48 protein-coding genes and 1 pseudogene (2 of these 49 running past the window's edge) are annotated in these 57,671 nt (G+C 67.1%); 23 read left to right on the plus strand and 26 right to left on the minus strand.

What is annotated here, in order from left to right; all coding sequences use genetic code 11:
• A protein-coding gene (locus UCD39_RS27755) for a response regulator transcription factor (protein WP_330498837.1) crosses the window boundary here: on the minus strand, window positions 1–527 show its 5' portion. 199 nt of this gene lie to the left of the window's left edge; the window shows 527 of its 726 coding nt (coding positions 1–527); its start codon is at window positions 525–527; the stop codon falls past the left edge of the window.
• 558 nt (window positions 528–1,085) lie between these two features.
• On the opposite strand from UCD39_RS27755, the gene UCD39_RS27760 reads away from it, so the two are divergent.
• The 7 genes from UCD39_RS27760 to UCD39_RS27790 all read left to right on the plus strand — a co-directional run bounded on the left by UCD39_RS27760 (window position 1,086) and on the right by UCD39_RS27790 (window position 7,651).
• Window positions 1,086–1,484, plus strand: a complete 399-nt coding sequence (locus UCD39_RS27760) for a hypothetical protein (protein ID WP_330498838.1) — start codon at window positions 1,086–1,088, stop codon at window positions 1,482–1,484.
• Between the two features lie 4 nt (window positions 1,485–1,488).
• Window positions 1,489–1,737: a hypothetical protein gene (locus UCD39_RS27765; protein WP_330498839.1), complete on the plus strand. Its 249-nt coding sequence runs from the start codon at window positions 1,489–1,491 to the stop codon at window positions 1,735–1,737.
• 364 nt (window positions 1,738–2,101) lie between these two features.
• On the plus strand, window positions 2,102–3,784 hold the full coding sequence (locus tag UCD39_RS27770; protein WP_330498840.1) for a FlxA-like family protein: 1,683 nt from the start codon (window positions 2,102–2,104) through the stop codon (window positions 3,782–3,784).
• Between the two features lie 109 nt (window positions 3,785–3,893).
• The gene (locus UCD39_RS27775; RefSeq protein WP_330498841.1) at window positions 3,894–4,364 is read left to right on the plus strand and encodes a hypothetical protein; all 471 of its coding nucleotides are present in this window, start codon (window positions 3,894–3,896) and stop codon (window positions 4,362–4,364) included.
• A 228-nt stretch (window positions 4,365–4,592) separates the two neighbouring features.
• Complete coding sequence (locus tag UCD39_RS27780; RefSeq protein ID WP_330498842.1) at window positions 4,593–5,723, plus strand: aromatic ring-hydroxylating dioxygenase subunit alpha; 1,131 nt, start codon at window positions 4,593–4,595, stop codon at window positions 5,721–5,723.
• The gene (locus UCD39_RS27785) at window positions 5,720–6,493 is read left to right on the plus strand and encodes a GntR family transcriptional regulator (protein ID WP_330498843.1); all 774 of its coding nucleotides are present in this window, start codon (window positions 5,720–5,722) and stop codon (window positions 6,491–6,493) included. Before UCD39_RS27780 ends, UCD39_RS27785 begins: the two co-directional genes overlap by 4 nt.
• 180 nt (window positions 6,494–6,673) lie before the next feature.
• Window positions 6,674–7,651, plus strand: a complete 978-nt coding sequence (locus UCD39_RS27790; RefSeq protein ID WP_330498844.1) for a PDR/VanB family oxidoreductase — start codon at window positions 6,674–6,676, stop codon at window positions 7,649–7,651.
• 11 nt (window positions 7,652–7,662) lie between these two features.
• Here UCD39_RS27790 and UCD39_RS27795 read toward each other — a convergent pair whose 3' ends face one another.
• The gene (locus UCD39_RS27795; protein WP_330498845.1) at window positions 7,663–8,496 is read right to left on the minus strand and encodes a metallophosphoesterase family protein; all 834 of its coding nucleotides are present in this window, start codon (window positions 8,494–8,496) and stop codon (window positions 7,663–7,665) included.
• A 129-nt stretch (window positions 8,497–8,625) separates the two neighbouring features.
• A complete protein-coding gene (locus UCD39_RS27800) occupies window positions 8,626–9,087 on the minus strand; it encodes an Rrf2 family transcriptional regulator (RefSeq protein ID WP_145735440.1) in 462 nt (153 codons plus the stop codon).
• A 538-nt stretch (window positions 9,088–9,625) separates the two neighbouring features.
• Between UCD39_RS27800 and UCD39_RS27805 the strand changes: the two genes are divergently transcribed.
• From UCD39_RS27805 to cydB, 5 genes are all read left to right on the plus strand, one after another.
• A complete protein-coding gene (locus UCD39_RS27805; protein WP_330498846.1) occupies window positions 9,626–12,421 on the plus strand; it encodes a TonB-dependent receptor in 2,796 nt (931 codons plus the stop codon).
• Window positions 12,422–12,487: 66 nt separating this feature from the next.
• Window positions 12,488–14,017: a tryptophan halogenase family protein gene (locus tag UCD39_RS27810; protein WP_330498847.1), complete on the plus strand. Its 1,530-nt coding sequence runs from the start codon at window positions 12,488–12,490 to the stop codon at window positions 14,015–14,017.
• A gap of 86 nt (window positions 14,018–14,103) precedes the next feature.
• On the plus strand, window positions 14,104–15,423 hold the full coding sequence (locus tag UCD39_RS27815) for a family 43 glycosylhydrolase (RefSeq protein ID WP_330498848.1): 1,320 nt from the start codon (window positions 14,104–14,106) through the stop codon (window positions 15,421–15,423).
• A gap of 189 nt (window positions 15,424–15,612) precedes the next feature.
• Window positions 15,613–17,073, plus strand: a complete 1,461-nt coding sequence (locus UCD39_RS27820) for a cytochrome ubiquinol oxidase subunit I (protein WP_330498849.1) — start codon at window positions 15,613–15,615, stop codon at window positions 17,071–17,073.
• Entirely contained in the window at window positions 17,070–18,083 is a 1,014-nt protein-coding gene (gene cydB, locus UCD39_RS27825; RefSeq protein WP_330498850.1) for a cytochrome d ubiquinol oxidase subunit II, read from the plus strand. The genes UCD39_RS27820 and cydB overlap by 4 nt, the downstream gene beginning before the upstream one ends.
• Before the next feature lie 47 nt (window positions 18,084–18,130).
• On the opposite strand, the gene UCD39_RS27830 is transcribed toward cydB, so the two are convergent.
• From UCD39_RS27830 to UCD39_RS27845, 4 genes are all read right to left on the minus strand, one after another.
• On the minus strand, window positions 18,131–19,336 hold the full coding sequence (locus tag UCD39_RS27830) for an NnrS family protein (protein WP_330498851.1): 1,206 nt from the start codon (window positions 19,334–19,336) through the stop codon (window positions 18,131–18,133).
• Between the two features lie 127 nt (window positions 19,337–19,463).
• Window positions 19,464–19,988, minus strand: a complete 525-nt coding sequence (gene msrC, locus UCD39_RS27835; protein ID WP_330498852.1) for a free L-methionine (R)-S-oxide reductase MsrC — start codon at window positions 19,986–19,988, stop codon at window positions 19,464–19,466.
• Between the two features lie 59 nt (window positions 19,989–20,047).
• Window positions 20,048–20,758 carry a glutamine amidotransferase gene (locus tag UCD39_RS27840; RefSeq protein ID WP_330498853.1) on the minus strand — a complete coding sequence of 237 codons (711 nt, stop codon included), beginning with the start codon at window positions 20,756–20,758 and terminating at the stop codon, window positions 20,048–20,050.
• A 75-nt stretch (window positions 20,759–20,833) separates the two neighbouring features.
• A complete protein-coding gene (locus tag UCD39_RS27845; protein ID WP_330498854.1) occupies window positions 20,834–21,574 on the minus strand; it encodes a Crp/Fnr family transcriptional regulator in 741 nt (246 codons plus the stop codon).
• Between the two features lie 173 nt (window positions 21,575–21,747).
• Here UCD39_RS27845 and UCD39_RS27850 point away from each other — a divergent pair, with 173 nt between their 5' ends.
• Entirely contained in the window at window positions 21,748–22,644 is an 897-nt protein-coding gene (locus UCD39_RS27850; protein ID WP_330498855.1) for a ketopantoate reductase family protein, read from the plus strand.
• Here the strand turns inward: UCD39_RS27850 and UCD39_RS27855 are convergent.
• Window positions 22,616–23,218, minus strand: a complete 603-nt coding sequence (locus UCD39_RS27855) for a TetR/AcrR family transcriptional regulator (RefSeq protein ID WP_330498856.1) — start codon at window positions 23,216–23,218, stop codon at window positions 22,616–22,618. The two genes, UCD39_RS27850 and UCD39_RS27855, sit on opposite strands and share 29 nt — an antisense overlap.
• A 408-nt stretch (window positions 23,219–23,626) precedes the next feature.
• On the opposite strand from UCD39_RS27855, the gene UCD39_RS27860 reads away from it, so the two are divergent.
• From UCD39_RS27860 to UCD39_RS27900, 9 genes and pseudogenes are all read left to right on the plus strand, one after another.
• Complete coding sequence (locus UCD39_RS27860; protein WP_330498857.1) at window positions 23,627–24,172, plus strand: cysteine hydrolase family protein; 546 nt, start codon at window positions 23,627–23,629, stop codon at window positions 24,170–24,172.
• A gap of 200 nt (window positions 24,173–24,372) precedes the next feature.
• The gene (locus UCD39_RS27865; RefSeq protein ID WP_330498858.1) at window positions 24,373–25,500 is read left to right on the plus strand and encodes a hypothetical protein; all 1,128 of its coding nucleotides are present in this window, start codon (window positions 24,373–24,375) and stop codon (window positions 25,498–25,500) included.
• On the plus strand, window positions 25,416–26,312 hold the full coding sequence (locus UCD39_RS27870) for a hypothetical protein (protein WP_330498859.1): 897 nt from the start codon (window positions 25,416–25,418) through the stop codon (window positions 26,310–26,312). Before UCD39_RS27865 ends, UCD39_RS27870 begins: the two co-directional genes overlap by 85 nt.
• A gap of 59 nt (window positions 26,313–26,371) precedes the next feature.
• Window positions 26,372–28,768, plus strand: coding sequence for a beta strand repeat-containing protein (locus UCD39_RS27875; protein WP_330498860.1), 2,397 nt, complete (start codon window positions 26,372–26,374; stop codon window positions 28,766–28,768).
• A pseudogene (locus tag UCD39_RS27880) lies at window positions 28,707–29,482 on the plus strand (autotransporter outer membrane beta-barrel domain-containing protein). Before UCD39_RS27875 ends, UCD39_RS27880 begins: the two are co-directional and overlap by 62 nt.
• Before the next feature lie 338 nt (window positions 29,483–29,820).
• Window positions 29,821–30,399 (plus strand): invasion associated locus B family protein, encoded by a 579-nt coding sequence (locus tag UCD39_RS27885; protein WP_330498861.1) that lies wholly within the window; start codon window positions 29,821–29,823, stop codon window positions 30,397–30,399.
• A gap of 44 nt (window positions 30,400–30,443) precedes the next feature.
• Window positions 30,444–32,693, plus strand: a complete 2,250-nt coding sequence (locus UCD39_RS27890; protein WP_330498862.1) for a tetratricopeptide repeat-containing sulfotransferase family protein — start codon at window positions 30,444–30,446, stop codon at window positions 32,691–32,693.
• A 14-nt stretch (window positions 32,694–32,707) separates the two neighbouring features.
• Complete coding sequence (locus tag UCD39_RS27895; protein WP_330498863.1) at window positions 32,708–33,871, plus strand: glycosyltransferase family 9 protein; 1,164 nt, start codon at window positions 32,708–32,710, stop codon at window positions 33,869–33,871.
• Window positions 33,872–33,877: 6 nt separating this feature from the next.
• On the plus strand, window positions 33,878–34,735 hold the full coding sequence (locus UCD39_RS27900; RefSeq protein ID WP_330498864.1) for a hypothetical protein: 858 nt from the start codon (window positions 33,878–33,880) through the stop codon (window positions 34,733–34,735).
• A gap of 6 nt (window positions 34,736–34,741) precedes the next feature.
• Here the strand turns inward: UCD39_RS27900 and UCD39_RS27905 are convergent, their stop codons facing one another.
• From UCD39_RS27905 to UCD39_RS27980, 16 genes are all read right to left on the minus strand, one after another.
• Entirely contained in the window at window positions 34,742–36,826 is a 2,085-nt protein-coding gene (locus tag UCD39_RS27905; protein ID WP_330498865.1) for a glycoside hydrolase family 31 protein, read from the minus strand.
• Window positions 36,827–36,951: 125 nt separating this feature from the next.
• Window positions 36,952–38,178: an AGE family epimerase/isomerase gene (locus UCD39_RS27910; RefSeq protein WP_330498866.1), complete on the minus strand. Its 1,227-nt coding sequence runs from the start codon at window positions 38,176–38,178 to the stop codon at window positions 36,952–36,954.
• A 925-nt stretch (window positions 38,179–39,103) separates the two neighbouring features.
• Window positions 39,104–42,298: an efflux RND transporter permease subunit gene (locus tag UCD39_RS27915; RefSeq protein ID WP_330498867.1), complete on the minus strand. Its 3,195-nt coding sequence runs from the start codon at window positions 42,296–42,298 to the stop codon at window positions 39,104–39,106.
• Between the two features lie 64 nt (window positions 42,299–42,362).
• Entirely contained in the window at window positions 42,363–43,565 is a 1,203-nt protein-coding gene (locus tag UCD39_RS27920) for an efflux RND transporter periplasmic adaptor subunit (RefSeq protein ID WP_330498868.1), read from the minus strand.
• A 34-nt stretch (window positions 43,566–43,599) separates the two neighbouring features.
• Window positions 43,600–44,373 carry an alpha/beta hydrolase gene (locus tag UCD39_RS27925; protein ID WP_330498869.1) on the minus strand — a complete coding sequence of 258 codons (774 nt, stop codon included), beginning with the start codon at window positions 44,371–44,373 and terminating at the stop codon, window positions 43,600–43,602.
• Window positions 44,374–44,644: 271 nt separating this feature from the next.
• Window positions 44,645–44,890: a hypothetical protein gene (locus UCD39_RS27930; protein WP_330498870.1), complete on the minus strand. Its 246-nt coding sequence runs from the start codon at window positions 44,888–44,890 to the stop codon at window positions 44,645–44,647.
• Window positions 44,891–45,351: 461 nt separating this feature from the next.
• A complete protein-coding gene (locus UCD39_RS27935; RefSeq protein WP_145735424.1) occupies window positions 45,352–45,780 on the minus strand; it encodes a hypothetical protein in 429 nt (142 codons plus the stop codon).
• 11 nt (window positions 45,781–45,791) lie between these two features.
• Entirely contained in the window at window positions 45,792–46,220 is a 429-nt protein-coding gene (locus tag UCD39_RS27940) for a C40 family peptidase (protein ID WP_330498871.1), read from the minus strand.
• Window positions 46,221–46,314: 94 nt separating this feature from the next.
• A complete protein-coding gene (locus UCD39_RS27945) occupies window positions 46,315–47,307 on the minus strand; it encodes a LysR family transcriptional regulator (RefSeq protein WP_330498872.1) in 993 nt (330 codons plus the stop codon).
• Window positions 47,308–47,390: 83 nt separating this feature from the next.
• Window positions 47,391–48,887: a hypothetical protein gene (locus UCD39_RS27950; RefSeq protein ID WP_330498873.1), complete on the minus strand. Its 1,497-nt coding sequence runs from the start codon at window positions 48,885–48,887 to the stop codon at window positions 47,391–47,393.
• Between the two features lie 15 nt (window positions 48,888–48,902).
• Complete coding sequence (phnC, locus tag UCD39_RS27955) at window positions 48,903–49,682, minus strand: phosphonate ABC transporter ATP-binding protein (protein WP_330498874.1); 780 nt, start codon at window positions 49,680–49,682, stop codon at window positions 48,903–48,905.
• On the minus strand, window positions 49,682–50,497 hold the full coding sequence (gene phnE / locus UCD39_RS27960; RefSeq protein ID WP_330498875.1) for a phosphonate ABC transporter, permease protein PhnE: 816 nt from the start codon (window positions 50,495–50,497) through the stop codon (window positions 49,682–49,684). Before phnE ends, phnC begins: the two co-directional genes overlap by 1 nt.
• 17 nt (window positions 50,498–50,514) lie before the next feature.
• A complete protein-coding gene (locus tag UCD39_RS27965; RefSeq protein ID WP_330498876.1) occupies window positions 50,515–51,396 on the minus strand; it encodes a phosphate/phosphite/phosphonate ABC transporter substrate-binding protein in 882 nt (293 codons plus the stop codon).
• Between the two features lie 18 nt (window positions 51,397–51,414).
• Window positions 51,415–51,777 (minus strand): DsrE family protein, encoded by a 363-nt coding sequence (locus UCD39_RS27970; protein ID WP_330498877.1) that lies wholly within the window; start codon window positions 51,775–51,777, stop codon window positions 51,415–51,417.
• A gap of 22 nt (window positions 51,778–51,799) precedes the next feature.
• Complete coding sequence (locus UCD39_RS27975; protein ID WP_330498878.1) at window positions 51,800–52,045, minus strand: sulfurtransferase TusA family protein; 246 nt, start codon at window positions 52,043–52,045, stop codon at window positions 51,800–51,802.
• Between the two features lie 369 nt (window positions 52,046–52,414).
• A complete protein-coding gene (locus UCD39_RS27980; protein ID WP_330498879.1) occupies window positions 52,415–54,760 on the minus strand; it encodes a TonB-dependent receptor in 2,346 nt (781 codons plus the stop codon).
• A gap of 315 nt (window positions 54,761–55,075) precedes the next feature.
• Between UCD39_RS27980 and soxR the strand changes: the two genes are divergently transcribed.
• Complete coding sequence (soxR, locus tag UCD39_RS27985; protein WP_330498880.1) at window positions 55,076–55,552, plus strand: redox-sensitive transcriptional activator SoxR; 477 nt, start codon at window positions 55,076–55,078, stop codon at window positions 55,550–55,552.
• Between the two features lie 202 nt (window positions 55,553–55,754).
• Here the strand turns inward: soxR and UCD39_RS27990 are convergent, their stop codons facing one another.
• Both UCD39_RS27990 and UCD39_RS27995 read right to left on the minus strand, forming a co-directional pair.
• The gene (locus UCD39_RS27990; protein ID WP_330498881.1) at window positions 55,755–56,759 is read right to left on the minus strand and encodes a fumarylacetoacetate hydrolase family protein; all 1,005 of its coding nucleotides are present in this window, start codon (window positions 56,757–56,759) and stop codon (window positions 55,755–55,757) included.
• A gap of 11 nt (window positions 56,760–56,770) precedes the next feature.
• On the minus strand, window positions 56,771–57,671 hold the 3' portion of the coding sequence (locus tag UCD39_RS27995; protein ID WP_330498882.1) for an alpha/beta hydrolase family protein. Its footprint extends 254 nt past the window's final position; 901 of the gene's 1,155 nt are visible here — the last part of the coding sequence; its start codon lies beyond the right edge, outside the window; the stop codon is at window positions 56,771–56,773.

Genomic DNA, 57,671 nt, shown 5'->3' on the forward strand with positions numbered 1-57,671 from the left:
TCCAGCAACTTGAACTCGCGGGGCAGCAGTTCCACGGGCCGGCCATCGCGGTTGGCCTCCCGGCTGATCAGATCCAGCTCCAGCGGCCCCACGCGCAGGCGGGTCGTCCGTGGCTCCGCCGGACGGCGCAGCAAGGCCTCCACGCGGGCGGACAGTTCCGACAGCACAAAGGGCTTGGTCAGGTAATCGTCGCCGCCGGCCTTCAGGCCGCGCACACGCTCATCCACATCGTTCAGCGCGCTGAGGAACAGCACCGGCACCCGCACCTCCTCCGCCCGCAGCAGGCCGATGATGGACAGTCCGTCCACCTCCGGCAGCATGCGGTCCAGGATCAGCAGGTCGTAACGGCCCTCGCGGGCGCGCTCCAGGCCAACGCGGCCATTATCGGCGTGGCTGATCATATAGCCGCGGTCGGTCATGTCGCGGATGATCTCGTCAGCGGTCTCTCGATCATCCTCAATCAACAGGATGTGAGCTTTGGAGGTCACCGGGGTCCATCCCTGATCGTCGAACGTTTCACTGTCCATCCGTTGGGTCCGTCGTCATCCATGGCACGGGGGTGGCCCGAACCGTGATCCGGGCGATCCCGTGACCATCCGCCAAGGCACTACCTCTGGCAACCGCCAAACAAGGGGAAACCGCGGCACTACCGCTGGGGCGGAGATGGATGGCGAAGGTCCACGATGGGGACGCTGCCGGCGTCACCGTCGCCTATTGAACCGGGGTGGCCAATTAAAATGGACGCGTCGTTTTTAAAAAAAATTATAATTTGGCCTTCCCATACCCCGTGATACGCACATCCCATGTATGGTCTTCCTTTACGACCAGAGGTCGCAAAATATCATGCTATATAGACGGCATATCATTAAGATAAGTTGGAATTGGATATTAAGACCGTGAATCATAATAATTAGTTTGCTGAATATAATGTTCATGGAATTTGTGATATTTAAGGAATGATTGCGCTTGTCTCAAACAAGAACCTAAAATTAGTTTTAATAAATAAACTAAGCTTTAGTTGTGGTGAGACTCAGCGCCGGTAACATTGGGTCCATCAGTCATTCACTTGACGGTTGGAGTGAGAGATGCAGCGTATACTGAAGAATAAGAGGGTTCAGCAGGCCGGTCTGGTCTTGCTGGTATGGGCTGGTGTTGCGGCCTGCGCCCAGGCCGGCACCATTCCGGCGGCCCAGGCGGACACGGTCAAGCGCGTCTGCCGCGACACCATGGGCCTGACGGCGCCCAATACCGACTACGTGGCCTGCGTGGACAGCCTCACCGGTTCCTTGGCCGAGGCCGCCGCGAACCGGTCCGAGGCCGCCGCCAGCGTGGCCGGCCAATCGGCCTGCAGCCAGAAGGGGCTGACGCCGGATACGCCGGAATTCGCCATGTGCGTGCTGAACTACCGCGACAAGGTGCTGGGCGCCCGTCCCACCCATGTCGCTGCCAACCAGAACCCGATCGACATCACCGGTGGGAACTAAACCCATGACCCGCGCCACGACCCGTATCGCCATCAGCCCCCGTCTGGCTGCCATCCTCGCCGCCGCGACCCTGGTTGCCGGCATCGGCGGCAGCCTGGCCGCCTGCGCCGGTCCGTCCTTCGCCACCCAGCGCCTGGCGCAGGAGAACCGGGCTTGCGCTGAAGTCGGCTTCACCCCCGGCACGGGGGAGCACGCCCGCTGCGTCGACAACCTCGATGCCGCCATGACCCAGACCATGCTGCCCATCAACTAAGGCAGCCCGCCTTCGACAGCCCCTGTCCCGCCTGTCTTGGGGCTGTCGAACGGCCCGGTTGGTGCCCCCGACAAAACCACCGGGCCTTCCTGGCCCGCCCCGTCGCCGGTCGTATCCCCCAGAAAAATCCGGCGGCGGGGCGTGGTCTTTGCTGAGTAATATAGCAATATATCCTGCTATGGTGGTGCATGGAATGCAGATTGGCGGTACATGTGGTCTTCTAATTATTAAAAACGAATTTAATTACCTAAAAGATCCTTTAATTGGTCGCCACATTTGTTCAATAGACAACTGCTTTAAAGGGCCGACGTGCCCGCACGGGCGCGGAATAAGAAGCTAATTCACTTGATGGGAGTGGACAGCAATGTCTATTGAAGCGCGGCACGGAGAAACGTCTCCGCCGCAGAACCGATTTGAGCACCGATTTGGCCGCACCGTCCTGCGCGCCGCCCTGATGACCTCCGCCTGTGTCGCGCTCATGGGCGTGGCGACGGCGGCCCGCGCCGATGACACCGCCGGCACGACGAAGCACCGGAAGGCTTCCAGCGTCGCCACCGCCGCCACCCCGACGCAGGTTGTGGCGACCCAGGCGCAAATCGATGCCCTGAACAAGCAGATCCAGGCGCTGCAGTCCCAGCTGCAGGCGCTGGCCACCCAGCAGGACACCAACGCCAAGGCCGTGGTGAACTCGCGCGCCGCCGCCGAAAAGGCCGCCGCCGCCGCGACCCAGGTCGCCCAGCAGCAGAAGGTGACCGATCCCAACGACAACAGCCTGCGCCTGGGCAAGGGCGTGAAGCTGACCTTCGGCGGCTTCATCGAAGCGGCCAGCGTCTATCGCTCGCGCAACATGACCGCGGATGTGGCCACCCCCTACGCCGCCATCCCGCTGAAGAACTCCTCCAACTATGACCGGGGTGAGTTCCGCGGCACGGCGCGTCAGAGCCGCGTGACCATGCTGGCCGAAAGCGACGTCGGCCCCGATACCCACCTGGGTGCCTACATCGAGACGGATTTCCTCGGCGTCGGCACCTCCTCCAACAGCGGACAGAGCAACAGCTACGTCCCGCGTCTACGCCAGGGTTACCTGACCGCTGACTGGAAGGACACCGGCTGGCACCTGCTGGCGGGCCAGTCCTTCAGCCTGGTCACCACCAACAAGTCCGGCATCGATCCCCGCACCGAAGCGCTGCCGATGGGCCCGGACGCCCAGTACGCCGCCGGCTTCGACTGGACCCGCAACTGGGGCCTGCGCGTGGTCAAGGACTGGAACCGCCATTATTGGCTGGGCGTGGCGTTGGAAAGCCCGCAGGCGTCCATCAGCGGTTCGACCGCCTTGGTGCCCAACAGCAACACCAACCCCGGCGGTTCGCTGCTGAACAGCACGGCCAACTACTCCACCGACATCGCCCCCGACCTGATCGTGAAGGCGGTGGCCGAGCCCGGCTGGGGCCATTACGAGGTGTTCGGCCTGGCGCGTGAGTTCCAGAGCCGCGCCGCCGGCCAGAACTACACCGAGACCGGCTTCGGCTTCGGTGCCGCCGCCATCCTGCCGGTCGTGCCCAAGTATGTGGACATCCAGCTGAGCACGATGGCTGGCCAGGGCATCGGCCGTTACGGCTCCTCCAGCCTGCCGGACGTGACGGTCAACCCCTACGGCCGCCTGTCGCCCATCACCGAGGTCACGGCCATGGCCGGCGTCATCGGCCATCCCACGTCCGATTGGGATCTGTACGCCTACTACGGCCTGGAACAGGACGACAGCAAGGCGTTCACGGTCGCCGGCAAGGCTTACGGCTATGGCAACGGCCTGGCCGTCAACACCGGTTGCTACACCGAGAGCTCGCCCCTCGCCTGCGCGGGCAACACCCGTTCGGTGCGTGAGGCGACGGCCGGCTTCTGGTGGAAGTTCTACCACGGCAACATGGGCACCATGCAGTTCGGCATGCAGGGCGAATACATCCGCCGCGACCTGTTCCAGGGCGTGGGCGGCAGCCCCAGCACCGACGACACGGTCGTCTACACCGCGTTCCGTTACTACCCGTTCTAAGTCCATCGCCGGGCCCGGCTCCTTCGGGGGCCGGGCCTTTTCCCCAGGGGTCTTGCCATCATGAAAGCTTGATGGACGGACCCAGTCCCCCGAAGAGGAGCACGACGTCATGCCGGACAAGACCACCGCCAAGCCCAAGGAACGCCCAGCGGATCAGCGGGTCATGACCACCTTCCGCCTGGAGCCCGACCTGCTGCGGCAGATCAAGATCCGCGCGGCGCTGGACGGCACCAGCATCAACGCGCTGATGGAGCAGGGCATCCGCCACATCCTGCGCATCAACCGCGAGAATGACGAGTCCGTGCGCCGCTTCATCATCTTCGTGGCCGAACTGAGCCCGGCGGAAATGCAGCGCCTGGGGGCCGGCCTGGACGACATCGTACTGGAGGCCGCCACCGGCGACTTCTACCTGTGGGCCCATGGCCTGCGACGCGCCCATGACGACCGCACCGTGTTCAACAGCCACACCCTGGCGGACACTGGCCTGAGCGCCCGCCAGATCCGCCAGCATCTGCTGGACCATGCCGACGCCCTGGTGAACGCGCCGCAGGACGTGCCGGTCAAGGCGGGCCGGGCCTGAGGGCCGGCCGGGGGGCCCTTCCCTGCGGGGGCGGGAAGGGCCTTGTGCGACCGGGTGGAGGAGGCAGGCCATCACGGCTATTTCGACGCCTGCGGGCCCTATGCGTGCCGGAGGTAGTGTATGCAGGAATGGGTATAACGGGCGATATTCGAGCCATTGAAAGCGGAGTTGCATGCAACTCCGCTTTCAGGTACATATGCTCCATAACAAATGCGGAGGAGCGGTGCCATGGGTCGGGATGATCGCGCGCAGGCTGATGGTCCGTCCTGGGTGACGGGGCGTTCTTTGGTTTCCGGGGCGTCGGGGACGGACAAGCCTGCGAAGGCGTGGCCGGATAATGCCTGGTATGCTGCCGCTTGGGACCATGAGGTGGGGCGGGCGCTGTTCCCGCGCACCATCTGCGGCACGCAACTGGTGTTCTACCGCCAACTGGACCGCACTCCCGTGGCCCTGGCCGATGCCTGCTGGCATCGCCTGGTGCCCCTGTCCAAGGGCCGGCTGTTGGGGGATACCGTGCGTTGCGGCTATCACGGCCTGGAATACGCCGCCAACGGCCGCTGCACGCATATGCCCAGCCAGGAAACGCTGAACCCGGCGGCCTGCGTGCGGTCCTATCCGGTGGTGGAACGTCACCGCTTCATCTGGGTGTGGATGGGCGATCCGGCCCTGGCCGATCCCGCGCTGGTGCCCGACCTGCATTGGAACCACGACCCCGAGTGGGCGGGCGACGGCCGCCTGATCACGGTGAAATGCGATTATCGCCTGGTGCTGGACAACCTCATGGACCTGACGCACGAGACCTTCGTGCATGGGTCCAGCATCGGCAACGACGCGGTGGCGGAGGCGCCGTTCCAGGTGACCCACACCGACAAGACGGCCACGGTCACCCGCTGGATGCACAACATCGACCCGCCACCCTTCTGGGCCGGCCAGCTGGGCAAGCCGGGCAAGGTCGATCGCTGGCAGATCATCAAGTTCGAGGCGCCCTGCACCATCGCCATCGATGTGGGTGTGGCCCCCGCCGGCACCGGCGCGCCGGAAGGCGACCGCAGCCAGGGTGTCAACGGCTATGTCCTGAACACCATCACGCCCGAGGCGGACGGCAGCTGTCATTACTTCTGGGCCTTCTGCCGCAACTACCGCCTGGGCGAACAGCGCCTGACCCATGAACTGCGCGAGGGCGTGCGTCGCATCTTCGGTGAGGATGAAGAGGTTCTCGAGGCGCAGCAGCGGGCGATCGAGAGCCATCCCGACCGCCGCTTCTATAATCTGAACATCGACGCTGGCGGCATGTGGGCCCGCCGCCTGATCGACCGCATGATCGCGGCCGAGGCGCCCCGGGCCGTGGCGGCGGAATGACCGCCCGGACGGCGGCGGCCGAGGAGGACGGCCGGGGCATGCAGGTCGGGCGGGCCCAGCAGGGCCTGCGGGAGCTGATCCTGGCGGGGGACCTGCCGCCGGGCAAGCGGGTGTCGGAACCGGCCATGGTGGACAGGCTGGGCGTATCGCGCACGCCGGTGCGCCTGGCGCTGGAACGGCTGGCGCGGGAGGGGCTGGTGACGCCCGGCGCCAGTGGCGGCTTCGTCGTGCGCGCCTTCACTGCCGCCGACTTGGCGGACGGCATCGAAGTGCGCGGCACGCTGGAAGGCTTGGCCGCCCGGCTGGCGGCGGAACGGCGGCCCACGGCGGCTGACCTCGCCCCCTTGCGCGCCTGCGTGGCCGATCTGGACCGGGTGGTGGCCCCGCCGACGCTCAGCGAGGCCGATTTCGACGCCTATGTCCGGCTGAACGCCTTTTTCCATGAGGAATTGGTGCGCCTGGCAGGCAGCGGTGTGGTGGCCCGCGCCATCGAGCAGGCATCGGCCCAGCCCTTCGCCGGCCCCTCCGCCTTCGTGCGCCTGCACGCCACGGAGCCGGCGGGACGCGACACCCTGGTGGTGGCCCAGGAACAGCATCGCCTGCTGCTGGACGCCATCACCCGGGGGCAGGGTGCCCGGGCGGAAGCGCTGGCCGCGGAGCATGCCCGCGTGGCCCAGCGCCGCCTGGGGGCGGCCCTGGCCGATCGTGACCGATTGGATGGCTTGCCGGGCGGTTCGTTGCTGCGCTTGGCCGCCGGTAAGCGCGCTTAATACCAAGTAGCGATGATCCTGACCTATGGTCAGGCCCATCGCCCTCAATCGCCGGCGCCGCCATCCGGCGGCTTGGCTTCCGCGCCTTACGGCGCGCGGCGGCAGTCGCCGCCGATACCCAGGAGCGATGAATGGAAATCATCGCTCCTGGGTATAAGACAATACGGGAGGAAATGAGCCATGGGGTTCAAGGTCGAGTGGGGACTGGCGCGGCTGGTGGCCATCCGCGACGTGGCGGACGGCATCCGCCAATTCGATATCCAGCCTGATTTTCCCGTGCCGGCCTACGGCCCCGGGTCGCACATCCAGGTTCAGGTGCTGATCAACGGCCAGCCGGACGTGCGCCACTATTCCCTGGTGGGGGAACCGGCGGACGGCCTGCTGCGCATCGCCGTGAAGCGTCTGCCCGACAGCCGGGGCGGGTCCGCCTATATGTGGGGCTTGGCGCCCGGCGCCCGGCTGACCATCAGCGCCCCCTTGAACCATTTTGACCTGTCGGCCGGCCGGCCGGATTACCTGCTGATCGCTGGCGGCATCGGCATCACCCCCTTGTACGCCATGGCGCGGGCGCTGGCCCGCCGGGGCGCCCCGGTGCGTCTGCTGTACGGCGTCCGCCGGGCTGCCGACCTGGCGTTCGCGGAGGAACTGCGGGCTCTATTGGGGGACCGGCTGCGGGTGTTCGTGGATGCCGAGGGGCAAACCATGGACTTCGCCGCCGAATTGGCCAGCGTGGCACCGGGCGGGGAGGTCTACAGCTGCGGTCCCGCCCCCATGATGGCGGCGGCGCGCCAGGCGTGGCAGGCGCTGGGTCGCCCGGCGTCGGACTTCCGGCTGGAAACCTTCGGCGCCGGCGGCGGCACCGTGGCACAGCCCTTTGTCGCCCGGGTGCCCCGCCTGGATTTGGAGGTGACGGTACGCCCGGACCAGACCCTGCTGTCCGCCTTGCAGGAGGCTGGCGCCGACCTGATGTACGACTGCCGGCGGGGCGAGTGCGGCCTGTGCGCCCTGGATGTCCTGGACGTTTCCGGCGGCCGCCTGGACCATCGGGATGTCTTCCTCAGCGACCACCAGAAGGCGGAGGGGCACCAGATGTGCGTCTGCGTCTCCCGCGCCACTGGTGGCACGGTGACGCTGGACACGGGCCACCGGACCTCATAACGGCGCTGGCGCTACAGCGCCGTTGAGCGGTGTGCGTCCAGGACGCGGATGTCGGTGCCGTGCAGGGCCACCGCCGACAGCCGTCCGCTGCGATAGGCGCCGGTGTCGACAGCGATGCGATTGGGCAGGATGTCCACCTCGGGCACGATGGTATGACCGTGGACGATGACCTTCTCATGCGGCCCTTCCGCCAGCATGAACGGCGCCCGGATCCACAGCATATCTTCCGGTGTCTGTTCGGCCAGGGGACGGCCGGGGCGGATGCCGGCGTGGACGAAGGCGTAGTCGCCATACACGACCTGGTAGCTCAGGGAGTCCAGGAAACGGCGATGCGACGGTGGCAATTGGGCCGCCAGCGCCTCGCTCAGGGCCACGGCCTGCAACACCGAGGGCCCTTCCATCACCGCGGGCAGGCCATAGCTGCGCAAGGTGGCCGGGCCGCCGAAGTCCAGCCAGCGCAAGGCCGCCAGGGGATCGGCCAGGAAGTCCATCATCGATTGTTCGTGGTTGCCGCGCAGGCAGTGCACCGTGAAGCCCGGCACCCTGTCGGCCAAGGTGCGGCCCGTGACGTCGGTGCCGCCGCGCAGCAGATCGATCACCCCCCGGCTATCCGGGCCCCGGTCGACGTAATCGCCCAGCATCACCAGAACGGGCGTCAGGGGCCCGTGCCGCGCCACCAGGCGGGCGTGGTCCTGCGTGATGATGTCCAGCAACTGGCGCAGCAGCCCCAATTCGCCATGAACGTCGCCGACGGCGTAGACGGCATGGCCATCCGGTACCCGGGGCGCCATCCGGGTGGGACGGGGCCGGGTCGGCATCAGGACCTCACGCAGTCGTTTCAGCATCGCGCAATGACATCCAAGGGGGATGTGGGTTCACCACTGCCAACGGTACGGGCAGGGGCGGCCCTTGTCACCATTCCTTGATTTCAGGGCGCGGTTGCAGATCAGGCGCACCACACGCGTTCCGATAGGTTAGGCGGGACCAGACGTCCCGGGCAGCGGCAGATCCAGCAACCGGGTCAATGTGCGGCGTGGCTTCACCAAGTCCGCCAGCGTGTAATCGTCCAGCACCGCCAGGAAGGCCTGCAGCGCCTCCTTCAAGGCCGACTTCAGCACGCAGGTGGGGTTCAGGCGGCACAGTGCGGGGGAACTGTCGGAAAAGCACTCCAGGATATCCAGTTCCTGTTCCGTGGCGCGGATCACCTCGCCCAGGCGAATATCCTCCGCCTTGCGGCCCAGGCGCAGGCCACCGCCCCGGCCGCGCACGGTTTCAACGTAGCCAAGCAAGCTCAACTGGTGAACCACCTTCATCAGGTGGTTCTTGGAGATGTCGTAGGTCTGGGCGACATCGTTGATGGTGGCCAGGCCGTCGGACTTCAGCGCCAGGAACACCAGCGTGCGCAGCGCATAATCCGTATAGCTCGACAGCCTCATGGGCACCCTCGAAAATAAATCTACGTCACATCTATATCCCATTTGGTGTGTGAGGTAACGCGATGCATTCAATCGCTATCCGTTTGCCAAGCCTCCATCGCTGTCGGTCCGGCCCAATCCTTCAATAGGGATGGTGAAATTTACAGCCAGAGTTTGGCGGATCGCTGTGGCATTGCCCGCAAGCCCACAATCAAAGAATTATCGCGGGCGTTTAGTTTGAAACTGAGCGTTGAGACGGGTGTGGCCCGCTTTTGGCACGCGCGGACGGTCTCGCCCATTCCGCTTTGCCTTCCGTCGGGCCGATCAGTCTTTTGTAACTATGTGACTATTTCTTCCGTGTCGGTTGAGGCGGCGCTCGGCAGCCCCTCGATTCCTGGCCTTTGGCTGAATGCCTTCGACTCCGGCCCACACAATTCCGCCAATCGGTTGCAAATTTGAACTTGTATGACAAATGGCCTTGGTATATTAATCATACAAAATAAGATATCCGGGCGAACAGGTGTCCCGGAGAACAGGGCATAAAACGGGAGGATCAAAAATGAAGCGTGCCAAGGTGCACCGGATGGCAGCCCCATCCGTTGCCGTCGTCGCCCTCATGGCTTTTTCAAATCCGGCTTGGGCGCAGCAGTCCATGGCTCAGACGGCGGAAAACCCGCCTCAGGGAAAGCCGTCGACCGACACCGGGGAATTGGAAGAAATCATTGTCACGGGCGCCCGCGCCGCTTTGGGGTCGGCCCAGGCCATCAAGCGCAACGCTGATCAAATCGTCGATTCCGTTCAGGCGGAAGATATCGGCAAGCTACCTGACGCGAACACCATCGAGGCTTTGCAGCGCATCACCGGCGTGCAGATCCAGCGCCGATATGGCGAGGGGGCGACGGACTTCGACCACCGCACGCAGCCGGCCGTCACGGTGCGCGGCCTGACCCAGACCCTGAACCTGATGGACGGGCGGGCCGTGTTCTCCGCGGCGGGAAGCCGGTCCTTCGACCTCGAGGGCATCCCGCCGGAGCTGTTGGCCGGGATCGACGTCTACAAGAACCCGCCCGCCTCCATGATCGAGGGGGGCGTGGGCGGCGCCATCAACCTGCGCACCCGGTTGCCGTTCGACGCGCCCGACCAGATCGTCAGCGCCACCGTGAAAGGGAATTATTACGACCGCGCCGACAAGTTCGGCGGCTCCGCGTCAGCCCTCTACAGTGACCGCGAGCAAACCGGCGTCGGCGAAATGGGCTTTCTGCTCAATGCCGTCTACGGCAAGAGCGATTACCGCCAGGACGCGATCCTGGTGGGACAGCAGGCGGCCGTACCCGCGGGCGTCATCGCCAACGCACCCAGCAATGCCAAGGTGCCGCTGGGCTTGCAGATTTATGATGACAATGGCGACCGCGAGCGCATCGGCGTGGCCGGCGCCTATCAGTGGCGGATCAATTCCGACCTGATGGTGACGTCGCAGGTGCAGTACACCAAGTATAAGTTCGACCGCACGGGCGCCTACTACTATCCAATCGACAACTCGTCGACCCCCGCCCCCACGCCGGGCGCCGCCCTCACCTTCGGTAGCGACGGTTACGCGACCAGCGGGTCGATCTCGAACCAGATTTTCGAGGCCGGTCGGTTTGACCAGGCCCTGGACACCGACTCCACCAACGCGACCTTCAACGTTTCATGGGCGACCACGTCCCACCTGACCATGAAGTTCGATGCGCAGTACATGAAGTCGCGCTACGACGCGGACCGGAATGGCCTGGTCCTCTCGCTGCATCAAAAGACGGGGGAAACCGGGTTCACCGGACCCAACCAATCCATCATCGACTTTGATCTGCGGGGCGACACTCCCGTGTGGAATGTCCGCAATCCGGCGCTGCTGACCAATGTCAGCAACTACACGGTGCCGTTCATCGCCAACTCCCTGACCCGCAACGACGCCGATCAGACCGCGCTGGCCTATGACGTCGACTATGACAATTCGGGCAGCTTCTTCAATCGCTTGCGGGCGGGCGCGCGGTATACCGACAGCAACATCACCCTGCGCGGCACCTGGAATGGCGTCTGCCTGTACCGCAATGCCGCCGACCCGAGTTGCAGCGCCCCGGACGGCACGCCTCTACCGCCCCTCAGCCAGTATCCGCAGCTGTTCAAATCCGGTCCCTCGGCGAATTTCTTCGACGGGCGCACGCTGCCGGGCGGGGTGCTGTATCCGGAATTCCTGCCAGGCTCCGGCCTCTGGAACAGCCTCGGTTCCACCTACGCCCTGCTGGGCGCCCAGCGTAAGTTGAGCTTCTCGCCGGCCGACATCACCACCCTGAACGAAAAGACCGTGGCCGGTTACGTGACCGCCGATTATGAGACGGAACTGATCGGGATGCCCGTCGATGGCAATGTCGGCGTCCGTCTCGCCCAAACCAAGCTCACCTCGACCGGCACCCAGTTCAACGCCAACGGCACGACCCAGCAGATCGCAACCGACAAGTCCTATTTGTCGCCACTGCCCAGTTTCAACATCCGCTTCCGCCCCACCGACGAATTCCAGATCCGGGGCGCCTATTCGAAAGCGATCACGCGGCCGAATTTCGATCAGCTTTCAACCAACCTGACCCTGAACGCCGCCAACCAGATCAACCCGCTGACAGGACGCCCCAGCGCCAGTCAGGGCAACCCCAACCTCGATCCGATCAAGTCGGATAACTATGATCTGACGGCGGAGTGGTATTTCTCCTCCACAGGGTCGTTGACGGCCGGCTTGTTCTACAAGGAGACGAACGGCTTCATCTTCGGGGACAACGTCGTCAGGACCTATGACGGCCGGGCCTATGACACCGCCACGTCCGCCAACGCGGGCGGCGGTTCGATCAAGGGCTTCGAGGTGGCCTACCAGCAGTTCTTCGATTTCCTTCCCGGTTTGTTCAGCGGTCTGGGCTTCCAGGCGAACTACACCTATGCGTATAGCGCCGTGGATTTCACCACCCACGACGCGTCGGGCAATCCGATCACGACGCTGCGGCCGTTGGAGAAGCTGTCCAGGCACAGCTACAATCTTGTCGGGCTTTATGAGAAGGGGCCGGTTTCGGCCCGGCTCGCCTGGAATTGGCGCGGTCCTTATTTCGATACCACGACCGGCAGCGGCGCCAACGGCACGATGCAGTACCAGAAGGCCTACTCCACCCTCGACGCCTCGGTCAGCGTGGACCTGTCGCGCCATGTCGCTGTGACGGTGGACGCCGTCAATCTAACCAACAGCATGAGCGTCACCTACATCGATACCCCAAGCCAGCCGCTGCAATACACGCTGAATGACCGCCGGTTCGGCATTTCCGTCCGCGCGACTTACTGAGTCCCTTCCTTGCCGGTGTGGCCATCGGGACCACACCGGCACCTTTTCCTGGAAGAGTGTTGCATCGTGAGCCAGAACGGACCGCTTGGACATATCGCGATCATCGGGGGCGGCACCGCCGGTTGGATGGCGGCCGCGGCGCTGGCCCGTGTCCTGGGTCGCCACGGCCCGGCCATAACCTTGGTGGAGTCGGAGGAGATCGGCACCATCGGGGTGGGGGAGGCGACCATCCCACCCATCCAGGCCTTCAACGCGATGCTGGGCATCAACGAGGATGATTTCCTGCGCGCCACCCAGGGCACCTTCAAGCTGGGCATCGACTTCATTGATTGGTTGAGGCCGGGGCACCGGTACTTCCACCCCTTCGGCGACCATGGGGTCGATTTCGGCCCCGTTCCGTTTGATGGTTTGTGGCACAAGCTGCGGCCGCGCGGGCTGGCGGAGCCGCTGGAGGCCTATTCCATTTGCGCCGCCGCCGCCGCGGCTGGCCGGTTCGCGCGGCCCACGCAGGGTGATAACACCCCGCTGTCCCGCATCAGCTACGCCTTCCATTTCGACGCGGCGCTTTACGCCCAGCTGTTGCGCACCCATGCCGAGGCCGCCGGCGTCACGCGGCGTGAGGGGCGTGTGACGGCGGTGGACTTGCGGCCCGATGGGTTCATCGAGGCGGTGACGCTGTCCTGCGGCACGCGCGTGACCGCCGACTTCTTCATCGACTGTTCCGGCTTCCGGGGATTGTTGATCGCCGATGCCCTGGGGGCGGGATTCCAGGATTGGGGACACTGGCTGCCCAATGACCGGGCGGTGGCCGTTCCGTGCGCGTCGGGCGGTTCGTTCACGCCCTACACCCGGTCGACGGCCCGCGCCGCCGGCTGGCAATGGCGCATTCCCCTGCGCAACCGCATCGGGAATGGCTATGTCTACGCCAGCGCCCATCTGTCCGATGAGGGGGCCATGGCGACGCTGATGGCCAATCTCGATGGCGCGGCCTTGGCGGAGCCGCGCCTGCTGCGCTTCCGCACCGGCCGCCGGGACGCCTTCTGGGTCAAGAACTGTGTGGCCTTGGGATTGGCCGCCGGCTTCCTGGAACCCTTGGAATCCACCAGCATCCACCTGATCCAGGCGGGCATCGCCCGGCTTTTGGAAATGTTCCCCACCCGCGCGTTCGAGCCGGCGGACATTCGCCGCTACAATCGCCTGATGGCCGCCGAGTTCGACAGCGTGCGCGACTTCGTGATCCTGCATTTCCATGCCACGGAACGGGCCGACACCCCGTATTGGACCCATGTTCGGACCATGGATGTGCCGGAAACCCTGGCCGAACGTCTGCGCATCTACCGCGCCACCGGCCGTGTCTTCCGCGAGGCGGACGACCTGTTCACCAAGACCAGTTGGCTGGCGGTCATGCAGGGCCAGGGGCTGACGGCCAAGGGCTACGATCCCCTGGCCGACGGCATGCCGGAGACGGAGGCGCAGGCCAGGCTGGAAAGGATTGCCGCGGTGACCGCCGCCTCGGTTCAGCGGCTGCCCAGCCATGGGGAGTTCATCCGCACCCGGGTGGACGCTGGTTTTCAGCCTTGGGGGGAGTCCTTATGAGGGGGTGGACATCGAAGGGCGGCTTTGGCCTTCCACGGATAGGAGGGTGGGCCCGCCATGCGCTGATGGCGCTGGTCCTGTCGGCCATGCCCGTTGTTCCCGCCGCGCACGGTGCGGAATCACCATGGGACGCGCCTGGGCAAGGCAATCCCTTGCTGCCCGGTTATGCCGCCGACCCGTCCATCGTGCACTGGCAGGGCCGATGGTACGTCTTCACCACCCTGGATCCCTGGGGGGACGACCGGTTGGGGTTGTGGCAGTCCGACAACGGCCGGGACTGGACCTTTTCCACTCCGGATTGGCCCACCAAGGCCGCGGCGACCAGCCCAACCTCCGGTGACGCCAAGGTCTGGGCGCCCTCGGTGGTCCAGGGCCGGGATGGGCGGTGGTGGATGTACGTCTCGGTGGGCAGTGAGGTATGGGTCGGCACCGCCCCCACCCCTGCCGGTCCCTGGCGGGATGCCAACGGCGGCAAGCCCTTGATCCCGGCCAATTTCATTCCCGGCTACCATATGATCGACGCCGAGGCCTTCATCGACGATGACGGCCAGGCGTATCTCTATTGGGGATCGGGACTGAACTGGGTCAACGGACACTGCTTCGTGGTCCGGCTGAACCCCGACATGATTTCCTTCGACGGGCAACCGCGGGACGTCACGCCGGGGCATTACTTCGAGGCGCCGTTCATGATGAAGACCGGCGGCCGCTATTTCCTGATGTACAGCGACGGCAACACCATCGCCGGCACCTATCAGGTCCGGTACGCCGTGGGGGAATCCCCGCTGGGGCCGTTCACCGAGGCGCCCGATAATCCCTTGCTGGCGACCAACGCCGACAAACAGATCATCAGCCCAGGGCATCACGCCGTTTTCCGGTCCGGTGGGCAGACCTACATCCTGTATCACCGCCAGGGGCTGCCCTTTCCCCCGGCCGATGCCGCGGTGTTGCGCCAGGTCGTGGTGGACCGTCTGGACGTGGACGCCAATGGCCTGTTGCGGCGGGTCATCCCCAGCCATGACGCGCCGGTGGCCGGGTTCGCCCCCCATCGCACCGTCGGGTTGACCTGGCGCGCGGTGGGTGGTGGCGATGGTCTTCATGGTCCGGCGCGGGCCGGTGACGACAATTACGCCACCTTGTGGAAGCCCGCCCCGGGTGAAGCCGCGGTTTTGACGGCGGATTTGGGGGCGGTGCGGCCCATCAAGGAAAGCCGCCTTCTGCCGGAGTATCCGACCCACGTTTATCATTTCCGCGTCGAGGCGTCGGATGACGGGCGCACCTGGAAACGGATCACCCCCGATCAGACGGGGCACGGCTCCCCCATCATCGTTTCGCATCCGGTGCGTGCCCGCTACCTCCGCCTGGTGTTCACGGGCGAGGCGGCCCTGTGGGAATGGTCCCTATTCTGACGGCCGCCGTTATTTTTCAATTCAATCCTACAATCCTTCAAAGCCCGCAGGCCTTAGACAATTCGACCGATGGACGGTTCGCCCGCCTAAGCGGATCCTGTCCGCCTGTGAGCGCCGGGGGTCTTTGCAACCGGATGGCCGTCTCCAGCGGCACCGGAGCCCGGCGGCATCCGAGAAGGAGACAGTCCCATGTCTACCGACAGTTTGCTGGATCCGTTGATTCTGTCCCGGTTGCAATTCGTCTGGGTGGTGGCCTGGCATATCCTGCTGCCCGCCTTCACCGTGGGCATCGCCTCCTACATCGCCATGTTGGAAGGCTTGCACGCCTGGACCGCCAAGCCCGTTTACCTGCGGATTTCCAAATTCTGGATCCGCGTCTTCGCCGTCACCTTCGGCATGGGCGTGGTCAGCGGCATCGTCATGCCCTTCCAGTTCGGCACGAACTGGAGCCGTTTCACCGATGCCGTGTCCAACGTGGTGGGGCCGCTGTTCGCCTATGAGGGGCTGACGGCCTTTTTCCTGGAGGCCGCCTTCCTGGGCGTGCTGCTGTTCGGGCGCAAGCTGGTGCCGCCCTGGGCCCATTTCGTGGCCGCCAGCATGGTGGCCCTGGGCACGCTGCTCTCCACCTTCTGGATCCTGGCGGTGAACAGCTGGATGCAGACCCCCCAGGGCTACACTGTCATCGACGGGCGCTTCTTCCCGGCCAGCTGGGTGGACATCATTTTCAGCCCCAGCTTCCCCTATCGCCTGGCCCATGTGGTCAGCGGCTTCTACGTCACCACCGCCTTCGTCGTCCTGGCGGTGGGCGCCTACACCCTGCGCCAGGGTCGCTTCCCGGAGGAAGGTCGGGTGATGATGCGCATGGCGCTGGGCTTCCTCACCCTTTTCGTGCCGTTGCAGATCGTGCTGGGCGACATGCACGGCCTGAACACCCTGGAACACCAGCCGGCCAAGCTGGCCGCCATGGAAGGGTTGTGGGAGGGCGGGCAGGGCGTTCCCGCCTCCCTCTTCGGCTTTCCCGACCAGAAGGCGGAAACCAACCATTGGGAAATCACCGTGCCCAAGCTGGGCAGCCTCTACCTCACCCATCACTGGGACGGTGCCGTGAAGGGGCTGAAGGATTTCCCGGCGGATGAGCGGCCGCCGGTGCTGGTGGTCTATTGGGCCTTCCGCGTCATGGTCGGCGCCGGGCTGCTGATGCTGGCCATCGTCGGCGTGGGGTGGCTGCTGCGCTGGGGTGGGCGGCTGTACAGCGCGGGTTGGTACCTGCGCGGCGTGCAATGGGCCGGCCCCCTGGGCTTCGTCGCCGTCCTGGCCGGCTGGACGACGACGGAGGTGGGGCGCCAGCCCTGGACCGTCTATGGCCTGATGCGCACGGCGGACTCGGTCACCCCGTCGCTGACCGGTGGGGACGTGGTGCTGTCCCTGCTGATGTACCTGGCCGTCTATCTGCTGATCTATCCCACCGGCCTGCTGTTCCTGCGGCGCATCGTGCGCAACGGCCCGCTGGACCATGACGCGCAGAACGACACGCCGGTGGAAAGCGGCCGCCCCGCCCAGCCGGTAGCGGCCCTGCCGCTGGCCCAGCTTCCCGACGGCTCCGCCACTCCCTCCCTGGCTACCCCCAACCTGGAAGGACACGCGCCATGAACGGCCCCATTCTCGACCTTGTCGGCGTCTGGACGGTGATCCTGGGCGCCGGTGTCTTCTTCTACGTGCTGCTGGACGGGTTCGATTTGGGCGTGGGCATGCTCTACGGCCTGAACCCGGACAGCACCTCGCGCGCCATCATCATGAATTCCATCGCGCCCATCTGGGACGGCAATGAGACCTGGCTGATCCTGGGAGGTGTCGCCTTGCTGGCGGCTTTCCCGCTGGCCTTCGCCATCATCATTCCGGCCCTGTACTTCCCCGTCCTGCTCATGCTGCTGGCCCTTATCTTCCGGGGCGTGGCCTTCGAGTTCCGCTTCAAGGACAAGGAGCACCGCGGCTTTTGGGACAACGGTTTCGCCTATGGCTCCGCCGTCGCCACCTTCGCGCAGGGGACGGTGCTGGGCGCCTTCATCCAGGGCTTCCAGGTCGAGGGGCGCCAGTTCACCGGCGGCTCCTTCGATTGGCTGACGCCCTTTTCCGTCATGACGGGCGTGGCCTTGATGGCGGGCTACACCTTGCTGGGTGCCGGCTGGCTGATCCTGAAGACCGAGGGCGGCTTGCAGGATTGGGCGCGCATGCAGGGGCGGCGCGCCCTGCTGCTGGTGTTGGCCGGCATCGGCATCGTCAGCCTGTGGACGCCCTATGCCGAGCCCGACATCGCCCAGCGCTGGTTCACCTGGCCCAACACCGCCTTCCTGGCGCCCGTACCCCTCGCCAGCGCGCTGCTGGCCTGGGCGACATGGCGCAGCCTGGGCCGGAACCATGACGCCTGGCCCTTCGTCTATGGCATCGGCCTGTTCCTCACCGCCTATCTGGGCCTGGCCATCAGCCTGTGGCCCAACATCGTGCCCCACAAATATTCCCTGTGGGAGGCCGCCAGCTCGCAAAGCACCCAGGCCTTCCTGCTGGTGGGCACGCTGTTCCTGCTGCCCATCATCCTGCTGTACAGCGGATGGTCCTACTGGGTCTTCCGCGGCAAGGTGAAGGCCGACGCCGGCTATCATTGATCGGCATGGGGCTGCGGGGCCCGGTTCGCGCCGGCCCCCGTCCCCTCTCAAGCGGCCAGTCGGGGACGGCACCAGTACGGGGCGTAACGGCCGGCGAACAGCAGGAAGGCGGCAACCCACGCCAGTGCCGACAGGGCCAGCAGCGACAGCGGCAGGCCGCCCATGACGCTGGCGACGATGCGGGACAGCGCCGCGCCGTTGACCAGGACGTAGACCCAGACCGTCACCCGGTCGGCCGTGAGGATCCGGCCGGTATGGCCCAGCGACGCCCGGCTCATGACCGCCAGCATCATGGTGCCGATGGACCCGGCGGTCAGGGCGTGGATGGCGGCGGCGGTGGGGACGGCGCCGGTCAGCAGGCTGGCGCCCAGCAGGGCGGCACCCACCACCAGCCACAGATAGCCCAGGTGCAGGACGCTCAGCAGCGGCTCGGCCAGGGTAGCCCATCCCCGCCAGCGGCCCAGCCGCGCCAGGTTGAGGGCGCTGGCCGTCAGCAGCAGGCCGCCAGCCGCCAGCGTGCCCATGCCGTGGCCGTTGGCCAGGAAGGCCCAGGCCAGCAGGCCGACGTGCAGGCTGGCCAGCGCCAGCCGGTCGACCACGCCGGCCTTGGCCGGGGGCAGGGCCGTGGCCCCGCGCTTCACCAGCCAGTTGCGGGTGAAGGCCGGGATGATGCGCCCGCCGATGGCGGAAATCAGGATGACGATGGCGGCCAGCCCCAGGCGCCAGCCCAGACCGGCGGGCACGGCGGCACCGGCCCCTTCCGCCACCATCAACAGGTCGGCCGCCGTCAGCACCAGCAGCGGCACGGCCATCATCAGGTTGCGCCAGTTGCGTGCGGCCACCACCTGACGCGCGGCATAGGCGGCCAGCGCCAGGGGCAAGCCCGCGTCGACCGCACCCACCAGGAGGGCCGGCGGTGTGGAGACCAGGGCGGCGAGCGCCAGCAGCCGCCCCGCCAGCCACAGGGTGACCAGGGCCCCCAAGGGCACGCCGCGCAAGGGCGGCCGGCCGGTCCAGTTGGGAATGGCGGTCAGGATGAAGCCCGCGACCCCCGCCATGACGAAGCCGAACAGCATCTCATGGATATGCCAGGCCAGCGGATCCAGCCCGCGCGGCCCAGCGATGCCGCCGCTCAGCAGCGCCACCCAGATCGGCAAGGCGATGGCGGCCCACGCCGCCGACGCCAGGAAGAAGGGACGGAAGCCCTCCGCCAGCAGCGGGGGACCAGCATAGGGGCGCGACACGGGGACCATGGGGAGAACCTCCAGACAGGCACGCCGGAACCGGCGCGATCCTGTCCAGGGTGATCCTTTCCCCAACCGCCATCGTTGTGCTGGCGCAAACTCCCAGGCCCGGATGGGGCCGCCCGCAGGGCAAACGTTAAAGCGGCCAGTCGCTGCCGGCCACGAACAGCGCCGCCAGGGCCTCGACACCGGCCTGGTCTTCCGCGTCGAAACGCGCCGGGTTGGGGCTGTCCAGGTCGATGACGCCCAGGACTTGGCCGTCCAGCATCAGCGGCACCACCAGTTCCGAGCGTGACGCCGCGTCACAGGCGATGTGACCGGGGAAGGCATGCACATCCTCCACCAGCACCGACTGGCGCCGCTCCACGGCGGTGCCGCAGACGCCCCGGCCCACGGCGATGCGCACGCAGGCCGGCTTGCCCTGGAACGGGCCCAGCACCAGTTCGCGGGTGCCGCCCAGATTGCCTTTCGCGGCGTTGCGCATGAAGTAGAAGCCGGCCCAGTTCAGGTCCGGCAGGGTGGTGAACAGCAGGGCCGACAGGTTGGCGGCGTTGGCGATGGCATCGCGCTCATCGGTCAGCAGGCCGGTCAGATCCAGCGCCAGGTCGCTGTACAGCGTGGCCTTGTCGCGCGGGGTGTCGCTGGTGCGGGCTTGGAACATGGGTAGGCGTCCTTGAAAAGCACTGACGGAGGAAAAGGCGCTAACGGAATTGGTGGTGGTCAGTCCAGCCGCGCCAGCCAGGGGGCGATGATACGCTCCGCCTGGTTGGCGGCGCGGGTGGCCATCACATGGCCGGCGGCCCGCAGGTTGGGGATGGACAGGCCGGCGGCGGACAGTTCCGCCGCGTGGCCGACATACCACAGGTCCAGGCGCGCCGGATCGGCCTCGATATGGAACTGCAGGGCCAGGGCGTTTGTGCCATGGCCGTACGCTTGGTTGGCATAATGGTCGTTGCTGGCCAGGCGCACGGCGCCAGCCGGCAGGTCGAAGGTGTCGCCATGCCAATGCAGCACCTGCGCGCCTTCCTCCGCCAGCGGCGCCAGGCAGGAGGCGAGTCCGGCCTCCGTCAGGGTCAGCGCCCCCCAGCCGATCTCCTTCACGGGTCCGGCATAGACCCTGGCGCCCAAGGCCCGGGCCATCAGTTGCGCGCCCAGGCAGATGCCCAGCACCGGCCGTCCGGCCGCCAGCCGCCGTTCCAGCAGGGTGATTTCCCGCGACAGGAAGGGGTGGGCATCCTCCTCGTACACCCCGATGGGCCCGCCCAGCACCACCAGCAGGTCGGCGTCGGCGAGGACGGGGTCAGCCAGGTCGTCCACCGGCGCCTCGCGGTATTCCACCGTCCAACCCTGCGCGGCCAGCACGGGCGCCAGCAGGCCCAAATCCTCGAACGCCACATGGCGCAGCGCGACGGCTTTCCTGGTACGCGGCATGAGAGACCTCCGGCACGGGGGTGGGTGGCCCGTTATAGGGGGTGGGAAAGGACGGAGGGTAGGGGATTTTGGGCCCTACTCCCGCCCTTCCTCCGCCATGGCCGTCAGCGCCGCCAGATCATGCACGGTGATGCGGGAGCGCCCTTGAGGACCGCCGCTGGACAGCCAGCCGCGTTTTTCCCACGCGGCCAGCGTGCGGCTGGCGGTGTGCAGGGTGGTGCCGGACAGTTCGGCCAGGTCCTTGCGGGTCAGGGGGAAGGCCAGGGCCGTGCCGGCGTCCGACGCCTTGCTGCGGGCCGCCAGGCGCAGCAGGGCGCGGGCCAGGCGTTGCTCCACCCTGCCGGTGGTGACCTCGCGCAGGCGGTCCTGCACCTCCATCAGGCGGCGGCCGATGACCGTCACCAGGTTCAGGGCGATGGCCGGGTGGCGGCTGATCAGCTGGCGCAGCGCGGCCTCCGTCCAGCGGATCTCCACGCTGTCGGCCACCGTTTCGGCATCGGCGGGGTAAAGGCGGTCGGTGAACAGCGGCACGCTGCCGAACATCTCGCCGGCGCCGATGAAGCGCAGGGCCACCTGGGCGCCGGCGGCATTGGTCTGGCTGATGCGGACCCCGCCGCTCAGCAGGGCGTGGCAGTGCTGGGCCGGGTCGCCCTGATGGAACAGCGGCGTGTGGCGGGGCACGGTGCGGATGAGGGCCGCCGCCATCACCTCCGCCAGGGCGCCGGTGTCCAGGTCGCGGAATAGCTCCATGCCCGCCAATGCCTGGGGCGGCCAGGCGTTGGGCGACGGGGCGTTGGGGGGCAAGGCAGGCGGCATGCCCAGGAAGATAGATCGCTGGGGCATGCCGGTGAAGGGGCGGCGCCGTCCCGCCGGATGCGCCGGCGGCGGGGGAGGGATGACCGATCGGGCGTTGCGCCTCCCGCCCCGCCCCCGCACCTTAACCGCAACGCCGCGTAGCGAAAGACGCGCCACCACGGGAGATACGCAGGATGAACATCGGTGTCATGGGGGCCGGCGCGGTCGGCTGCTTCTTCGGCGGGCTGCTGGCCCGTGCCGGCCATGCCGTCACCCTGGTGGGCCGGCCGGCCCTGGTGGAGGCGGTGCGCGCGCAGGGCTTGCGGCTGCAGATGAAGGATGGGTTCGACGGCCCGGTCGCCATTGGCGCTGCCACCGGGCCAGAGGCGCTGGCCGATGCCGACCTGGTGCTGTTCTGTGTGAAGTCCGCGGATACCGAGGCGACAGGGCGCGCCATGCTGCCGCATTTGAAGCCGGGTGCGGTGGTGCTGGCGATGCAGAACGGCGTCGACAACGTCGAACGGCTGGCCGCCGTGCTGGGCCGGCCGGTGGTGCCGGTGGTGGTGTATGTCGCGACCGATATGGCGGGGCCCGCCCATGTGCGCCACCATGGCCGGGGCGACCTGATCCTGGGCACGGGGCCGGATAGCGAGAGGGTGGCCGAGGTGCTGCGGACGGCCGGCATTCCCGCCAGCGTGTCGCCGGGCGTCACCGCCGCCTTGTGGGACAAGCTGATCATCAATTGCGCCTATAACGCCGTGTCGGCGGTGGCCCAGGTGCCCTATGGCGCTATGGTCGCGGTGCCCGAGGTGCGGGCGCTCATGGCCGACGTGGTGGCGGAGGCCGTGGCCGTCGCGCGTGGCCAGGGCATCGCCGTCGCCGACGACATCCTGGACCGGGTCATGGCGCTGGCCTCGGCCATGCCCGGCCAATTCTCCTCCACCGCCCAGGATCTGGCGCGCGGCAAGCGCACTGAGATCGACTATCTGAACGGCCATGTCGTACGCCGGGGCGCCGCCCTGGGCATTGCCACGCCCGCCAACGGTGCCCTGCTCGCCCTGGTCAAGCTGCTGGAGGCGAAAGCCGGCTGACGGGTGCCGCGATGCCGTTCACCAGGATGCCGATGACGCCGTCCATCCAGGCGTCGTCGGTGGGGATGTGCAGCAGCAACTGGTGAAAGATGGCGCCGAAGGTCATGTCCAGGATGGTGTGCGGCGTCACGTCCGCGCGGATGGACCCATCGGCGATGCCCCGTTCCAGCAGGGGGATCACCTCCGCCCGGCGCGGTGCCACCAGCTTTTCCTTGAACAGGCGCAGGGTCTCGGGGTCGCGCTGGCATTCCGCCAGGATACCGGCCAGGATGCGGCCCGTGCTGCCGCGCATGGCCTTGGCCACCGATTTCAATAGCCGGCGATATTCCGCCAGGGCGTTGTCGCTCATGGGTTCCAGCGACATTTCGCGGTTGATGGTGTCCAGCGTCGCCTCCATGGCGATGGCGCCGCGGCTGGGCCACCAGCGGTACAGCGTGCTGCGCGACGCGCCGGACCGGCTGGCCACCTTGTCCAGCGTCAGCCGCGCCAGACCTTCCTCCTGCAATAGCTCATAGGTCGCCTTCAGGATGGCGGCGTGACTGGCGTCGCTGCGGGGGCGACCGACGGGGGCCATGGAACTCTCCTCGACGTGCGTGCCGGACTGGCGCGGGTCCCAACGACGCCCACCATAGGTCCCCTCGATAACCAGGGCGAGGGGGGTAACCGCCCAAGCGCGCGACATGATCCCGCATTGCCCGATCTGCGCCCTGGCACCGTTGGCCCTTGACCGCCTGGTGGTCCGTCGCTGGGGCCCTGGCTTGGATAAGGGTACTTGACGCCGTTCCCCTCCTGCCCGCATGCTGTCGCCTATGAACGCCATTTTCGCCCTGACCGTCAAAACCACCGTCACCACCACCGCCATCGGCGGGCGGTGCGGGACGGGCTTGTCGGCGTAAGGCCAGGTCGTTCCGCAACCCCCGCCCTAACGGGACGGGGGAGATGGCCAGCGGCGCCTCCGTTCCAACCCTGAACGGAGATCGTCATGAGCCCCCAACCTTCCCGTCGTTCCTCTTCCGCCCTCATCGTGCTCGACATGCAGGTGGGCTTGCTGCATGGCCCCGTGCCGCCGCATGGCGGTGCCGGTGTCGTGGTTCGCATTCAGGATATGGCCGACCGCGCCCGGCGGGCCGGTGGCATGGTCGTGCTGGTCCAGCATGACGGGCCCGATGGATCGCGGGCGGCACCGGGCTCGGCCGACTGGCAACTGGTGGAACAACTGGCGCCCCAGGCCGGCGACCTGGTGGTGCGCAAGTCGCGGCCCAGCGTCTTCGCCGGCACGGACCTGGCCGCCCTGCTGCGCGACCATGGCATCGGCCGGGTGGTGCTGTCGGGCATGAAGACGGAATATTGCGTCGACGCCTCCTGCCGCGCCGCGCGCGACCTGGGGTTCGAGGCGGTGCTGGCCGGCGATGCCCATACCACGATCGACACGCCGGCGCTGGCGGCGGGTGCCATCATCCAGCACCACAACCTGACGCTGGGCGGCCCCTTCGCCCAGGTGATGTCGGCCGCGGCGGTGGGGTTCTGACCCAGATGCTGCGGTGTCCCGCCTGCCCAAAATACTTACCGGGATGCAAGTGATGGAAAAGGCGCAAGTTTGTTGAAAATGCCACCTATGTCCGCTGGCCAGCCACGGTTTGGTCACAGGCCAAGGCACCTCCGGCGCGCTTGAAAGGGACGGCCGCCCGTAATGAGGGCGCGCCACGATCCAAGCGGGGAGGGGACGACATGGGGCGGGAGACGGCTGCGTCGGGGGGGCTGCTCAGGGGGGCGCCGTCCCTGCTGGCATTGGGTGTCGCGCTGGTGGCGGGTCCGGCCCGGCCGCAGGACGTGACCCTGACCGGCACCACCCCGGGCTATGCCAACGCCGGCACGCTGGGCGCCGTGTCCATCACCGCTGCGGCCACCGTGGCGGGTGGCACCGTCGCCGGCCTCGCCAACACCGGCGCTATCGCCCTGGTGACCATCGCCGGCACCCTCACTGGCACGGCTGGCGTGCTGAACCAGGGCAGCATTGGCGCCCTGGTCGACAGCGGCACGATACAGGGGGCGGCCGTCGCGCTGCGGAACGACGGCACCATCGCCAGCCTCGCCATCGCCGCCGCTGGCGGCCTCAGCGCCGGGTCCACGGCCTTCTACAACGGCGGCAGCATCGGCACGCTGGTGAATCAGGGGCGCATTGGCGACGGCATCGGCTTCGGCCGGCACGCCCTGTTCAATGCTGGCAGCATTGGCACCTTCCTCAACGGCGGCCTCATCACGGGCTTTTCCGGCGGGGTGGTCAATATCGGCTCCATTGGCGGCTTGGCCAACACCGGTACCATCGAGGGGCCGGTCATCGCCCTGCTGAACCAAGGCACGATCGGCCGCCTGGACAATGGCGGCATCGTCAACGCCGCCAGCACCGCCCTTTACGTCCACACGCTGGGCGGAGTCGGCATTCTCAGCAACAGCGGGCTGATCGCCGGCCGCGCCGGCCTCTGGAACGACGGCAGCATCGCCACCCTGGTCAACACCGGCACCTTGAGCGGTGGCACGCAGGCTGGCCTGCTGAATCGGGGATGGATCGGCCAGGCGCGTAACCTGGCCACCATCAACGCGCAACTCACCGGCGTGGACAATTCCGGGACCATCGACACCCTGGCCAACAGCGGCACCATCAGCGGCCGCAGCGATGGTCTGGTCAATGCCGGCACCGTGGGGACGCTGAGCAACAGCGGCACCCTGATCAGCCGGGGGAGGGCCTTTACAACGGTCAGGGTACCCTGGGTTTGGTGGACAACACCGGCACGATCAGCGGTTACAAGGCCATCGCCAACGCCGCCACCCTGGGCCGGTTGGCCAATGCCGGGCTGATCAGCGGCACCGGCTTCGCGTTGGACCTGTCGGGCACCACCGGCACCGTCAGCAACAGCGGTACCATCGTCGGCCCCACGGCCCTGCGCCTCAACAGTGGCGCCACCCTGGCTGGGCTGGTCAATCAGGGCACCATCATTGGCAACATCCTGAACCTGTCGGCGACTGTCCTGACGCTGTCCGGCGGTGTCGGCCTGGGCACCTACACCGGCGCCCATGGTGGGCAGGCGACCGTTTCCAGCACCCTCGCCAATGTGGCGCTGGGCGGCGGCCAACTGCTGCTGAACGACAGGGTCGATGTCAGCGGCCACACGCTGGTTAATACCGGCGCCGCCGTGGTGCTGGACACTGTGGTGAGTGTCACGGGCGCCTACGCCCAGGCGGGGGGTAGTTTGAACCTGACCTCCTCCAGCGCGCGGTTGGTGGTCGATGGTACCGCCCTGGTCACCGGCGGCACGGTGATGGCGTCGCCTGACGGGGCGGCCAACTATCTTGTGGGTGCCCTGGTGGGCACCTTGGTCCAAGGCGGCGCCGGGTCCAGCTATGCCGGTGTCACCGTGGCCAGCGGCGTGACCGGGTTGGCCGTGGCGGGGCGGACTGATGGCACCGCCCTGCTGGCGACGGCGGTCAATGACTATGTCGGCGGCACGCTGTCCACGCTGGACAACAGCGGCGTCATCGCCGCCCCCACCGCCGTCCACGTCGCCAGTGGCGGGCAGGTCGGCACGCTGAACAACAGCGGCACCCTGGGGGGATCACGCGCGGCCTTTCCAACGCCGGCACCATCGGCACGTTCGCCAACAGCGGGCTGATCACCGGTGCCACCGCGCTGTACACCAGCGGCAGCATCGGCGGCCTGGCCAACAGCGGCGTGATCGCGGGGCGGATCATCAACGCCTCGGCCAACACGTTCAGCATCATTGGGGGTTCTGGCGCCGCCATGGGCACGCTGACGGGGCTGGCCGGCGCGCAGGGCACGCTCGTCAGCGGCGGGGCGGATGTGGTGCTGTCCTCCGGCGCTTTGCTGTTGAACGACGCGGTGGATGTGGGCGCCCATACGCTGGTGAACAGCGGGGCGTCGGTGCTGCTGTCCAGCATCGTCAGCGTGACTGGCAACTACGCCCAGACGGGCGGTACGCTGATGGCGGGCATCGGCGGGGCGTCGGCCGGCCAGTTGGCGGTCAGCGGTACAGCCAGCCTGACCGGCGGCACGATGGCGGTGGCGGCGCTGGCGGGGGCCAACCTGCTGGCGGGCGATCGTTACACCCTCATCGCGGCGGGCGCCTTGTCCGCCAGCGGCCTGACGGCCGCGGCCACCGGCTTCACGGCCACCCTGGGTACCGCCACCAATGGCACCGCGACCGACCTGATCCTGACCCTGGTCAGCGACTATGTCGGCGGCACCCTGGGCACGTTGACCAACAGTGGCATGCTCTCCGCCGCGACGGCGGTGATGATCACCGCCGCTGGCTCCCTGGGCACGCTGGCGAACACCGGCACCATCATCGGCGATGTGGTCAACGCCAGCGGCAACGACCTGGCGGTGACCGGCGGCAGCGGCGGCACGGTTGGCACGCTTGCCGGCGGCACCATCCGCAACACCCTCAGCAATTTGGCGTTCGTGGCCGGTGACATCAGCCTGGGCGACGCCATCGACGCGACTGGCCACACGGTGGCGAACACGGGCGCCACCCTCATCCTGTCCCGGGACGTAGCCCTTACCGGCGCCTTCAACCAGACGGCAGGGACGCTGGTTGCCGGTGGCCATGTGCTGAGCGTCAGCGGCGCGGCCACGGTTTCCGGTGGCGTGGTATCGGCGGGTGTCGACGCTGGTGGCACCTACCGCGTGGGCGATAGCGTCACCCTGATCCACGCCGGGGCGGGCTCGCGCTACGGGGGCGCCGCCGTGACCAGCGGGGTCGAAGGACTGTCCGCCACCGGCGTCACCCAGGGTGGCGACCTGTTGGCCGTGGCCGGCAACGACTATGTCGGCGGCGGCCTCGACAGGCTTGATGTCACCGGCACCCTGGCCAACACCGCCGGTGGTGCCACGGCGCTGTACATCGCGGCCGGCGGCGCCCTGGGCACCCTGGCCAACAGTGGGATCATCGCCGGTGACATCGTGAACCGATCCGCCATCGCCCTGGCCATCAGCGGCGGCACCGACGATGCGCCGGGTACGCTGACGGGCGCCGCCAGCCGGCTGGGCAGCATCACCAGCCGCCTGGCCGATGTGCGCTTCATCGCCGGCACGCTGCTGCTGAACGACCATCTGGACGTCGGCGCCCATGGCGTGGTCAACAGCGGCGCCACCCTGTTGGTCAATACGGCCATCAACATCACCGGCAGCTACAGCCAGACGGGGGGTGGCCTGGTGATCGGCGTCGCCTCCGCCAGCGGATACGGCAGCTTGGTGATCAGCGGCAGCGCCAGCCTGACGGGCGGGGCGGTCACGCTCAGGCCCACTGGTGGCGGCGCGCTGACGCCCGGCAGCTATACCATCGTCTCCGCCGGCGGTGGCGTCACGGCATCGAACCTGGTGCTGACGGCGGCTGGCTACACGGTGACCAGTTCCACCATCACCACCGGCGGCCACACCCAACTGGTCTTGATGCTGAACACCGCCGGTTCCGGCACCACAGGGGGCACGACAGGGGGTACCCAGGGGGCGGCACGGGGGAAACGATTGGTGGGACCCCAGGGGGCGGCACGGGTGCTGGTTCGGGCCCCGGCTCAGGCGGGAATGGCACCGGCGGGACGGATAGCGGCACGGGCAACGGTGGCACCACCGGGGGCGGCACGACGACGCCCACCGGTCCGTCAACCCCCACCCCGCCGGCCACCGCCCGTTATGCTGCGGTGGGGCGGGCCCAAGGGGGGCGGCCATGGGCACTGGGGCCGCTCTGGACATGATCGCGGCCGGCGGCGGCCCCGCTGCCACGGCTTTCCAGGCGGCGGTGCTGACGTCCTTGGCCGGCCTGTCGGGCGCCGACCAGCAAAGGGCGGTGGCGCAACTGGCGCCCAACCAGACGACGCCGCAGATGGCCCTGACCATGACCACCCCCACGACCACGGCCATCAGTCAGCGCCAGCAGACCGTGGCGGCGGTGATGGGCAGCGGTGCTGCGGCGGGATCCGAGGGCCAGCGGGGCGTCCTCTGGGGAGAGGTTCTGGGCGGCGGCGCCTTGCGCGCCACCACCGCGGACGTGGCGGGCTATCGCGCCTCCAGCGCCGGTCTGGTCATCGGCGTCGACGGCTACGCCGATGACCAGGTGATGGCCGGCCTAGCCTTCAGTTGGCTGAACAGCGCCGCCGTCGGCCAGGGGATGGCCGCCCAAAGCCTGACGCGCGTGGGCAGCTACCAACTGACGGCCTACGGTGTCTGGCGGCCGGACGCCATCGGGGGGCGCTTGTCCGTCCAGGGTCAGGTCAGCGTCGGTTACAACCAGTTCGACCAACGCCGCTGGATCGGTTTCCTGGGCGCGCGGGCGAATGCCGATTACGGGGGGAGCAATATCTGGGCAAGGTGGCGGTGGGCTACGACCTGCCCATGGCGGGGGCGCTGACCCTGACGCCGCAATACAGCCTGCGGGCCGTCCGGCTGACCAACCACGGCTACCAGGAACACGATGCCGGAATCGCCGGCCTGTCCATCGATGCGCTGGTCACCAGCAACCTCACGCAGGAGGTGGGCGCGGTCCTGGCCACCCGTATCGATACCGGGCTGGGTACGCTGGCGCCGGAGGTGCGGCTGGCCTGGGTGCACGACTACCTGAACGGCCCCGTCGCCACGACGGGCGTGCTGGCCGGTGTCGCCTTCGCCAGCACCACCGCCCAAGTTGACGCCGATGGCGTGGCCATCGGTGTTGGCGCCACCCTCCGCCAAGGCGATGGCGTCAGCCTGCGGCTGGAATATACGGGCGACCTGCGCCGCGATTACCAGAGCCACGCCGGCGTGTTACGCGCCACCTGGGCCTTTTGACCGCCGCAGGGCGCGAATCAAACAGCGGTTCGCCGTCCCCCGGCCGTATGAAGAGCCGCCATATCTTGGTTGATACTTGCCATAATTATCAGAATTGATCAGATGCGGCTCGTGATTTCGCTGGGTACATCGGCCGCCATGTGCCCGATCAGGCAAATGCTGGCGGAAAAGCGTTTGAGCACTTGACGTTGTTATCGCCCTGCTGGTTAGTCCCTTAATGCCCATTCATGCGGGGCAAGGGTCCCGCAGGACCAGGGCCGTGTTCGGGCGTGGCGGTATGCCGCCATTTCATTCTATAAGCGGATGTACCGCATACTTGCAGGGGCCGGAGTACCGAGATGAGCATGATGGCGAGGGCAGTGGCGGCTGTCGTGGCGGCCGGCACCGTGATGGCGCACATGGGGGGCGCCGCGGCGGCGGCTGAACCGGTCAAGGCGCCTCCCGCGGGCCCCCCCGCCGCCAAGGGGCCGGAGGTCAAGCAGGCGCCGGGGCCGCTATGGTCCAAGAGCTGCGCCAAGACCGATGCCGGGGCCGACATCTGCTACGTCGAGCAGTTCGCCATCGTCACCCCGCAGAATGTCATGATGCTGCATGTCCAGATCGGCTACCTGGGGCCGGAGGGCAAGCCGCGCCTGATCCTGACCACGCCGCTGGGCGTGCTGCTGCAACCGGGCATCACCCTGACCGTCGACCAGGACAAGCCGCTGGCCCTGCCCTTCGACGCCTGCCAGCAGGGCGGTTGCGTCGCCGCGGCGGACCTTGAAGACGGCAAGGTTCTGGACCACTTCACCGGCGGTAAGGTTCTTGCCGTCCGCTACATCAATGGCGACAAGGCCGCCATGGACATCCCGGTGCAGTTGAATGGCCTGGCGGCGGCGTTGAAGGCCCTGCCGGTGCCGCCCAAACGCACGCCCTGAACCAATACCCGCCCCGACCCCTTCCTGACGAAGCGCGCGAAGCCATGAGCACCCAACCGCAGAACACCATGACCGTTGAGCAGGCGCTGGGCCAGGCCCATGCCCATTGGAACGCCGGCCAGGCCGACCAGGCCGAACGGTTGTGCCAACACGTGCTGGCGCTGTGGCCCGGGCAGTCGGACGCCCTGCACCTGATGGGCCTGATGGCGCACGCCTACGGCAATCTGGATCTGGCCATCGACCATCTGCGGCGTGCCTGCCAGGCGCCTCGCGTCCCCTCCGTCTACCTCAGCAACCTGGGTGAGATGCTGCGCCAGCGCGGCCTGTTGGCGGAGGCCGAGGTCGCCGCCCGCCGCGCCGTCACGATGGACAACACCCTGGTGGCGGGTTGGAACAACCTGGGCATCATCCTGCAGGAGGCGGGCAAGCTGGATGACAGCCTGTCTTGCCTGGAGCGGGTGGTGGCCCTGCAGCCCAACTACGCCGAGGCCCACAACAACCTGGGTAACACGCTGAAGCGCATGGGCCGGCTGGACCAGGCCCGCCAGCGCTATGAATACGCCCTGAACTTGGCGCCCGCCTACGCCGAGGCGCAGAGCAACCTGGCCAATCTGCTGAACGATCTGGGCCGCCCGGACGAGGCGCTGGCCGCGGCGCGCAAGGCCATCGACCTGAACCCGCGCCTCTCGGACGCGTACATCAACGCGGCGGCGGTGGAACTGGGCCGTAACCGGAATGAGGAGGCGCTGCGCTGGATCGATGCGCTGCTGAGCTACGCCCCCCTGCATGCCGGCGCCCTGACCGTGCGCGCCACGGCGCTGCGCCACCTGGAACGTCTGGAGGAAGCGCTGGGCGATGCCCGCCGCGCCGTTTCCATCCAGGCCGAGAATGGCGAGGCGCAGAACGTCCTGGGTGAGGTGCTGCAGGCCGTCGGCCTTCATGAAGAGGCGCTGGCCGCCTTCGACAAGGCGTCGAAGACGCTGGGCTTCGCCCCGGAAAAGGCCCTGATCAACCGGGGCGTCGTGTTGATGGAGCGCGGCGACAAGGGTGAGGCCAAGGTCGCCTTCGAACAGGTGCTGGCGCAGTATCCGCGCTCCGCCTCCGCCTGGTTCAACCTGTCCGACCTGCACCGCTTCCAGGCGGGCGATCCCGCCGTCACCCGAATGGAATCCCTGCTGTACGGGCCCGACCCCCTGCAGTCGCAGACGGATCGCACTGCCTTGAATTTCGCCCTGGGCAAGGCCTGGATGGACATCGGCGACGCCGACCGGGCCTTCGGCTACCTGAACGAGGGCAATCGCCAGAAGCGCGCCACCTTCAGCTATGATTCCGCTGCGACCGAACGCTGGATGGCCGACATTGCCGCTGCCTTCCCGGCCGGCATCTTCGGGAAGGCCAAGGCCACCCTGGCGGGAAGCGATCAGGCGGTGTTCGTGCTGGGCATGCCCCGGTCGGGCACCACCCTGATCGAACAGATCCTGGCCAGCCACCCGCAGGTGGCCGCCGCCGGAGAACTCTCGACCTTCAACGCCCTGGTGAATCAGCTGGGGCCCTATCCGCAGACCGCTCCCCACCTGACGCCGGAAATCTGTGGCGGCTTGGGCCAGCGCTACCTGGACTTTGTGCGTCCGCTGGCCGGCAGCCGCCGCAAGGTCGTGGACAAGATGCCGTCCAACTTCCTGTTCGCCGGCCTGATCAACCTGGCGCTGCCGGACGCCCGCATCATCCATGTGCGCCGCGATCCGGTGGACACCTGCTTGTCCTGCTACACCAAGCTGTTCACCCGCGAACAGCTGTTCACCTACGATCTGGCGGAACTGGGCCAGTTCTATCGGGCCTACGAACGGCTGATGGACCATTGGCGCGCCGTGCTGCCGGCCGACCGCTTCATCGAGGTGCAGTATGAGGAGGTGGTGGACGACCTGGAAGGTCAGGCCCGCCGCCTGATCGAGTTCTGCGGCCTGGCCTGGGACCCCGCCTGCCTGGACTTCCACAAGACCCAGCGCACCATCCGCACCGCCAGCCTGAACCAGGTGCGCCAGCCCATCTTCCGCAGCAGCGTCGGCCGCTGGCGCCCTTTCGCGGCCCAGCTCACGCCGCTGTTGGCCGCCTTGGGCATCGACCCCAACGCCCCGGACGCGCCCGCCCCGACGGTGGCGGAGCCGGCCAAGAAGCCGGCCGCCCGGAAGGCCACGCCCAAGGCCGCCGCCAAGGCGCCCGCGCCCGAGCCAGCGGCTGAGTCGGTGGAGGCGGCCAAGCCGGTCGGCCGCCGCCGCAAGCCGGCCGCCACCTGACGGGGCCCGCCGCCATGGACATGAAGGAATTGGAGCAGCAGGTCCGTCCCATGCTGATCGCGGGGCGGGGTGTCGAGGTCGAGGCCATGATCCGCCCGCTGCTGGCCAGCGGTACCGGGCCGGTGACGCTGTGGGCCCTGTTGGCTCAGGCCCTGCGCGTGCAGGGCCGGGTGCTTGAGGCCAAGCCCATCCAGGAAATGCTGGTGGACGCCCTGCCGGGGCATCTCTCCACCCGTTTCGACCTGGCGGAAACCCTGCTGCTGCTGGGGGAGTTCGACCGCGGCTGGCGCGAATACGCCTACCGCTACAGCCTGGCGCATACCACGCGTATCGAACGCAAGGTTCAGCGCCCGCGCTGGGATGGCCGCCCCATTCCGGGCAAGACGCTGCTGATCCATGATGAGCAGGGCTACGGCGACACCTTCCAGTTCATGCGCATGGTCGCCTGGGCCAAGGAAAAGAGCCAGGCCAACGTCATCCTGGAAATCAACCATGAGACCGCTAGCCTGGCCCGGCGGATGAAGGGCTTCGATGCCCTGACCCTGCGCGGTGAGCTGCCGCCGTACTTCGATGTCCATGCGGAGATGATGAGCCTGCCCATGATCATGGGCCTGCAGCTCAGCCAGTTGCCGGGCGAGCCCATGCCCTACCTGTCGGCGCTGCCCGACCGGCGGGAGCATTGGCGCAAGCGCCTGGCGCCGTACAAGGGTCTGAAGGTGGCCTTCCTCTGGGCCGGCCGCCCCACCCATTTCAACGACGCCAACCGCTCCATGGAACTGGAGATGCTGGCGCCGCTGGCCCAGGACGGTATCACCCTGTTCTCGGTGCAAAAAGGGCCGAAGGAAGAGCAGGCGTTGAACCCGCCCGCCGCCATGGCCAAGCACGTCGTCAGCCTCAGCCCCGAGATTTGGGATTTCGAAGACACGGCCGCCATCCTGTCGGAGGTCGACCTGCTGGTCTCCATCGACAGTTCCCCGGTGCATCTGGCTGGCGCGCTGGGCCGCCCGGCCTGGGTCATGCTGCCCCTGCTGCCGGATTGGCGCTGGCTGCAGAACCGCGACGACACGCCGTGGTATCCCTCCGTCCGGCTGTTCCGGCAGACGGAATGGGGCCAGTGGGGAGCGGTGATCGGCCGCGTGGCCCAGGCGCTGGCAGACCTCAAGGCGAAGAAGGTCTAAGGCGCCATGCGGCTGCGGGTCCTGGTGGCGCTGGTGCTGGCGGGCGGCCTGGCCGCCTGTTCCGGCATTCACGGCCGGCAGGAACGCGGGCCCGCGCTGGCCCAGGCCGGCGGCTGGCGCTGGGATTACCTGTCGGCGGGCAGCTTTGACCTGGCGACGGCGGTCAAACCCTACGTCCCTGGCGCCGGCGGCGACGTGCTGACCGTCTATATCGAGGGCGACGGCCTGGCCTATCTGACGCCGACCCAGCCGGCGCAGGACCCGACCCCCACCGACCCCTTGGCCCTGCGCTTGGCCATGGCCCATCCCGGCCCCGGCCCCGTGGCCTATCTGGCCCGGCCCTGCCAATATGTGATGGAATCCCGCCTGCGGAACTGCCAGGTGGGCTACTGGACCAAGGCCCGCCTGGCGCCGGAGGTGGTGGACAGCGCCGGCCTGGCGCTGGACCGGCTGAAGGCCGATGCCCGCGTGCAGCGCCTGGTGCTGGTGGGCTATTCCGGCGGCGGCGGCCTGGCGGCGGTGCTGGCGGAGCGGCGGGCCGACGTGGCCGGCCTGGTCACCGTGTCGGGTAACCTGGACTTCGGCCTGTGGACCAAGATGCTGGATCTGACGCCGCTGTCGCAGTCGGTCGACCCCGTCGCCGACGCCGCCAAGCTGGCGGGCCGGCCCCAGGTTCATTTCGTCGGTGCCGATGACAAGGTGGTGAACGTCGCCATCGCCCAGTCTTTCGTGGCGCACCAGCCTGGCGCCCAGGCCAGCGTCATCACCGTGCCCGGCCAGGACCACGGCTGCTGCTGGGCCGATGCCTGGGCCACCCTTTCGCGTCGGTCGGAAATGAAGGCCATTCCCGGCTGGCTGCCGTAAGGAAGCTCAGCCTGCCGTCCAATACCCCGCCACGACCGGCCGGCCGCCCAGGGCGCCGGTGTGCTCAACCTCGGGGCCCAGGGGAATGCGGGTGCCGGCGCGGGCGAACACCGCCATCTCGTCGAGATCCAGGGTCAGGGTGTGGACGCGCCCACCTTCCAGCACCGCGCCGTCCGGGAACTGGTGCCACTGTCCGGCCGGCAGATAGACGGTGACGGTGCCCGCCGGGTTCAGGCAGGGCGCCACCAGCAGGTCGGGGCCGCAGAAGAACTGATCCTCGAAGGCCCAGGCGGCGCGGTCGTCCGGGCAGGCCAGGGCCATGGCGCGCTGCACTGGCAGGCCGGTGGCGGTGGCTGCCTCCATCGCGGCGTGCAGATACGGGATCAGGCGATAGCGCAGCTTCAGGGCGGCCAGGGTCGCGGCCTCCGCCTCCGGCCCATAGGACCACGGCTCACGCGGGCCGATGCCATGCAGGCGCATGTGGGCGGAGAAGACGGCCGCCTGTGCCCAGCGGACATACAGGATGGGGTCGCGCTGGTCGCGGTAGAAGCCGCCGACGTCGGTGGCGTAGTAAGGCGCGCCGCTCAGGCCCCAGGACAGGCCGCCACGCAGGTTGGCGGCCATGCCCTCCCAATCCGCCTGCGGATCGCCGCCCCATTGGGCGGGATAGCGTTGCGCCCCGATCCAGCTGGCGCGGGAGAACAGGAAGGGCCCGCTGGCGCAGTAGGTCTCTGCCGCCTCATAGACGCAGCGGTTATAAAGGTGGGCGTAGACATTGTGCAGGGCGTGCCCGGTCTCGCCATTGCTGGCCAGCATGTCGGGTTCCACCTGCTCGCCAAAATCCGCCTTGATCATGTCCACGCCAGCCTCGAACAGCGGCTTGTGGCAATCGCGCCAGTAGGCGTAGGCGTCGGGGTGGGTGAAGTCGATCAGACCGCTATCGGGCAGGGGGGTCAGGACAGGGCCGAATGGCTCCAGGTCCCATTGATAGCGATAGGCCCCGCCCGTGCGCCGGTCCTTGAGCAGCCAGCCCTTGGCCGCCAGCTCATCGAATAGGGGGTTGTTGACCGACACCAGCGGGTATTCCCAGGCGCAGATCTTGAAGTCCATGGCCTTCAGGGTCGCCAGCGTGGCGGCCGGGTCGTGAAAGCGCTTGGGGTCCCATTCGAAGGCGAAACGGGTGTCAGTGTCCTGCCAGGCGCGGCCGTCGAAGGTGATGGTGTCGCAGGGCATGCCCTTGGCCCGCACCTCCGTCGCCACGGCGATGACCTCCTCCGGTGTACGGTAATAGGCCTTGGACAGGATGACACCCAGGCTCCACAACGGCGGCACCGGCGCCCGGCCGGTCAGGCCGGTGTATTGTTTCAGCAGGGCCGCGCCGTTGTCGCCGGTGAACAGGAACAGGTCCAGGTGGTCATCCTCCACCACCAGGGCATAGGCCCGCTGCGACCAGGGGGCGTAGCCAACGCCGTGGGTCACCGGGGCGGGCGTGTGGGCCAGCAGGCCCCAGCCCTCCGGCGACCAGGCGAAGGGCGTGTTCTTGTAGGACCACTGCCCATTGACGCCCAGCGCGTCTTCATTGCGCGACCGCAGCAACTGTCCCCGATGGTCCAGTTGCCCCCACTTCTCCCCCAGGCCGTAGACAGGCTCGCCCGATTTCAGGTCCAGGCTGACGAACCAGGCGCCGTCCAGTTTGGCGAAGGGCGGCAGGCGGAAGCGGCGGACGAAATGCCCATCGGTGGGGGAGGATTGCACCACCCGTTCGCCGTGCCTGAGGGTGAAGGACAGGGGCGCATGGTCCAGCGTCAGGGTCAGGTCGCCGGCCGTGACCACGGTGCGGCCTTCCTCGGCCGTCAGGACCGGCGCCAGGGCCTCCGGCTCCACCGCCAGCAGGCCATAGCCGCCGATGGCGCGCTCCCCCGTCCGCAGGCGGACGCCGAAATTGTGCAGCGTCAGCCATAGCGGGCCGGCGTCGGTCTCCAGCAGGACGGTGGTGCCGGCCAGGCGGGCATTGGCCGTCACGGTCACGGCGGGAATGCGGCCCCAGTTGGGGGACGCGGACGCGCCGACCATATCCTGCACCACGCTCATGCTCCGTTCCTCGCCAGCCATCGGACCCGGCATAAGCCCATACCCCAATCGGCCCTGGCCCCGCCAGGGTTTCCCTGCAGGGCCGGAACGCCTGGAGCGGCTGTTCTGACGTCAGAACAAGGGTTTCAGCCCGGATGACCGATGGTGGCGAGAGCCCGGTCCAGTTCCTGGATGGCGCAGACGATGTGGTAGAAGCTGCTGGCCGGCGCCGCCTCCTCGACGAAGCTGCCGTCCGGGTTCAGGCGGTCGCGCCACAGGCCCTTCACTGGCGTGTCGAAGTATTTCATCAGGCCGCGCCCGCCGTTGGCCGCCATGGTCCAGTAGCCGTCGCTGCGGTCGGCGTCGTCGCGGGTGGCCAGGGCCGCCAGCACGGCGGCCTTGATGCGCTCCGTCTGCGGCCACAGGCGGGCGACGGGGTCGTGCGGGGTCAGGTCGTCCAGCAGGGCGTTCATGGCGACACCGCGCGCCGGGTCCACGCCCGGCCCCTCGCCGATGGCCATCATGCGCCAGGCGGCGTCGGCCGCCGCCTTGCTGCCGCTCAGGGCGGACCAGCGCAGCATCAGCCACGACCATTCGAACTGGTGGCCGGGTTCCACGATGCGGCCGGGGGTGCCGGCCTGGGGCCGCCAGTCGCCGTCGAAGAACTCCTTCAGCCCGCCCATGTCGTCGTCGATGAAGCGGGTGAGCGCCAGGCCCACGATCTCCTCCGCCAAGTCACGCCAGCCGGCGTCGCCGCCCTGCTCCATCCAGGCCAGGCAGGCCTCCAGCATGTGCATGTGCGGGTTGGACAGCAGGGGCAGGGTGCGGGGATGGCTCTCCTCGAACCCGCCCTGGGCATGGTGCAGGGTGTCCAGCAGGCGCTGGCGCATGGCCACCGCCATCTCCTCCGCCAGCCGGTTCTCCGGCGTGGCGCTCTGCGCGGCGGCCAGGGCGAACAGGGCGAAGGCCTGGTCGTACAGCACCACGGTATCGTCCAGCGCGGTGCCGTCCGGCGCCACCTTGGTGCGGAACAGGCCGTCGGGCCGGCGGTAATGGTTCAGGAAGAAGGTCAGGCCATGCTCGGCCGCCTCGCGCACCGGGCCATTCCAGCCCGACCGGGCGGCGACGGAATAGGAATAGACCTGGCGGGCCTGCACGCGGGCGCGGCGGGCGTCGTTGGTGGGCTTGCCGTCCAGCCCCAGCTTCTCATGAAAGCCGCCATGCACACGGTCCGCCCCCACCTCCCACCACAGGGGATAGGCATGCTCCACCAGCCAGGCCTTCAGTTGGCCGCGAACGGCGGCGGCGTCCGCCACCGCGCCGGTGGGGGTGGAGTTGGGGGTGGTGGAGGAAGGCACAGCCGCCTGCATCATGGGTCACCGTCCGGTCGGGCATCTCGGGAAAGGGTGCCGAGACGATAGAAGGCGGGTGCCTGGCGGGCCAGGGGCAAGGCGGTAATAATTCGGTGACTGGTTGGGCTTGCATCGGGGCACGAGCGATCTAATTGCCATGGAGGCTTGCCTCTCTGGGGCTTCTATCTATAGCTGGGCTTTATTATTCTGCCGAAATTTCAACTCCTGGAGGTTATTCAATGGATGAAAGAGAGAAATATCTGATACCAAGAGCACTGGCCGTGCTAATTGCAAGCATAGGATTCCTTGTCTATGCCTTGGAATCGGACAGTATTCTTAAGTCAATTTTCGTTACTGGCTCCATATTCTGCATAGTTATTTCAATTTTAGTGATTGTTGCGGCGCTTGTTAAAAAAGTGCGGGCAGGGAGACACTCGATTGCTAATCAGGACACTGGATCAGGCCAATAGCAGCGGAGACAGGCCGGGCTGCCTGATGCTCTTTGCCTCACAGGGTGTCGATCGACATCCCATGCAGGTGGTGCCATCTTCAGGATATGCGCGAACCGCCACCCATGATGCCATTGCGCGGTGACGCCGCCGCCCACAATTTCGATAGGTTGGTCATCGTGAACAGGAAACCGGGAATGATCTTGTCGGGGGCGATAGCGGCTATGGCTGGAAGCGCTCCCGCCTTACGCGTTTGTCTCAAATCGCATGATCCGGTTCATCAGTTCCTGTTGGTCATGCTCGTCTGCGCCCAACTGCTGTTCTTGACCGCGATTATCCTTACGCTCTTCCGAATGCGCGCGAACAGGTCCAAGGCCTAGCGGTCGCCAGTCACGGCCAATAGCCGGCGCAATAAAAAACGGCCCGAGCTCCCTTACGGAGCCCGGGCCGCATCGTAACCGCCGCCTGTAGGGGGGAGAGGAAGGCGGCGGGTGCGATCACTCGGCGGCGTGTTGGGCCGCGTGGGTGCCGATGGCGGGCTGCTCCAACTTCTCATGGGTGATCAGCTTGCCACCCGCCAGCTTGCGCAGCAGGACGTAGAACACCGGCGTCAGGCCCAGGCCGAAGACGGTCACGCCCAGCATGCCGAAGAACACGGCGACACCCATGGCGTGGCGCATTTCGGCACCCGGCCCCGTCGACATCACCAGGGGCACGACACCCATGATGAAGGCGATGGAGGTCATCAGGATGGGGCGCAGCCGCAGGCGGCTGGCCTCGATCGCGGCCTGGACGGGGGTCTTGCCGTGGATTTCCAGCTCACGGGCGAACTCCACGATCAGGATGGCGTTCTTGGCCGATAGGCCCACCAGCACCATGAAGCCGATCTGGGTGAAGATGTTGTTGTCCCCGCCCGTCAGCCACAGACCCGCCAGGGCCGACATCAGGCTCATGGGCACGATCAGCAGGATGGCCAGCGGCAGGGTCAGGCTTTCGTACTGCGCGGCCAGCACCAGGAAGACCAGCAGCACGCTGATGGGGAAGACCCACAGGGCGGAGTTGCCGGCCAGGATCTGCTGATAGGTCAGGTCCGTCCATTCCAGCTTGATGCCCCGGGGCAGGACCTCATGCGCGATCCGCTCCGCCGCCGCCTGGGCCTGGTTGGTGGAATAGCCGGGGGCCGGGCCACTGTTGATGTCGGCGGCGGTGTAGCCGTTGTAGCGCACCACCATTTCCGGGCCATAGGTCGGGCTGACGCTGACCAGCGACGACAGCGGCACCATCATGCCCTGGGCGTTGCGGGTCTTCAGCAGGCCGATGTCCTCGGCATGGGCGCGGAACGGGGCGTCCGCCTGCACCCGCACCTGGTAGACGCGGCCGAAGCTGTTGAAGTCGTTGACATACAGCGACCCCAGATAAATCTGCATGGTGTCGAAGACGTCGTTGACCGACACGCCCAGCTGCTTGGCCTTCACCCGGTCCAGGTCCACGTTCAGCTGCGGCACGTTGATCTGGTAGCTGGAGAACGTCGGCCCCAGCTCCGGTGTCTTCATAGCCTTGGCGATGAAGTCGTTGGAGGCCTTGGCCATGGCCTCGTACCCCAGGGCGCCGGTATCCTCCAGCTGCAGCTTGAAACCGCCCAGGGTGCCCAGGCCCATGACGGGCGGGGGCGGGAAGACGGCGATGTAGGCGTCCTTGATGCCGGCATACTGCTGGCGCAGGTTGGCGGCGATCTGGGCGGCCGAGATATGGCCCGGCCGGTTGTCGTAATGGTCCAGCGGGACGAAGACGATGCCGGCGCTGGAGCTGTTGGTGAAGCCGTTGACCGACAGGCCGGGGAAGGCGACGGCGTTGGTCACGCCCGGTTGCTTCAGGGCGATCTCCGACATCTTGCGGATGACCTCCTCCGTCCGGTCCAGCGAGGCGCCGTTGGGCAGCTGGGCGAAGGTCACCAAATATTCCTTGTCCTGGGCGGGGACGAAGCCGCCGGGCACGGTGTTGCCCAGGAAGACGGTGAACGCCAGCAGGCCGAGGTACAGGCCGACCATGATGCCCTTGTGGCGGATGACGCCGCCCACACTGTTGCCATAGGCCTGGGAACCCCGGTGGAACACGGCGTTGAAGCCGCGGAAGAAGGGGCCCAGCACGGTGTTCATGCCGCGCGTCAGCCAATCCTGGCCATCATGGTGCCCCTTCAACAGCAGGGCGGCCAGGGCGGGGGACAGGGTCAGCGAATTGAAGGCGGAGATGACGGTGGAGATCGCGATGGTCATCGCGAACTGCTTGTAGAACTGCCCCGTGAGGCCGGTCATGGCCGCCAGCGGCACGAACACGGCCACCAGGGTCAGGGCGATGGCGATGATGGGACCGCTGACCTCACGCATGGCCTGATAGGTGGCCTCTTTGGGCGACAGCCCGGCCTCGATGTTGCGCTCGACGTTTTCCACCACGACGATGGCGTCGTCGACCACGATGCCGATGGCCAGCACCATGCCGAACAGCGACAGCGCGTTGATGGAATAGCCGAAGGCCAGCAGCAGGGCGAAGGTGCCGACGATGGACACGGGCACGGCCAGCAGGGGGATGATGGACGCCCGCCAGGTCTGCAGGAAGACGATGACCACGATCACCACCAGGGTGATGGCTTCCAGCAGGGTGTGGATCACGGCGTTGATGCTGGCGCGGACGAACTGCGTCGGGTCATAGACGATGCGGTATTCCACGCCCGGCGGCATGTCGGCCGCCAGTTCCGTCATGGTCTGGCGCACCTGGTCGGAAATGGCCAGAGAGTTGGCGCCCGGCGACTGGTTGATGGCCATGGCCACGGCCGGCTTGTTGTCCAGCAGGGCGCGCAGGCCGTACTCCGAGGCCGCCAGCTCGATGCGGGCCACGTCGCGCAGATAGGTGACACCGCCGTCGGCTGTGGTCTGCAGGATGATGTCGCCGAACTCGGCTTCCGTCCGCAGACGGCCGCGGGCATTGACCGACAGCTGCAGGGGCACGCCCTTCACCGACGGGGAAGAGCCGATGACGCCGGCCGCCACCTGGACGTTCTGGTCACGGATGGCCGCCACCACGTCCTCGGCCGTCAGGTTGTGCTGAGCCACCTTCTGCGGGTCCAGCCAGACGCGCATGGAATAGTCGCCCGAGCCCCAGACCTGCACCTGGCCCACGCCCTGGATGCGTTCCAGCCGGTCCTTCACGTTCAGGACGGCATAGTTGCGCAGATAGGTCATGTCATAGCGGTCATTGGGCGAGATCAGGTGCACCACCATGGTCAGGGTGGGGGAGCTCTTGATCGTTGTCACACCCAGGCGCTGCACATCCTCCGGCAGGCGGGGCAGCGCCTGCGAGACGCGGTTCTGCACCATCTGCTGGGCCAGGTCGGGGTTGGTGCCCAGCTTGAAGGTCACCGTCACCGCCAGGTTGCCGTCGCTGTTGGCCTGCGACTGCATGTACAGCATGTTCTCGACGCCGTTGATCTGCTCTTCCAGCGGCGCCGCGACGGTCTCGGCGATGACCTTGGGGTTGGCGCCCGGATATTGGGCGTGCACCACCACGGTGGCGGGCACCACCTCGGGATATTCCGAGATAGGTAGTTGGAACACGGATATCAGGCCGGCCACGAAAATGGCCACCGACAGCACGCCGGCGAAGATCGGCCGGTCGATGAAGAAGCGTGAGATGTTCATGGCAGGTCTCTAAGGAAACGGGTGGGCGCCGGTGGCGACATGGGCCTTGGCCTCATGAGGGGCCTCATAGGGCGGCGCCGGCGTGCCGGGTCTCGGGAAGGGCGGTCTCACCCGCCATGGCGACGTTCTTGGGCTTCACGGTGTCGCCGGGGCGGGCGAACTGCACGCCGTTGACGACGATGCGCTCACCGGCCTTCAGGCCCTTGGTGATGACGCGCAGGCCGTCCTGCATGCCGCCCAGGGCGACCTCGCGGTAGGCGACCTTGTTGTCGTCACCCACCACCAGCACGTACTTTTTGTCCTGGTCGGTGCCGATGGCGCGGTCGTCCACCAGCAGGGCGTCGTGCGGGCTGCTGCCGCCCACCTTGATGCGGGCGTACAGGCCGGGAACCAGCATGCCGTCCGGGTTGTCGAACTTGGCGCGCACGCGGATGGTGCCGGACACCGTGTCCAGGTGGTTGTCCACATGCTCCACCACGCCGGTGCGGGAATAGCCGTCCTCGGTGGCGAGGCCCAGCTGCACCGGGGCGTTGCCGTCCTTCACGCTGGCGATGTGGCGCAGGTAGGTCTGCTCATCCACGTCGAAGGAGGCATAGATGGGCGAGACGGAGACCAGCGTGGTCAGCGGCACCGAGGCGGCACCGGCCGCCACGATGTTGCCCACGGTGATCTCCGCCCGGCTGACGCGGCCGTCCACCGGTGCCACCACGCGGGTGTAGCTCAGGTTCAGGCGCGCCACCTCCAGCGCCGCCTCGGCCGCCTTGACGTCGGCGGCGGCGGTGCGGGCGGTGTTCTCCCGGTCATCCAGGTCACGCTGGGGGATGGCGTTGCTGCTGATCAGCTTGCGGGCGCGTTCCAGGTCGGTGGTGGCGAAGCGCAGGCGTGACTGGGCGGACGACAGCGCCGCCTCCGCCTGGTCCACCGCCGCCTGGAAGGGGCGGGGGTCGATGGTGAACAGCAGGTCGCCCTTCTTCACCAGGGCGCCGTTCTTGAAGTTGACGGCCACGATGGGGCCGGAGATCTGCGGACGGATGTCCACATGCTCCACGGCTTCCAGCCGGCCGGAATAGCTCTGCCAGTCGACGACGGTGCGGCTCAGCACGGGGGCGACCTCCACCTCCGCCAGCGGGGCGGCGGTGGCTGGGGCGGACGCCTGGGCATCACCATGCCCGTGGGCGAAAAAGCCGCCGATGGCGGCCAGGGCGACGCCAGAGGCCAGCGCCAGCACCAGCTTGGTTCGTGCGGGCTTTGTGCGGGGGTCGGTCATGGGATGTACTCCTTCAAAACAACTTGGTGGGGCGTTACAGGCGGCGCCCGAGGAAATTGGCGATGGCCGCCAGGGCGCCGGGGTCGGCCGCCAGGTCGGCATGGGAAACGCGGGGGAAACGGGTCACTTCGGTGGACACGCCGGCCGCGATCAGCTGGCCCGCGTACTTCTCGGCCTCGACATGCAGCACGTCGTTTTGGGCCGTGACGATCAAGGCTGGGGGCAGGCCGGCCAGCCGCCGGGATTCCAGGGGTGCGGCATAGGGGTGCAGGCGCTGCGCCGCCTCCGGCAGGTAGGCGCGGTAGCATTTGGCGCAGTCGGCGACGGTGATGTCCGAGCCCAGCGCCGCCTCATCCCCCACCCGGGTCAGGCTGGGGTCCAACATGGGTCCGACCAGAACCTGGGCCTTCAGCGGCACGTCGCCCTGGTCGCGGGTGATGAAGGTGAGCGAGGCGACGATGTGGCCGCCGGCGTCATAGCCCGCGACGCCCAAGCGATTGGCGGCCCCGCCGAAATCCTTGGCGTGCTCGGTGGCCCACAGCGCGGCGCGATAGGCGTCGCCGGGGGCTGCCGGAAAGGGGTGGGCGGGGGCCAGGGAATACCCGACGGAAATGACGAAGGCGGGGGTATGAGTTGCGATGAAGCGGGCCGCCGGGTCGGCGTCGTCCAACCCGCCCTTGGTGAAGCCGCCGCCGTGGAAAACCAGCACGACGGGCAGTGACGGCCGCAGCGTCTTGCGCGCCACGGCCGGACGGTACAGGCGCAAGGTCACATCCTGGGCATAGCCCGGGATGCGCGTCTCGCACACCGTCACCTCATCCGGCCCAGCGGCAAGCCCACTGGCCGTTTTTTCACACAGATTATGGCGCGATGGCCTGGACATTTCACATGGACGCCGAAGCGCCCCTCCTGGTTTTGACAGGGTGGACTGTATGCCGGTGCTTGCGCCGAATAAATCAGCGCTTCACGGCAACACAATTCGTATCGGGCGAACAATCCCGGGGGCCGGGGACATGGAGACGCGCCGTGGCCTGCCTGCCGCGGCGACGTTCCAAGGTGGGGACGTGAGCAGGCTTCGGTTAGAAGCCCCGCACCATGACACCAATGAAGGGCAGCAGGTCGCACAGCGCCAGGCCGGCGAACAGCGACAGACCCATGCCCAGGGTCGCAAGGACCGTCAGCGTGACGCGGGTATCGGACGTCAGCAGGCGGGCGGGGATGGGCCTGTCGCCGGCCAGGGGATTGGACACGGGGCGGGCTACAGCGTCGCCCATGGGATGGACGAGCGTCAGGGGGTTCCGGGCGTCAGCAATCGGGGTAGCCATCGAACGAACTCCTTACGGGCGGGCGGCGCCAGGCATAAGCCGGGAAGGGCGGCGGTCGCGTCCCGTTTCCCGCCGTCAAATCGGCGCGGAGGCGGGCGGCGGTATCGCCGCGCTCCCGGCAACAGGGTGCCGGCGTCAGGCATGGGGCGGCGCGGCCGGCGGTGACAGAGCACCACGGACACGCCAGGGACAACGCGTCCACGCCCTTCCCAGTGGAAAGGACGATCAGGCCGCGAGACAGGGTTGAGGCCCCGAGTGGGGCGTTTCACGAAAGGCGGACCACGAACCGGGTCCTGGACTAGGGCCGCTGCCCAGCACGTGCTCGGCACCGCAGCGACCGTTCCATCATAGCGAACGGTGCCCTAGGCGGAATACGCGATAATGCGAATACTCTGTTTAGGAAAAACCGCATAATCGCGGCATTGGGCCGTCTATCGTCGATGGATAGCGAGCTGGCGGACCTACTTCAGCACAAGGATCGCGCCAGCTTCATAAAACAGATACGCCTTCTGCGGATCAACAAAGGCGAAGGCACCGACGTTGCTGCCGTCACAACGGACCCAGCCATAAGTGACCTGCGTCCCTGAGAACGACGGCCATGTCCAGTTGGCGCCAAAATGCTGATTGAGATCCGCGATTGGCCTGGATTTGATGTCGTCATAGCTCAAGGCGCGTGTGCAGTCCTCAGCCAGGGGATCCGTCAGCGCGTCGGCCTTCATGACAATCTGCAAACCGATCGTGGACGATAGCGACGCGCGATCTATCGAGGTTGCCCCCTCGATTGCGGTGACTGTCCATGTCTTTTGCCAAAACGGCGGCCCAGATTGGGCGTCGGGTGAAGAGCCCAGCACCATGGGTAGAGCAACAGCCAGTGCGTGGATCGGTTTCATGGAAGGCAACCTCAACTGATAGCCTTCAACAACCTGATGAAGAAATGTGGCTTCTTTGACCAGAAAAAGTCATTGAGCGACACGAGTGCCACGCCAGTCGATGATTGGGAACCAATCCAGTGCGTGGTGTCATAGACTATACCGACATGATCGTGCGGTACATCCGGCCCCTGGGGGAAGCAAATGAGATCGCCAATTTCCGGATTTCCCTTTACGGCCGTGAAACTAGGGCTGCTGAAAATGCTTGCAGCCGTCATGAAGGTGAAGCCTCCTGACGGATACGCCTGCTGCAGCACATAGATTGTAAACCCAGAGCAATCAAATCCGTTCGTTGTGTGGCCGCCCCAGGTGTATGGCTTCCCCTTGGCTTGGTTCCAGACGCTTTTAGCCGCGCCTACGATCTTGGTGTCGCCGGGCCCAATGGCCAAGGTGGTAACCATGCACAATCCCCATGCTGACGTCCTCTTGGATATTAGAGTAGGTCGGGGCAGCTAATCGACAACCATCACTCAAAAGGTGTATCTCAAGAGGAAGTTACGCGCAAATAAGGCACTTCTCCTCTTCCTCCACGTTGGCAGGCACTGGCGCGGGGGGCTTGTCGGGGCAATGGCTGGTGGCCTGGCCGTTGAACAGGGGGCAGGCGTCGAACAGGTCGGCCACCCAATCCACGAACACCCGCACCTTGGGTGACAGGTGGCGGTTGTGGGGATAGACGGCGGAGATGGGCATGGGCTCCGGCTTCCAGCGCGGCAACAATTCCACCAGCTGTCCGGACAGCAGGTGGGGCTTGGCCATGAAGTAGGGCGGCTGGATGATGCCCAGGCCTTCCAGCCCACAGGTCAGGTAGGCGTCGGAATCGTTGACGGCCACGGGGCCGGCGGTCTTCACCTCCTGCACCTCGCCATTCACGATGAAGGACAGGTCCAGGACCTTGCCGGTGCGGCTGTGGAAATAGTTCACGGCCTGGTGACGTTCCAAATCCTCCAGCGTTTCCGGCATGCCGTGGGCGGCGACATAGGCCGGGCTGGCGCAGGTGACGCCCTGGAATACACCCACGCGGCGGGCGATCAGGCTGCTGTCCTGCAAATGCCCGACACGCACCACGCAGTCCACGCCGTCCTGCACCAGGTCGACCGGCCGGTCACCCATGCCGATCATCAGGTCGATGTCGGGATATTGGCGGCGGAACTCATGGATGCGGGGAATGACCAGCAGCCGGCCGATGGCGCCCGGCATGTCGACGCGCAGCTTCCCGCGCGGGTTCTTTTTCATGTTGGCGAACGAGGACTCCGCCTCGTCGATGTCGGACAGGATGCGGACAGCGCGTTCATAATAGGCGGCCCCATCCGGCGTCAGGCTCAGGCGCCGGGTCGTCCGTTGCAGCAGGCGCACGCCCAGGAAGCCTTCCAGGTTCTGGATGATGGTGGTGACGGACGCGCGGGGCAGGCCCAGCGTGTCCGCCGCCTTGGAAAAACTGTTCACCTCCACGATGCGGGTGAACACCTGCATCGCCTGCAACTTGTCCATGGAACTCACCGGATTTCACACGACCCGGAACAATGTAGGGAATTGGCGGTCCAGGTTCCAGGTCGCGGTTGTGGGCTACACCATCAGCGGAACCGGTCCGCCGCTCGCGCGATGGCCGCCAGCTTGTCCTGGGCCGTGCCGCCGGCGCAGATGGGGTTGTCGGCGAAGGTGGCGAAACCGCAATCGGGGTGCAGCAGCACCCGCTCCCGCCCGAACAGGTCGATGGCCTGCGCGATGCGGGCCGCTACCGCGTCCGTCTCCTCCACCGCCGCGTGCTTTTGGTTGACCACGCCCACGCCCAGCCGCGCGTCGTCCGGCAACGCGCGCAGCACCTCCATCTCGCCGGCGCGCGGTGTGCACATTTCCAACAAATAGGCGCCGACCCTGACCTGGGACAGCGTGCTGATCAGGGGGGCGTAGCTGCCGGACAGGGCCACGCTCTCATCCGGCGTCCAGTTGCCCCGGCAGACATGCAGGGCGGTGCGTTCACGGGGAAAGCCCGCCAACACGGCGTTCAGCAGGTCCCGGGCGAAGCCCAGTTCATGGTCGGGGCCCAAGGACTCCGACAAGGCGCCACACATGAAACTGCGCTTGTTCTTGGCCCCGGCGAAGACCACCTCCGACAGCACCGGCTCATCGAATTGGATCAGCGCCGCCCCGGCGTCCAGCAGGTCGGCCAGCTCTTCCCGCAGCACCCGCACGATGTCTTGGGCCAGGGCCTCCCGGCTGTCATAGGCCTGGTCGGAAATGCATTCCATCCACATGGTGCGGGTGAGCAGATAGGGGCCCGGCAGGGCCACCTTCACCGGCTTTTCCGTGACCGTCCGGGCGAAATCCACCTCATGCGCCACCAGGGGCCGCGACCGGACCAGGGGGCCGAAGACGGCGGGGTGGCGTACCTCGCCCGCCGGAATGTCCAGGGCCCGCAGTTCCGCCGCGAACTCCTCGGGGTCGTCCACCAGGGGCAGCAGGTCCGTCAGGGGAATGAGCTGGCAGTTATCCAGCCGGCTGGCGACGAAGCTGGCATAGCTGTCGCGCCGCTGTTCCCCATCCGTCACGACATCCACGCCGGCCCGTTCCTGTGCCGCCATGGCCAGGCGGACGGCATCGTCCGCCGTTTCATGGAAAGCCTGTTCCGCCAGGCGACCCTCCACATGGGCGTGCATCGCCTCCACCATCCAGCGCGGGCGTGGCCACGAGCCGATGCCCATCACCGCCAGCGGCGGTACGGCCGGGGCGGGGACTGGTTGCCGCCGATTGGCTGTAACGGCGGGCGCGGCCTGGGCGGGTGCGACCGTCTGGGGCGCGGCAGCCCGCTCCGCCAGGGTGCCCTTGCACACCAGGAAACTGCGTTGGCGCCCGACCTTGGTCCAGGACACCAGCTCATTGCGGGTCAGGCGGCACCAGGCGGGCAGGTCCTCATCAACCGACACTTCCGAGGACAGGATTTCCAGCAGGCCGCCGCGCGGCAGCGGGTCGATGTGCCGGCGGATCAGCAAGAGCAGGCCGTTGCCGCAGTCCAGGTCGCCCCCGTCAAAGGAAACGTCGGGGGTGTGAGCGTGGTCGGCGATGGGGTCCATGGGGAATCCCTCCAATCAGGGCGTGCCGTACAGCCGGGCGGCCGCGGCGGTATCGAATGACGCGGCCGGCAGGTCCACCACCACCCGCCCGTCGGCCAGACCGACGATGCGGTCCGCGGCGGCGCGGGCCAGATCCACCTGGTGCAGGCTGCACACCACGCCCACACCATCGGTGCGGGCAATGCCGCGCAGCAGGTCCAGCACCCCGGCCGCCGTGGCCGGGTCCAGGCTGGCCACCGGTTCGTCGGCCAGGATCAGGCGGGGACGTTGGGCCAGGGCGCGGGCGATGGCCACCCGTTGCTGCTGCCCGCCGGACAGGCTGTCGGCGCGCTGTCCCGCCTTGGCCAGCAGATCGACACGGTCCAGGCACTCTAGGGCCAGCAGGCGGTCGGCCCGGCTGAACCGGCGCAACCAGCCGCGCCAGGCCGGAACATGGCCCAGGCGGCCCGCCAGCACATTGTCCAGGGCCGTCAGCCGGCCGACCAGGTTGAACTGTTGAAACACCAGGGCGATGCCCCGGGCCATGCGCCGCCGGTTCCGGCCGGTGGCCCGCGTGATGTCTTGACCATCCACCCGCACGCATCCTCTGTCCGGTCGCGCCAGGCCGGCCAGACAGCGGAACAGGGTCGTCTTACCGGCGCCGCTGGGGCCCAGCACGGCCACCAGTTCGCCGGCATGTACTTGGAGATGGACATCGGCCAGGGCCGCGTGCCCGTGAAAGGCCATGCCGATGCCCTCCGCGCGCATCAGAGGCTCCCCCTGATCCATACCGATGGCGGGAAGGGGGGCGTCCATCAGGCCAGCCTCCGCCGCAGCCAGCCGGAAAACTGGTCCAGGGCCGTCACCACCACCAGGATCACGGCGATGATGGTGACCAGGCGCGGGAAATCCAGCAGATCCATGCTGTTCTTCAATTCCTGGCCTATGCCGCCGGCGCCGACCACGCCCAGGACGGTGGAGGCGCGGACATTGAACTCCCACCAGAACAGGGCGGTGGACAGCATGATGGGGGCCACGTCCGGCATCAGGGCATAGAGGATGGCGGTCAGGCGGCCGGCGCCGGTGGCCCGCACGGCCTCGAAGGGGCCCAGATGGGCGCTTTCCAGATAATCCGCGAACTGCTTGGCGGCGCTGCCCCAGGTGTGCAGGGCGATGCCCAGCACACCGGCGAAGGGGCCGAGACCGACGGCGGCCACGAACAGCAGGGCGAAGACAAAGCTGTCGATGCCGCGCAGGGCGTTCAGGAACCAGCGCGCCGGATGGTACAGCGCCGGCCACGGCGTGATGGTACGGCTGGCCAGGATGGCCATGGGCAGGGCCAGCAGCACCGCCAGTGTGGTGCCAATGGCGGCCATGGCCACGGTTTCCGCCGTGCGCAACGCGAACAGGGGCAGTTCATGCAGGTCCGGCGGCCAGGCGGTCGCCAGCCAACGGCCCAGCTTGGGCAGGCCCACCGCCAGCTTATGCAGGTCGATGCCCGCCAGTCGCCAGGAGACGGCGTAGAAGGCCAGGAGCGCGGCGCAGATCAGCCACAGCCGCAGGCGGCGGCCCGTGAAGCCCCGGTCCGCCGCCTCCATGCGCCGCAACGCCTGTTCCGCGCCACTGGTCATCCGTTCCCGCGCCCGCCTCAGGCCTTGGCCTTGATCTTGCCCAACGCCAGCCCCGCCTTCTCGATCATGTCGTAGGAGGCGTGGGTGGCGGTGACGAAGCCGGTATACCGGTTGGGCAGCAGGGTCTTGGCCTGGTCCAGCGTGATGGCCGTCAGGATTTTGCGCACCTGGTCCGCCATGCCGGCCGGTGCCGTCGCCGGCAGGACGATGGCGTCGTTGGGCAGGGGATCGGAGGTCCAGACGATCTTGTTGGCATCCTCCTTCACCTTGCCGCTGGCGATCATGGCGTTGCGGTTGCGGTCAAAGTCGGTCGCGAGGTCCACCTGGCCCGAACTGACGGAGATCTCGTTGGCGGCGTGGGTGGCCCCCTCCGTATAGGTCCAGAAGGTCTTGGGATCGATCTTCCAGACCTCCTTGGCATAATAGCTGGGGATCAGCCAGCCGGAGGTGGACCCCACGTCGGCGAAGGAGATGGTCATGCCCTTGGTGTCGTCCGGGAACTTGGCGACCTTCAGCTCCGGCCGGGCGATGATCACCCCCAGATAGGTGGGCTTCTCATCATACTTCACCGTGGCCACGGCCTGGCAGCCGGTGGCGTTGTTGGCGATGATGTAGCCCCAGGGCCCCATCCAGGCCAGGTCCAGCTGGCCGGACCCCATGGCAACGGCCATGCCGGCCCAATCGGTGGTGGCCACCAGCTCGAAATCCACCCCCAGCTCCTTGGCCAGATGGGCGAACAGCGGCATGTAGGCCTTCTTGGTGTCCTCCGGCGACGGCAGCAGCGGCCCGATGCCGAAGCGCAGCGTCTTGCGGCCCTGCGCCAGCGCCGGCGTGACCATGGCGGCGGCCATGCCGGTGCCGGCGGCCACGCCCGTGGCGATGAACGTCCTGCGACGCATTCCCCCATCCCTCCTGTGTCAGTAGCTGACGCTGGGCGCGCCGTCGCTCATGAACTCCACCAGCTTGGCGCCGCCCACGATCTTGGCGCCGTCGACCAGCTTGTCCTCGTCCAGGCCGCGCTTCTTGAAGCAGGGGGAGCAGACATAGATGGTGCCGCCGGCGGCGGCGAAGTTGGCGATCAGTTCCTTCAGCGGGGCGAAGCCCTCTTCATGGATGTCGTCGGCGTAGCCTTTCTGCGACAGGCGGGTGCCCTCGATGGACAGGAACACCACCGTTTCCTTGTCCGACGCGACGGCGGCATTGGCGATGACGAAGGCGACGGTGGCCTTGTCGGTGTCGTTCTTGGCGCAGCTGAGCGAGACGACGAATTTTCCGGGCATGGGTTCTCTCCGTTGAGGGGGCTCAGGACCAGTGCGGCCGTGAGCGGATCCAGAAGCTGTGGGTGGCGGGGTCATGGGCCAGGAGGTCGTTGCCGGTCATGCGGCACCAGGCCGGCAAGTCCTCCGGCGCGCCGCTGTCATGGGCGATGACGCGCAGCACCGCGCCGGGCATTGCCTTCAGCCGGACGCGCAACAGCATCACCAGTTCGCCGCAGCCCATGCCGCCGGCATCCCAGGTGTCACTCTCCGTCCGCTGTCCGTCCACCATGCCAGCCGCTTTCCGGCCGCGGGCCAAACGCGGCCGCGACCCGCTGAGCGCGCGCCGGGGGGCGCACGCCATTCATGACAATGCTTAAAGGGTAAGGAGCGGCAACGGCCTGGGACGTCCCCGTGACACACGGGCAGCAAGTCAGCCCGCACCGGGCATGACGTAGGGCCGAAACGCTCAGCGGCCACCATAGGTTCGCGCTATTGGCGGCGTCAAGGCGCTGGGCGGGCTCACGGGATGGCGGCGGCGTTTCCACGGCCGATTTTATAAAGCGCCGCTCAAGGGTTCAAAATCATCAAAGGAAAAGGGGCCGGCACGGGTTGTGCCAGCCCCTCCTGTCAAGAAGACATTTGGTCGAAGAAGGCGGGCTTAGAACCCGGCCTTCAGCGTCACGAAGAACTGGCGCGGGGCCAGCGGGTAGATGGCGTAGGTGCCGGAGGCCGAACCCACGGTGATGGTGCTGGCCGCCTTCTTGTCCATCAGGTTGGTGACGTTCAGCGCGATGGAGGACGACTTCACACCCGGGGCGATGGCGCCCAGGTCGTAGCTGGCCTCCAGGTTGAACTGCCAGTAGGACGGGACCCACAGGTCGTTGGTGTAGGTGGCGTAGCGCTTGCCGTAATACTCGCCGCTGACCTTGGCGCCGAAGGCGCCGTAGGTGCTGCTGACGATGAAGCGGTTCATCCACTCCGGATCGCCGGGGATCAGCTTGCCCGCGGTCTGCACCGTGCTGGCACCGCTGACGTAGTTCTGGTCGTACTGGGAGTGATTGTAGGACAGGGCGTCGTAGACCGAGAAGTGGTCGCCCAGGTGCACGGTGGCGGCCACGTCGACGCCGTCGGTGGTGACGCTGCCCACGTTCTGCAGGATGCCGACACCACCCACGAAGGTGGTGAGGGTGGAGTTCGGGCTGATCAGCAGCTGACGGTTGCTGAAGTCGACGTGGTAGTAGTTGATCTGGCCGCCGATGCCGGTGATGAAGCCCAGGTCCACCGGGTGGTCGCCACGCCAGCCGGCCTCATAGGTCCAGGAGGTTTCCGGGTTGCCGGTCCGCTTGAACAGGTCGAAGGCCGCCTGGCTGCCCAGGCTCCACGGCGAGGCGCCGCCCAGGCCATAGGTGATGTACTGGCGCAGGTTCTTCTGGATGTTGAAGAACAGCTGGTCGTTGCTGGTGATGTCCCACAGAGCGCCCACCTGCGGCAGGAAGCCCTCCTTGGTGTCGATCTGGCCCTGCGGCAAGTTCACGGTGGTGCCGCTGTAGGAACCGGACAGCGGCTGCACCGGCATCTTGCCATCGGCGAACTGCAGGCTGGCCTTGAAGCCGGCTTGCAGCTTTACGGTCGGCAGCACCTGCCACTGGTCCTGCAGGTAGGGCTGGATCACGTCGTTGGTGATCTTGCTTTCCACCTGGGTGAACAGCGCGTTGTCCGGAACGTCATAGGGCGTCAGCGGGTTGGTCAGCGACAGCTGGTACCAGCGCCGGGCGGTGGTGGTCTCGTTATGCTCCCACCACACGCCGCCTTCGATCTGGTGATCGCCCAGGGTGTAGGTGGCGTTGGAACGCACGCCCTCGCGGTCGATGGTGTATTCCGTGGTGCGGACGCCATAGCCGGTGTTGCCCAGCACGGTCTTCAGGTCCTGGGTCGGATAGTAGATCTTGAACACCGAGGCGGCGCCGCTGATGGGCAGGGCCACGATGCCGCGGCCGTCGTCATGGTGATAGTAGACCTGGTTGTGCCAGACCAGGTTGTCGCTGAACTGATAGTCGTAGCTGAGGTAGCCGAGGTAGTCGGTACGCTGCGCCGCGCTGAAGTAGTTGGAATAGTTGGCGCCCAGGGCCGCCGGGGTGTTGCCCTTGGCGTCCACGTAGGTCAGCGCCTTGGCCAGGTCCGGGTACAGGAAGGGGCGGGTGTAGGGCTGGTAGGCCTGGTTGGCGGCGATCGAGGTCGCGTCCTCGTTGGGCTCGATCTTGTCCGACCAGTCGAAGAAGGCCTTCAGCGTGCCCTTGTCACCGGCGTGCACGAACTTGCCGTTGACCTGGTAACCGCCCTGCTGGCCGTTGAAATCCCAGGCGCGGGAGTCCTGGCGCACGAAGGAGACGTAGCCGCTGTTGCCGCCGCCCAGGTCGCCGGTGTCGATGCGGGCGAAGGTGCGGAAGGTGTCGTAGCTGCCGAACACCTGTTCCACCTGCGCGCCGGCATCCGCCTTGGGATCGTCGGAGAACACGGCCAGCGTGCCGCCCAGGTTGCTGGTGGAGGCGGTGCCCAGGTCACCGGCGCCCGACGCCAGGCTGATGCGGCCGATATTCTCGCTGATGATGGCGCGCTGCGGCGACAGGCCGTTGTAGTTGCCATAGGACTGGTCGCCCAGCGGCACGCCGTCCAGGGTGTAGCCCAGCTGCTGGGCGTTGAAGCCGTGGATGTAGAGCGAGGAGTTCTGCTCGTTGTTGCCCCACGGATCGGCGTTCTGGAAGATGACGCCCGGCAGCATGTTGATGGCCTTCACGGCGTTCACGCCGGGCATGATGGCCTGGATTTCGCGGGTGGGCAGCTCGATTTCCGACGCGGAGCGGCGGGACGAGGTGACGATGATTTCCTGCACCTGATCGGCATCGGCGGCGGCCGTGTCCGGCGCCTGCTGGGCGGCGGCGGGTAAGGCGATCCCGGCCATCAGCGCCAGGGCGGCGGCCGAAGCCAGTAGGTGACGGATATGCATTCTTTCCCCCAGGGTTATGAAATTGCTGGGGTAATAGCCACGCTACCGCAGTGCGGCAAATTAAGATTTGATTTCTGGAATGGTGCGGAAATATTGCTAAATTATGTAATTTATACTTACAACGAATGGTTTATATCTGCTGTGCTTATGTCAAAAGGCCATTATATTACCTCACTCGCGGCGGGGGCGTAGGGGCTGAACGCCAGGGCGCGCCTGCTTCCCGGGCTGACGCCTGTTCCATTTGCGGCGGCTTGCCCCGATGACCGGGGTGACCTAAAAACCTCATCCATAGATAAGGTTTCCGGGGTTCCCGCCATGCCCGCTCCCGCCAAACTGAAACGTGAACTTTCCGTGGGAGAGGTGGCGAAACGCGCTGGCGTCGCCGTCTCCACCTTGCATTTCTATGAGGCCAAGGGCCTGATTGCCGCCAGCCGCAGCGGTGGCAACCAGCGCCGCTATCCACGCGACGTCCTGCGGCGTATCGCCATCATCCGGGTGGCGCAGCGGGCTGGCATCGCCCTGGCCGATATCCATGCCGCGCTGGCGACCCTACCCAACGGCCGCACCCCGACGCTGGAAGACTGGCGCCGACTGTCCAACGGGTGGAGGAACATGCTGCAACAGCGCATCGACAGCCTGACCCAACTCCGCGACCAACTGGAAACCTGCATCGGGTGCGGCTGCCTGTCGATGGGCGACTGCCCCTTGCGCAATCCCCAGGACCATCTGGCGGCTGAGGCCATGGGCCCGGTGCTGTTGCAGCGGGCTGGGGTGGGCCCCTCAGGGGAATAAGGCGTCCCTGGTCTTTAGGGGAGCAGCAGGGGAACATTGTTTGAGACGGCGGCGTGCCGGATCGTCGACGGCCTTCCGCGCGGTATTCATCCAACGTCCCCTGGTGCGTGAGGATGCGCCCGCCCCGGCCCAGCCGCAGGACGCCTACCGCTGGCCCTGGACGCATCCGCGCAACCCTCGCCAGGGCGAGGGCCAGCCCTGATCAGCGGGCCACGGGCACGACCTTTTGGTCGATGGCGCCGAAGACGCTGCCGCCATCGGCCAGCTTCACCTCCATGCGCACCCGGTCGCCATAGCGCATGAAGGGGGTCTTGGGCTCCCCCTCGTCCAGGATCTCGATGCCCCGCCGCTCGGCGATGCAACTGGACCCGATGGTGCGATAGCTCTCGTTGGACACGGTGCCGGAGCCGATGATGGTGCCGGCGCACAGGTCCCGCGTGCGGGCGGCGTGGGCGATCAGCTCATGGAAGCCGAAGGCCATGGCCCCACCCTCCGCCGCGCCGAAGCGGGCACCGTTGAACCACACGTCCAGCGGGCGATGCACGCGGCCCTCCCGCCAGGCGTCCCCCAGCTCATCGGGTGTCACCGCCACCGGGGCCACGCTGCAGGGCGGCTTGGCCTGCACCCAGCCGAAGCCGGTCTTCATCTCACGCGGCGCCAGCACCCGTAGGGACCAGTCGTTGATCTGCACCACCAGGCGCACGTGGGCCAACGCCTGCTCCGCCGTCACGCCCAACGGCACGGGGCCGGTGATGACGCCGAATTCCCCCTCGAAATCGATGCCGTCCGCTTCCGACGGCAGGGCCACATCCTCGGTCGCGGCCAGGAAGCGGTCGGAAACGCCCTGGTACATCAGGGGCTCCGCCCCCTGGACGTTGTCGATCTTGAACACTTTGGACATCAGCTCGCCATGGCTGAGATAGGCGGAGCCGTCCAGCCATTGCCAGGCGCGGGGCAGGGGCGCCAGGGCCTCGCTGGCGTCGAAGGGAAATGTGTCACGGCCGATGTTGACAGCATCGTACAGGGCCTGGAGCGCCGGGGCGACCTCGTCCCAGCGCTCGATGGCGTCCTGCAGGGTGGCGGCGATGCCATCGGCATAGGCGGCGCGGCGCAGGTCGCGGGAGACGACGACCAGGCGGCCGTCACGGCCGCTGTTGGTCGAGGCATGGCCGTCGCGCGTGCCGTTGGGCAGGGTGGCGAGTTTCATCGACTGTTCCCTCAGCCCACCTGCTCGCCGAACGTCTCGGCGATCCAATCGGCGATGTAGTCGCGGCCGTAGGACATGTTGTCCACGCCGACATGCTCGATGCCGCCCTCGCGCGGGGTGAAGATTTTCAGCTCCCGCTTGGGGCTGTTGACCAGCTGGTCATAGGTCTGGTGGGCGTAGTCCAGGCTGATCTGGCGGTCGTTCTGGCCGTGGGTGACCAGGAAGGGCACCTTGATGCGCTCCACCACGCCGTTCAGGGTCATGCCTTCCGCCTTGGCGAAGAAGTCGTCCATGTCCTTGGCGCCGAACACCCAGCTGACATGGGCCCAGTAATGGGGCACGGGGTTCTCACCCTCGCGCGCCAGGCGCTTGTGCTGCACCTCGGCCCAGTTGTGATTGGCGCCCCAGACGACGCCCAGGGCGAAGCGCGGCTCGAACGCCACGGCGCGCGGGGTGTAATAACCGCCCAGGGAGATGCCGGTGATGCCGATGCGCTTGGCATCGACGTCGTCCTGCGTCTCCAGCCAATCCACCACCTTGGACGCCCACTCCTCCGACTTATGGGTAGCGGGCAGGTTGTGCAGGCGCAGGGCCTCGCCGCTGCCCGGCTGGTCGATGCACAGGGTGGAAACGCCCCGGCGCAGCAGCGCGTGCGGCAGGCGGGACCAGTACAGCAGCTCCTTGCAGCTATCCAGGCCGTTGACATAAACGACCACCGGCTTCGGCCCCGGGCCCGGGGCGCGAGTGTACAGGCCGGCGATGACGCCCCCCTGATAGGGGATCTCGATACGCTCCGCGTTCTCCTTGCCCAGCGCCATGGCGCGGCGGAAACTGTCCTGCGCCTTGGCATAGGTGGCGCCGCGGCCGGGATGTCCGTGACCCTGCATGCGCTCCGCCGTGGTGTAGTAGAGC

It is taken from the genome of Nitrospirillum karajorum (genome assembly GCF_036348415.1).
GTDB classification, from domain to species: Bacteria; Pseudomonadota; Alphaproteobacteria; order Azospirillales; family Azospirillaceae; genus Nitrospirillum; species Nitrospirillum amazonense_B.

Bases quoted from the DNA above. Each gene is read 5' to 3' on its own strand.
- UCD39_RS27885 (WP_330498861.1), top strand. From the start codon at position 29,821: ATGAGCATGATGGCGAGGGCAGTGGCGGCTGTCGTGGCGGCCGGCACC.
- UCD39_RS27910 (WP_330498866.1), bottom strand. From the start codon at position 38,178: ATGATGCAGGCGGCTGTGCCTTCCTCCACCACCCCCAACTCCACCCCC.
- UCD39_RS27840 (WP_330498853.1), bottom strand. From the start codon at position 20,758: ATGCCGCGTACCAGGAAAGCCGTCGCGCTGCGCCATGTGGCGTTCGAG.
- soxR (WP_330498880.1), top strand. From the start codon at position 55,076: ATGCCCGCTCCCGCCAAACTGAAACGTGAACTTTCCGTGGGAGAGGTG.
- UCD39_RS27905 (WP_330498865.1), bottom strand. From the start codon at position 36,826: ATGAGCGTGGTGCAGGATATGGTCGGCGCGTCCGCGTCCCCCAACTGG.
- UCD39_RS27855 (WP_330498856.1), bottom strand. From the start codon at position 23,218: ATGGCCCCCGTCGGTCGCCCCCGCAGCGACGCCAGTCACGCCGCCATC.
- UCD39_RS27865 (WP_330498858.1), top strand. From the start codon at position 24,373: ATGGGGCGGGAGACGGCTGCGTCGGGGGGGCTGCTCAGGGGGGCGCCG.
- cydB (WP_330498850.1), top strand. From the start codon at position 17,070: ATGAACGGCCCCATTCTCGACCTTGTCGGCGTCTGGACGGTGATCCTG.
- UCD39_RS27975 (WP_330498878.1), bottom strand. From the start codon at position 52,045: ATGGTGGACGGACAGCGGACGGAGAGTGACACCTGGGATGCCGGCGGC.
- UCD39_RS27765 (WP_330498839.1), top strand. From the start codon at position 1,489: ATGACCCGCGCCACGACCCGTATCGCCATCAGCCCCCGTCTGGCTGCC.
- UCD39_RS27780 (WP_330498842.1), top strand. From the start codon at position 4,593: ATGGGTCGGGATGATCGCGCGCAGGCTGATGGTCCGTCCTGGGTGACG.
- UCD39_RS27785 (WP_330498843.1), top strand. From the start codon at position 5,720: ATGACCGCCCGGACGGCGGCGGCCGAGGAGGACGGCCGGGGCATGCAG.
- UCD39_RS27800 (WP_145735440.1), bottom strand. From the start codon at position 9,087: ATGAGGCTGTCGAGCTATACGGATTATGCGCTGCGCACGCTGGTGTTC.
- UCD39_RS27860 (WP_330498857.1), top strand. From the start codon at position 23,627: ATGAGCCCCCAACCTTCCCGTCGTTCCTCTTCCGCCCTCATCGTGCTC.
- UCD39_RS27940 (WP_330498871.1), bottom strand. From the start codon at position 46,220: ATGGTTACCACCTTGGCCATTGGGCCCGGCGACACCAAGATCGTAGGC.
- UCD39_RS27950 (WP_330498873.1), bottom strand. From the start codon at position 48,887: ATGGACCCCATCGCCGACCACGCTCACACCCCCGACGTTTCCTTTGAC.
- UCD39_RS27805 (WP_330498846.1), top strand. From the start codon at position 9,626: ATGAAGCGTGCCAAGGTGCACCGGATGGCAGCCCCATCCGTTGCCGTC.
- msrC (WP_330498852.1), bottom strand. From the start codon at position 19,988: ATGTTCCAAGCCCGCACCAGCGACACCCCGCGCGACAAGGCCACGCTG.
- UCD39_RS27970 (WP_330498877.1), bottom strand. From the start codon at position 51,777: ATGCCCGGAAAATTCGTCGTCTCGCTCAGCTGCGCCAAGAACGACACC.
- UCD39_RS27795 (WP_330498845.1), bottom strand. From the start codon at position 8,496: ATGCTGAAACGACTGCGTGAGGTCCTGATGCCGACCCGGCCCCGTCCC.
- UCD39_RS27920 (WP_330498868.1), bottom strand. From the start codon at position 43,565: ATGACCGACCCCCGCACAAAGCCCGCACGAACCAAGCTGGTGCTGGCG.
- UCD39_RS27945 (WP_330498872.1), bottom strand. From the start codon at position 47,307: ATGGACAAGTTGCAGGCGATGCAGGTGTTCACCCGCATCGTGGAGGTG.
- phnC (WP_330498874.1), bottom strand. From the start codon at position 49,682: ATGGACGCCCCCCTTCCCGCCATCGGTATGGATCAGGGGGAGCCTCTG.
- UCD39_RS27770 (WP_330498840.1), top strand. From the start codon at position 2,102: ATGTCTATTGAAGCGCGGCACGGAGAAACGTCTCCGCCGCAGAACCGA.
- phnE (WP_330498875.1), bottom strand. From the start codon at position 50,497: ATGACCAGTGGCGCGGAACAGGCGTTGCGGCGCATGGAGGCGGCGGAC.
- UCD39_RS27980 (WP_330498879.1), bottom strand. From the start codon at position 54,760: ATGCATATCCGTCACCTACTGGCTTCGGCCGCCGCCCTGGCGCTGATG.
- UCD39_RS27820 (WP_330498849.1), top strand. From the start codon at position 15,613: ATGTCTACCGACAGTTTGCTGGATCCGTTGATTCTGTCCCGGTTGCAA.
- UCD39_RS27930 (WP_330498870.1), bottom strand. From the start codon at position 44,890: ATGGCTACCCCGATTGCTGACGCCCGGAACCCCCTGACGCTCGTCCAT.
- UCD39_RS27815 (WP_330498848.1), top strand. From the start codon at position 14,104: ATGCCCGTTGTTCCCGCCGCGCACGGTGCGGAATCACCATGGGACGCG.
- UCD39_RS27830 (WP_330498851.1), bottom strand. From the start codon at position 19,336: ATGGTCCCCGTGTCGCGCCCCTATGCTGGTCCCCCGCTGCTGGCGGAG.
- UCD39_RS27965 (WP_330498876.1), bottom strand. From the start codon at position 51,396: ATGCGTCGCAGGACGTTCATCGCCACGGGCGTGGCCGCCGGCACCGGC.
- UCD39_RS27790 (WP_330498844.1), top strand. From the start codon at position 6,674: ATGGGGTTCAAGGTCGAGTGGGGACTGGCGCGGCTGGTGGCCATCCGC.
- UCD39_RS27850 (WP_330498855.1), top strand. From the start codon at position 21,748: ATGAACATCGGTGTCATGGGGGCCGGCGCGGTCGGCTGCTTCTTCGGC.
- UCD39_RS27915 (WP_330498867.1), bottom strand. From the start codon at position 42,298: ATGAACATCTCACGCTTCTTCATCGACCGGCCGATCTTCGCCGGCGTG.
- UCD39_RS27760 (WP_330498838.1), top strand. From the start codon at position 1,086: ATGCAGCGTATACTGAAGAATAAGAGGGTTCAGCAGGCCGGTCTGGTC.
- UCD39_RS27935 (WP_145735424.1), bottom strand. From the start codon at position 45,780: ATGAAACCGATCCACGCACTGGCTGTTGCTCTACCCATGGTGCTGGGC.
- UCD39_RS27900 (WP_330498864.1), top strand. From the start codon at position 33,878: ATGCGGCTGCGGGTCCTGGTGGCGCTGGTGCTGGCGGGCGGCCTGGCC.
- UCD39_RS27890 (WP_330498862.1), top strand. From the start codon at position 30,444: ATGAGCACCCAACCGCAGAACACCATGACCGTTGAGCAGGCGCTGGGC.
- UCD39_RS27775 (WP_330498841.1), top strand. From the start codon at position 3,894: ATGCCGGACAAGACCACCGCCAAGCCCAAGGAACGCCCAGCGGATCAG.
- UCD39_RS27895 (WP_330498863.1), top strand. From the start codon at position 32,708: ATGGACATGAAGGAATTGGAGCAGCAGGTCCGTCCCATGCTGATCGCG.
- UCD39_RS27990 (WP_330498881.1), bottom strand. From the start codon at position 56,759: ATGAAACTCGCCACCCTGCCCAACGGCACGCGCGACGGCCATGCCTCG.
- UCD39_RS27845 (WP_330498854.1), bottom strand. From the start codon at position 21,574: ATGCCGCCTGCCTTGCCCCCCAACGCCCCGTCGCCCAACGCCTGGCCG.